The organism is Maricaulis sp. W15 (assembly GCF_001924955.1).
Taxonomy (GTDB): domain Bacteria; phylum Pseudomonadota; class Alphaproteobacteria; order Caulobacterales; family Maricaulaceae; genus Maricaulis; species Maricaulis maris.
The window spans coordinates 1-55,070 of sequence record NZ_LQXG01000004.1; the positions used below are offsets into that span (position 1 = coordinate 1).

Sequence of the window (55,070 nt, forward strand, 5' to 3'; positions counted from 1 at the left end):
TAAACGCTGGGTACGCGCGAAGGGGCCAAACCCGCTCACGGCTTGCCAAGGCAGCCAGGGACCTAACGGCCTCCTTCGCGCAACCATCCTACATCATCGCAAAACACAGGGACCTATATGCCTGCAATCAGGTAGGTCCCTGACTTTCGCCCGGCCTGCGCCGGGCGTCCACCAGGGATGACAAAGGGGGCGTTGGAGACCTTGGTGATGGTTCCATCGCACCCAAGCACCTCGAGCACGGGTTGAATTTCGCGCACAAATACCCACCTTTGGCGCTTCGCGCGGGGCAGCGTGCCTGACACTCGTAAGAGGCTGGAACTCCATGACGCATGAAACGCCGTCAGGCGCCGCCGAGCCGGCAGTCCTGACAATCAAGGGCGTGTCCAAGACCTATGCCGGCGGTTTTACCGCACTCAAATCGGTCGATCTGGACATCAAAAAGGGCGAAATCTTTGCCCTGTTGGGCCCGAATGGTGCCGGCAAGACGACGCTGATCGGCATTGTCTGCGGGCTGGTGAAGGCCACAACCGGCAAGGTCGCGGTTTTCGGACATGACATTGACGGCGATTACCGCCTGACCCGTTCGCGCATCGGCCTGGTGCCGCAGGAAATGTCGATCGACATGTTCACCAAGGTCGCTGACGCGGTGGCCTATGCCCGCGGCCTGTTCGGCAAGCCGTCCGATCCGGCCTGGGTCGAGAAAGTGCTCAGGGATCTCTCCTTGTGGGACAAGCGGAATGAGCAATTGCGCACCCTGTCGGGCGGCATGAAGCGCCGGGTGATGATCGCCAAGGCGTTGTCGCATGATCCCGACATTCTCTTCCTCGACGAGCCGACCGCCGGTGTCGATGTCGAACTGCGCCAGGGCATGTGGCAAGTGGTCGAAAAACTGCGCCAGCGCGGCAAGACCATCATCCTGACCACGCACTATATCCAGGAGGCCGAGGAAATGGCTGACCGGGTTGGTGTGATCCGCCAGGGCGAGATCGTGCTGGTCGAGGAGACGGCCACGCTGATGGCCAAGCTCGGCCGAAAACAGCTCACCCTGCAACTTTCCGAGCGGCTCGACGCGGTGCCCGAAGCGCTCGCGGTCGAGGGGCTGACCCTGTCCGACAGCGGCGATGCCCTGCATTTCGATTACGACACACGGGCCGACCGCACCGGCATCACCACATTGCTGGCCAATCTCAATGCGGCCGGGGTCTCGGTACGTGATCTGGAAACCCGGCAAAGTTCGCTGGAAGAAATCTTTGTCGACCTCGTGGGAGGTGCATCATGAACTGGCGCGGCGCAGTCACCATCTACAAGGCGGAAATGGCCCGCACCGGTCGCACGCTGATGCAGTCCGTCCTCGCCCCGGTCATTTCAACCTCGCTTTATTTTGTCGTTTTCGGAGCGGCCATCGGCTCGCGCATGGAATCGATCGACGGGGTGGGCTATGGCGCCTTCATCGTGCCCGGCCTGGTGATGATGATGATCCTGATGCAGTCGGTCTCGAACGCGGCCATCGGCATCTATTTTCCGAAATTCAACGGCACGGTCTATGAACTGCTTTCGGCGCCGATCTCGGCGTTGGAGATCGTGATCGGCTTTGTCGGCGCGGCGGCGACCAAATCATTGATCCTCGGCGCGCTGGTCATGGTCACGGCGGCCTTCTTTGTGCCGATGGAAATCCAGCACCCGCTGGCCATGATCGCCTTCCTGGTCATGACCTCGGTGACCTTCTCCCTGTTCGGCTTCATCATCGGCATCTGGGCCGACAATTTCGAACAGCTCAACATCGTGCCGATGCTGATCGTGACGCCGCTGACTTTCCTGGGCGGCAGTTTCTATTCGATTTCCGTCCTGCCGCCCTTCTGGCAGACGGTCACCCTGTTCAATCCGGTCGTCTATCTGATCTCCGGCTTCCGCTGGAGTTTTTACGGCGTGTCGGATGTTGATATCAGCATCTCCCTGGCCGCTATCGCCGGCTTTTTCGCGCTGTGTGTTGTCATCGTCTGGCGCATGTTCAAAACCGGCTATCGGCTGAAGACGTAAGGACAATCCCGTGACCCATCGCTATGCGATCTTCGACGTTTTCACTGACCAGGCGCTGGCCGGCAATCCACTCGCCGTGGTGTTCGGGGCCGATGATCTGGACGATGTCGCCATGCAGGCGATCGCGGGCGAGTTCAACCTGTCGGAAACGGTCTTCATCACCGAGCCGAGGGGCCGCGACGCCGATTACGGCTTGCGCATTTTCACCCCGCGCGAGGAATTGCCCTTCGCCGGTCACCCCACCATCGGTGCCACGGTCGCGCTGACCCTGGCCAGCGGCGCAGCCGAGGGCACGCGCAAGCGCTTCGTGCTGGAAGAGACGGTGGGCGATGTCACAGCCGATGGCCGCGTCAATGGCCCGCGCCATGGCTCGGCCCGCTTTTTCGCGCCCAAGCTTCCTGAACAGGTTGGTGAGCTGCCGGACTATGCCGCCATCGCGTCAACGCTGGGGCTGCAGACGGGCGATCTGCTCGACACGCCGATCACCGGCGGCATCTGGTCAGCCGGTGTGCCCTTTGCCGTCATTCCGGTTCGCGATCCGGCCCGGCTCTCGGCGATCAAGCTCGACCTGTCTGCGTTTGAAGACGTGTTCGGCGGCGATGATCCGGTCTGTGCTCTCGTGGTCGCCAAGGCGACCTTGACCGAACACACCACCGATTGGCGCGTCCGCATGTTCGGCCCGCATCTGGGCATCGCCGAGGATCCCGCCACGGGCGGTGCGGCCGCGGCCTTTGCTGGTCTGATCAGCCAGCAGGGCGGTCTCGGTGAGGGCGAGCATGGCGTTGACATTTATCAGGGTGTCGAGATGGGGCGGCCCAGCCTGATCCGTCTCCGGCTCAAGCATGAAAACGGCAAGTTGACCGACCTCATGCTGGGAGGAGATGCGGTCAAGATCGCCGAGGGTGAACTGTTCTCGCAGGCGCTTCGCTAGCCGAGCTTGCGCACCGTGAAGACGTCGTCGCTGGCGACGCGCGGCAGGATCACGCGCAGGAAATGCGTCGTGTAGCGGCGCAGGAAGCGCTTGCCCTTTTCCTCGTCGCCCGGATCGAGCGCGCGCAGGCGGATGAGGGCGCTATGCTCCTTGCCGTCAACATCGAAATATCCGATCCGCTTGCCCGGCGAGGCCGCCGTGATGCCCGCCGCCAGTGAGGCTTCATAACCACGGGGTATCCGGTCGCGCAGGAAATTGGCCAGTAGTTCGCGGCGATCAATGTGCAGGGACAGGCGGTTTTTGTTGCGGGTATTGGTGTGCTCGTCCTGGATCAGTGAGAGCTGGGCGTCAATCTCGACCTTGGTGACCGTGGTGCCGGCCTTGAACTGGGTCTCCTTGACCGCCTTCGGGGCCGTCAGCCAGAGCGTGAAATCATCGACGGGCAGGCCGGTGTGATCGACCGCTTCGACCACGATTTGGTAGAATTCGCGGAAGCGGCTGGCATCTGCGCCGGCCTTGCCCAGTACGCGTTCGCGCAGGGCGTCGGCCTCCGGCCCCTCCTGGGCCAGCTGGCGGGTTTCCAGGCAGATATCGGTCCAGTCCGCGGCAACTGCGCGATAGTCGGCGGCGGTCTTCGTGGACAGCGCCTGCAGGATCAGCTTTTCCAGCCGCTGTGACACAACCGGGTCCTTGGACGCGCTGTCTTTCGGCGCGGGCTTGAGAATGCTCAAATGGCTGCGGTCGGGAATGACGGCGAAAGGCGTGTCCTCGGGGCCGCGGCGGGTCCAGGCGCGAAATTCCGGCTCCAGGATCGAGCCCTTGGTGAAGTCTACCGTGACGCCGCGCGGATCGATATTGGCAGTCGCGATGCGGACCGTCCCGTCCCACGCCTTTTCGCCCAGTATGGCGGTCCCGAATATCGGGTCAGCACCGACGATGACAAAGGGGCGGGTGCCGTCTTCCGAGAACGGGCTGTCGGTTGATCCGTCGTCACTGAGGCGGTCGCGCAGGGCGAGATCTTCCTGGAATTTGGAGGCCAGTTCGAGCGCATTCAGGAAATGCGTGCCGGTCTGGAAACCGCTGGAAAACCCCTTGGTCAGGCGGCCCAGCATGGACTTGCCAATGGTCGCCAGCGGCGAGCCGAAATTGGCCGGGGCGAGCATCAGGAAATTGGCGACCGGCGCGCCGCCGCGCGGATAATATTCGGCCATCCACCAGCGCGCCACCAGCGCCCCGGTCGAGTGCACGACAAGGTGGAACTTGTCTGGCAGCGTGCCGGCGGCCTGCATCTCGGTGACAATCGCGTTCAGGCGGCGCCCGGAGTCCTCGATGCGGACATCATCATCCATGGAGGGATAGCCACCCAGATAGACGTCCTGGGTCTGGTATCCATGCGCGGCGAGGAGCTCGCCGACCTTGGCCATCGACTTGTCGCTGGCACTCCAGCCATGGATCAGAAGGACGTGTTCAGCCATTGCAACCTCCCGTATTTGGTCGGAAGGCTACCACTTGGACTATGGCTTGCACAGATTGTTGTTCGAGAGGGGCAGGTGGCCGCCCGCCCCGTCATAGCAGACGGATGTCGGCGCCGCGCATCAAGCTGTCCGCAAAGACAAAAACGGTGATGACCAGGCTGCTGAGTGCATAGCCGGCGAAATTGGCCAGGAGGCCCGGTCTTAGCCGTCGGGCGGTGTCCCAGGTCAGGGCGAGAAGGAGGAGGCTCATGGCGATGGTCAGCGGGTAGGCTCCAATGCCCAGCATGACGCCGACCGCAGCCTCGTCATTGGGGTGATTGCCGGCCAAGGTGATGCCACCGGCCACGAGCCGGAACATCAACTGGAAATAGAGCACGCCATAGGCAATGAACGACCGTCGTGTTGTCGCCAGCTGCCAGGCGATGACCGCAATAACGAGGGTCACGACCGGTCCGGATGCCGCGATGATAATCGCCTCGAGCCGGCCCGGCATGCTGTCGTCGACGGCGCCGGCCTTGTTCAGCGTCATCCACATATCGACGCCGACCGCTTCGCCACCGGCCCAGTGACCCAGCTCATGCGCCAGATAGGTCAGCGGCCCGATGAGCAGGAAGGACAGATAATAGCCGGGACCCGGTTTTGATGTCTGGCGCATGATATCCCCGAACTCGCGGGGATCACGAGACCGGGTCCGACCGGACAAGTCAATCCGGCGCTCAGTACTCGTCTTCGGCGGCGTCCCACCAGGGATGCCAGGGTGGCAAGTCACTGGAGACTTTCATCGGGAAATCCGGTGCGCGTTTTTCCAGGAAGGACATCACGCCCTCCTTGGCGTCCGGCCCCATGCCGGCGTGCAGGATGCCGAGGCTTTCCACACGGTGCGCTTCCATCGGATGGGCCGCGCCCTGCATGCGCCAGGCCATGCGTCGCATCATCGCGACCGAGACCGGGGCGCAGCGTTCGGCGATCAGGCGGGCTCGCTCGCGCGCTTCGGCCATCAGGTCATCGGCCGGGACGACCCGCGCCACCAGGCCGGACTCAAACGCCTCCGCCGCCGAGAAGGTCCGCCCCGTCAGCCCCCAATCCATCGCCGTGGAAATGCCGACGACGCGCGGCAGGAACCAGCTGGCACACCCATCCCAGACAATGCCGCGCTTGGCGAAGGGATAGGCGAATTTGGCCTCCATGGAGGCGAGGCGGATATCCATTGGCAGGATCATCGTCGCGCCGATCCCGACCGCGGCGCCATTGATGGCGCCGATCACCGGTTTCAGCGTGTTCCAGATGCGCAGATTGAGCAGGCCGCCCTTGTCACGCCATTTCGGATCGCTCTCGTCGAACTCTCCGCTCTCACGCGCTTGCGCGACCATGTTGAAGGTTTCGGCTCCGGTCGACAGGTCTGCTCCGGCGCAAAAGGCCGGCTTCTCGCCGGTGAAAATGATAGCGCGGACATTGTCATCGCGATCGGCCTCGTCGAGCGCCGCGATGATCTCATCGCCCATCTCATAGGTGAAGGCGTTGAGCCGGTGCGGCCGGTTCAGCGTGATCGTCGCGACCTGGTCTTCGACGGCGTAGGTAATGGTCTCGTACGGCAAGGCATGTCCCCTCAGGCGCGGTGCGTGTCCGCCATGATGGGATGGATTGGACAAACGGGCCAGTCGGCATGTTCCTGGCCGATCCTGTTTGGTGGAAAGATTCCCCCGGGCTAATCCTCGCCGGTCTGAAACAGCTTGCCGCGTTCGGTCCAGAATACGATCGCCAGTGCTGTGGCTGCCATCAGGGCCTGGCTGACGATCAGCGGCGTCGCGGTGCCGTCATAGAGTTGGCCCACATAGGAGCCGATGGCCGCCCCGATCACTCCGGTCACGAAGCCATAGACCGCCGAAGCGGTGCCGGCGATATGGCCGACCGGTTCCAGCGCCAGGGCCGAGAAATTGGCGGCGATCAGGCCGAGGAAGGCCATGGCGGCGGCGAGCAGGACGAGGAAGAGCACGAAATTGTCGACGCCGCTGGACAGTATCACTGCGTGTACTGCCGAGATCGCGGTGAAGGCGATCAGCGCGCCGTGTGACAGGCGGCGCTGGCCCAGTCGCATGACCAGGCGCGAATTGGCATAACTCGATACGCCGATACCGCCGGCAATGGCCGCAAAGGCAAAGGGGAAGGCGTCGTCGGACAGGCCGAAATGGCCGACGAAGATCTGCTGTGAACTGCCCAGGAATCCATACAGGCCGCCGAAGAAGGGCGCGCCGGCAAGGGTATAGCCCAGCATCAGCCGGTGTTTCACGGTCTCGCGGAAGGCCGCCATCAATGGTTTCACCCGCAGCGGGACGCGGAATTCCGGGTGCAGGGTTTCCGGCAGACGCAATTGCAGCCACGCCATCAGGCCGAGGCCGAACAGGACCAGGAAGGCAAAGATCCAGCGCCAAGGTGCCACGGTCAGGATCAATTGGCCGAAGATCGGCGCCAGCACCGGCACGGCCATGAAGGCGGTCATCACCATCGACATGACCTCGGCCATGCGTCGCCCCGATGTCAGGTCGCGGGCAATTGCGGTGGCGATGACGCGGCAGGCGGCCGCCGCGGCGCCCTGGAAGAAACGGGCGACCAGCAGCATCTCGAAGGTCGGTGTCAGGGTGCAGACGAGGCTGGTTGCGATGAAGAAGGCAAGGGCGCACTGGATGACGATCTTGCGCCCGAAACGGTCCGATAACGGGCCATAGAGCAATTGCGCGGCGCCGAATCCGGTCAGGTAGACCGCGATGACGAATTGCTGGTCATTTTCGTTGGCAACCCCGAGATCCCCGGCAATGTCGTCCAATGCCGGCAACATCATGTCGATTGCCAGAGCCACGACGGCGGTCATGGCGACAAGCAATGCAACGAGTTCCGTGAGCGAAATCGGCATGGCTGTGCCGGTCGCCTGCTGTGGCTGTTTCATGACCTGCTCCGGGAATGCGGCATGGGCCCATGCCGGAGTTTTCAAATGCGACTTCAGCGCGCGAAGTGCAACCCCACAGGCGAATGCGGTATCAGCTGTTTTCGTATGGATCGTAGAAAAGATGGGCCTGGAAGCTGGCGGCAATGCGGTTGGCACGCTCTTCGAAAGCCGCTTTGGCAGCGGGCGTGGCGCCGATCTCGTCCAGCGTCTGTCCAAACAGGCCGAGCCAGCGGTCGAAATGGTCCGGTGAGATCTGCGCTTTCAGCTTCACATGTGCGGGCATGGGGCGCCCAGCATAACCACCATCGTGAAACATGATCGCCGACCAGAAGGACTTCATCGTCGCCAGGTGCGGACCCCAGTCACCGGGAATGGCGCCGGCGAAGACCGGCCCCAGCATCTCGTCGCTGCGGATATGGCCGTAAAATGTTTCGACGAGATCGGAGATCAGCTCAGCGGTAACCCCCATCGCCGCTGCTTCGGAGCGGGCAGCGAGACGGGCTTCGGTGACGCGGACGTGGTTCGGTGATGACATGGCCGCGATGTAGGATGCGTGGCCGGTCGTCGCAATGTGGCGGGTTGGCGCAGGTGGCGCGGACCTGTCCTGTCTTAAACGTTGAAGCGGAAGTGCAGCACGTCGCCATCCTTGACGATATAGTCCTTGCCTTCAGCGCGCATCTTGCCGGCTTCCTTGGCCGGACCTTCACCGCCGCAGGCGACATAATCGTCAAAGGCGATGGTTTCGGCGCGGATGAAACCTTTTTCGAAATCACCATGGATGACGCCGGCGGCTTGCGGCGCGGTCCAGCCTTCGCGGATCGTCCAGGCGCGGGCCTCTTTCGGGCCGGCGGTGAAATAGGTCTGCAGGCCCAAGAGCGAATAGCCGGTGTGGATCAGGCGATCGAGGCCGGGCTCGGTCAGGCCGATCGCTTCCATGTATTCGTCGCGCTCCTCGTTTTCCAGCAGCGCCAGCTCGCTTTCGATCTTGGCCGAGATGACGACTGCTTCGGCGCCTTCTTCCTTGGCGCGGTTGAGCACGATCTCGGAATAGGCATTGCCGGTGCCGGCGCTGCCCTCATCGACATTGGCGATGAAGAGGACCGGCTTGGTGGTCAGAAGCTGCAGGCCGCGCCAGGCCTTGCGGTCATCCTTGGGCACGTCGGCAAAACGGGCCGGCTTGCCATCATTGAGCTGGGCCAGGGCGATGTCGATCAGGACGAGGGCGGCCTTGGCTTCCTTGTCGCCGGACTTGGCCTTCTTCTCGAGGCCGGACTTGCGCTTTTCCAGGCTCTCCAGATCGGCCAGCATCAGCTCGGTCTCGACGGTTTCGAGGTCGGCGAGCGGGTCGATCTTGTTGTTCACATGGGTGATGTCGTCATCGTCGAAACAGCGCAGCACATAGGCGATGGCGTCGGTCTCGCGGATGGTGGCCAGAAACTGATTGCCCAGGCCTTCGCCCTTCGATGCGCCTTCGACCAAGCCGGCAATGTCGACGAAATTCATCCGTGCCGGCAGGATTTCCTTCGAGCCGGCGATCTCGGCCAGCTTGGCCAGGCGCGGTTCGGGCACGGCGACATCACCGACATTCGGCTCGATCGTGCAGAAGGGATAATTCGCCGCCTGCGCCGCTGCCGTCTGGGTCAGGGCGTTGAACAGGGTCGACTTGCCGACGTTCGGAAGCCCGACAATGCCGCATTTGAATCCCATGGCGAAATATCCTCACTGGTTCGAGCGCGCCTTATAAGAAGAATGCAGCGCGGGGTCGACTATGGAGTCAGTGGGGTCGCCTTAATCCGCGTCCGGCCCGCGCTTCACCACGTCCGGCGCCGGCGCCTTGTGCGTCACTTTCGTCTGGAAGGCGTCGTAATCATCGGCCGCGAGCAGATCGAGGCTGCCGGCGACCGCATCCAGCAGGTCGATCAGCCAGTCTTCCTCGGCCTTGGCGAAGTCGGACAGGACGTAGCCGGTAACGCGATTGCGGTCGCCGGGATGACCGATGCCGATGCGGGCGCGGCGGAAGTCGGGGCCGAGCTGGCTGGTGATCGACTTGATGCCATTATTGCCGGCAGCGCCGCCGCCCATTTTCATGCGGAACTTGCCCGGTGCCAGGTCGAGCTCGTCATGAAAGACGATGATGTCCTCCGGCTTGACCCGGTAGAAGGCCGCCGCGGCGCCGACCGAATGGCCAGCATTGTTGTAGAAGGTGGTCGGCTTCAAAAGGAGCAGCTTGTTGGACCCGATGGTCAGCTCGCTCGCCAGGCCTTGAAAGCGTTTGCGCCAGGGGCCGGCGCTCCAGGCCTGGGCGATGATGTCGAGCGCCATGAAGCCGACATTGTGGCGGTTGCGCAGGTATTTCGCTTCATAATTGCCGAGACCGGCCAGGATTTTCATCGCGCGGGCTTTCCCAAAACAAGTGCCAGATACGAAATCAGCGAAGCCATGGTGTGGCTTCGCTGATTGCATTTCCAGTGCTGAAAAGCGGTGAGGATTATTCCTCGTCGCCCTTCTGCTTGATGGCTTCCGGTTCGGCCGGAGCCTCGTCCGTCTCTTCTTCGGCGTCGGTCAGGACGGCGCGCGAACCCTGCAGGGTCGCGATGGTGAAGTCACGGTCGGCGATGGTCGGCTTGACGCCCTTCGGCAGGGTGACCGCCGAGATGTGGATCGAATCACCAATGTCGAGGCCGGTCAGGTCCGCTTCGACCGCTTCCGGGATCGAGCCGGCCGGGCAGAGCAGCTCAACGTCGTGACGCACGATGTTCAGCACGCCGCCGCGCTTCAGGGCCGGGCAGGCGTCTTCATTGATGAAGTGGACCGGCACATCGACATTGATCTTGGTGTCTTCGTCGACGCGGAACAGGTCGATATGCATGGCCTTGTCGGACACCGGGTGGAACTGGATGTCCCGGGCGATGACAGTCTGGCGCTTACCTTCGTGATCGAGTTCGATCATGTTCGACAGGAAGTGACCGCCCAGCAGGGCCTTGCGGATTTCATTGCCGCGCAGGTTCACCGACACCGGGCCGAGCTTGCCGCCATAAACGACGCCCGGGACCAGGTCTTCACGGCGGGCAGCGCGAGCCGCGCCCTTGCCAGTGCCTTCACGAACGTCAACGGTGAGAACGATGTTGGAGCTCATCGGTCCAGATCCTTAAATGCAAACGCCGCCTCCAGCCGGTTCAGCCCCGGCGGGCGGCGATCTATCCAGGCGTCATGCCTACAGTGTTATTTCGAGCGGCGGGCTATAGCCGATCCATTCGCCCCACGCAACAGCGCTGCACGGGAAGTCGCAGCGATTGGCCACATGTCGTCCGTTGCTCAACCTAGTCGAACAGTTTCGACACCGACTCGTCATTGGCGATGCGGCGGACGGCTTCGCCGAGCAGCGGCGCGACGGAGAGGCGGCGCACTTTCGGTGTCTCGGTCGAGCCCGGCGGCGGCACGATCGAATCGGTGACCACCAGCTCGCGCAGTTTCGACTTGGCGATGCGGCCCTGGGCGTCATTCGAGAGCACGCCGTGGGTGACATAGGCGGAGACCTCGACAGCACCCTTTTCCAGCAAGGCGTCAGCCGCATTCACCAGCGTGCCGCCACTGTCGCACATATCGTCAAAAAGGATGCAGCGACGGCCTTCGACTTCACCGATGATGTTCATGACCTCAGCCACACCGGCTTTCGGGCGACGTTTGTCGACGATGGCGATCTCGGCATCGAGCAGCTTGGCCAGGGCGCGGGCCCGCACCACGCCGCCGACATCCGGCGAGACGATCAGCAGATTGTCGGTCTGGTAGTTCCGGCGGATGTCGTCTTCCATCACCTTGGTGGCGAAGAGATTATCGGTCGGAATGTCGAAGAAGCCCTGGATCTGGCCGGCATGCAGGTCGACCGTGAGAACCCGGTCGGCGCCGGCCTTGGCGATCAGATTGGCCACCAGCTTGGCCGAGATCGGGGTCCGGCCGCCGGTTTTGCGATCCTGTCGGGCATAGCCGAAATAGGGGATGACGGCGGTGATCCGGCGGGCGCTGGCGCGGACCAGGGCATCAATGCAGATCAACAATTCCATCAGATGGTCATTGGCCGGCGAGGAGGTCGATTGCAGGATGAAGACATCCTCACCGCGCACATTCTCGTCGATCCGCACAAAGATCTCGCCATCGGCGAAACGTTCGATCTCGGTCGCTGTCAACGGAGCGTCCAGATAGTCCGCAATGGACCGCGACAGCTCCGGATTGGCAGTGCCTGACATCAGCTTCATTGTTTCGACCCCCGAGTCTCAAGAAACCGCGGGCTGCTTAACAGAGGCACGCCGGGGATTGAAGCTGAAATGATCAGCCTGCGGAGAATCCCGGTGGCGGTGGTAAATCGGCACTGTCGATACAGACCAGTTTGAACAGCTCGCCCATCTGTTCCTTGTCGGTCAAGCGCCAGATTTGTCGGGCGATTTCCGAACGCTTGCCGGGTTGAGACTGGCTCAGCGCGGCCGCCCGCGCCTCCAGGCCGAGGCCTGTCAGCCAAGCGCCCTGCGGTTCCGGGCCGTAACACGTCAGACCGGCGGACTTGCCTGCCATGATTAGGGATTCAAAGTCGACGCGCGCCGTCAGGTCGGCCGTGCCCGGTGCCTCGAGCGGCGGTTGTTTCTTATGAGCGCGGATCGCTTGCAGCGTGTCACCGATCTCACTTTGCGCCGGCCCGTAATCGATGAAGAGGGCCCGGCCCGGCTGGTCGGCGAAGCGGGCGGCGAGCTGGTCGATGACCTGGCGGTCACCCGGACGCAGCTCGACCAGGGCACCGTCGTCGGCGTCGCGCAGGCGTGCCGGAATGAGGTCGCTGTCGCCGGCCAGCGGCGGCCCGAGCACGAAGGCGAAGGCTTCGCCGGTCTCGTCCTGTGGGTCCAGCCCGACCAGGCGCTCATGCCATTGTCCCTGATGGCGGACGGCCTGGCGCACCGGCAGGCAGTCGAGAAACTCATTGCCCAGAATGATAGATGGACCTGGCGCGACAGCCTCCAGCCGATCGACCCAGCGGATCTGGGCACCACTGGGACCCAGGGTCTGGGCCTGCACGGCCTTGAGTGCAGCGCTGGCTTCGATCAGCACGATCTCGGCAGCATCCATGAAGCCGGGTACGGTCCGGGCCGCGCGCAGGGCGTCGCTCATCATCGTGCCGCGCCCCGGCCCCATCTCGATCAGCTTGACGGCCCCCGGCCGGCCCATGTCGAGCCAGGTCTGGGCGGCCACGAGACCGACCAGCTCACCGAACATCTGGCTGATTTCCGGGGCCGTGATGAAATCGGCACCGGCGCCGATTGGGTCCTTGGTGGCGTAAAATCCGTGGCGCGGATCGAACAGGGCCTCGGTCATGAAGGCGGCGATCGAGATCGGCCCGCCGGTCCGGATCCGGTCGCGAAGCGTGTCGGCAATCATGGTTTGGCAGGCGCATCCGTCTTCAGGGCACGGTGGATCAGCCAGGCACCCGCGATGATCATCGGGACCGACAGGATCATGCCCATGGTGATATAGCCGCGCAGCGCTTCCGGCATGTAGAGGTCCGGTTCGCGCACCTGCTCCAGCGAGGTCCGGAACAGGCCGTAGAACAGCAGGAAGAGGCCGGTATTGAGGCCGGGTTTCTCCAGTGAGCGGAATTTCCAGGTCGCGATATTGATGATGGCAAAGAGGGCCAGGCCTTCAAGCGCGGCCTCATAGAGCTGGCTGGGATGGCGCAGGGCGCATTCCGGATCGCCAGCAAAGCGCATCGCCCATGGGACATCGGTCGGGCGGCCCCACAGCTCGCCATTGATGAAATTGGCCAGCCGGCCAAACAACAGGCCGATCGGGGTCGCCACGGCGGCGGCATCGCCGATCCGCATCAGGTCCAGCTTCTGGCCGCGGGCAAACCACCACAACGCCAGCGACACGCCGATCAGTCCGCCATGGAAGGACATGCCGCCATCAGTAATGCCCAGGATGATGTCTTGCGGCCGGGTCCAGATCATGTCGGGCATGTAGAAGAGCACGAAGCCCAGCCGTCCGCCGCCGATCACACCCAGCGTCGCCCACAGCAGGAGATCGTCGACCTGCGGCTCGGTGAAGGGCGCTTTCGGCTTCTTGGTGCCCGACGGCGACCAAAGCGCCGGGCGGCGGGCCAGGGCGACCATATAGCGCCAGCCCAGCATCAATCCGGCGATATAGGCGAGGGCGTACCAGCGCAGGTCGAAGCGGAAATCCATGCCGAACAGGTCGAACGGACCGATCGTGAACAGGATGGGGTCGATCAGGTCAAAGCTTGGCGGGCAGTATTCCATGATGTATTCGGCTCATTCTTCGGCGAGGTGCAGCTGTGACGGAACGGCGCGTTGCGCTTTTCTGGCTGGAGCCGCATATAGGCGATGTTGAACCCACTAATGGCTTTCTTTGATGCAAACGCGCAACCCGCTTCTGAATGATTTTGCTGATCTCATGACCGACGCCTTCGGCGCGGCGCAGGCGATGGGCGAAGAGGCGCGTTCGGTGTTTCGCGCCCGGGCCGACCGCATGGTCGCCGAGATGGACCTGGTCACGCGCGAGGAATTCGATGCCGTCAAGGCAGCGCTCGACGCCTCGCAGGACGAGGTCGCCGCGCTGACCCGCCGTCTCGAGGCGCTGGAAGCCGCGGTCGCCAAGCCGAAAACCACAAGCCGGGCCAAAGCGCCGGCGAGCAAGGCCAAGACGACCAAGGCCTGATCCTGAAATCACGCGCACAACGCGCTTTTTATTGCGCCTGACGCGGCGCAGACATACCGTCACCGGACGGTGTGAGTCGCCGCGCAGACGATGGAGCCACTTCGATGGACCTGCTGTCAGACGAGTTTTCACCGACTGTGACCGATCCGCTTGATGCGGTCGAACAGGCGGTCATCGCCGAGCAATATCCTTACGACCGTGACGAGAATGGTGAAATCCACCTGACCGCCACAGGCGCTTGGCGTGATCACCAGATCTGGTTTGCGTGGCGCCCCGATCTCGAGGCGTTGCACATTTGCGGCAGCCTGGACCTGAAAGTTCCGGCCAATCGTTTCCGCGATGTCTGCGAGCTGGTCGCCCGGCTCAACGAGAAGCTCTGGCTCGGCCATTTCGACATCTGGGCCGAGGACGGTTCGATCGTCTATCGCCACGCCCTGTCCCTGCCCAATGGCGAGGCTGTGTCCCCGTCCCAGGCAGCGGCCATGATCTCGGCCGCGCGTGAAGCCGGCGAGCGCTTCTATCCGGCTTTCCACTTCCTGGTCTGGGGTGGCAAGGGTGTGGAAGAAGCGGCGGCGGCGGCGATGTTTGAAACTGCGGGCGAGGCCTGACACCTCCCATGGCACAAAATTTTCGGATTGCACTCATTGGCGGCGGCAATATGGGCGGCGCCCTGGCGGCTGGCTGGCTGCGGACCAAACGCGGCACTGTGGCTGCTGACGAACTCGTCGTCATCGATCCGGCACCCGGCGATGTCGTCCAGGACCTGGCCGACAAGTCCGGTGTCACCCTCCTGCCCGAGTTGACCGCCGACGCCGCGGCGGCGCTCGACCTCGTTGTATTTGCGGTCAAACCGCAAATGTTTGAACAGGTCTCGGCCACGATTGCCGACCTGTTGCCCGACAATGCCGGGGTGATCTCGATCATGGCCGGCGTCACCATCAATCGCATGGTCATGGCCCTCGGTGAGCGACCGATGGTCCGGGCCATGCCCAACACCGCTGCCGCGGTCGGGGCCGGCGTCACTGTCTGCGTCGCCAATGATGCCGGCGAAGCGCTGGAAAAGACCGTGACCCGCCTGCTCAAGGTCGCCGGTACGGTCGAATGGGTCGGCGACGAGCGCATGATCGGCGCCGTGACCGCCGTCTCAGGTTCCGGCCCGGCCTATGTTTTCCTGCTCGCAGAAGCCCTGGCCGGTGCCGCCTTCGCTGAAGGCCTGCCGCGCGACCTCGCCGACAAGCTGGCCCGCGAAACCATCATCGGTGCCGGGGCCCTGCTCGCCAAATCCGGCAAAACTCCCCAAGAGTTACGCCGTGCCGTGACGTCTCCGGGTGGCACCACCCAAGCCGCTGTCGATGTCCTGATGGGCGCTGGCGGCGGACTGCCCGAACTGGTCCGACAGGCCGTCGCCGCCGCCGAGCGCCGGTCAAGGCAGATGGGCCAAGAGCCCGGCAAGCGCTAGGTCTTTCCCGCGTCTGGGCGAGGACCTGTCAGCCATTCCCCTCCATCCCCCTACATTTTTCCCGGCTGGCGCTGCGCGCCTCCGGGAAAAATGTAGGGGGATGGAAGCGAGGAAGCGCCGTGCCGGCTGCGGCACTGCATCCCCGTTACTGCGGCAAGCTGATCACCGCTCGCAGACCACCCAGCTCTGACCGGCCCAGCTTGATGTCGCCGCCGTGATTGCGGGCGACGTCGCGGGCGAGGGCGAGGCCGAGGCCGACGCCCTTGCGGTTCTGGTTGCGGCTTTCATCAAGGCGATTGAAGGGCTTCAGGGCCTCGTCATACTGGTCTTCCGGAATGCCGGGGCCGTCGTCCTCGACCCGGATTTCGACCCGTGATCCGGCCCGGGTGACAGCGACCTCGACCTGGTCGCCGAAACTTTGTGCATTGCCGATCAGGTTGGCGAGGGCACGGCGGACGGCACCGGGACGGATCTCGGCATCAAGCTCACCGGCATCGTCGAAACGGACCTCACCACCATGACGACGGGCATCTTCCACGGCGTCACGGGTCAGGGCGACCAGATCGACGCGCTGGGTGTCCTCATTGGCCTCGCCGCGGGCAAAGTCGAGATATTCGTCCAGCATGGCTTCCATCTCGTCGAGATCGCGGCGGGCATCGGCGGTCTCTCCGGTCTGCGGCATCAGGGCGAGCTGGAGTTTCAGGCGCGTCAGCGGCGTTCGCAGGTCATGGCTGACCCCGGCGAGGAGGGCGGTGCGTTGTTCGAGATGGCGTTTGATCCTTGCCCGCATTTCCAGGAAGGCATGAGCAGCCTGGCGCACTTCGGTGGCGCCGGCGGGGCGGAAATGGGCGACATCCTGGCCGCGACCGAATTGCTCGGCGGCATCGGCGAGGCGGCGGATCGGTTTGACCTGGTTGCGGATGAAGACGACCGAGACGGCGGTCAGCAAGGTGGTCGCGCCGATGATCCACAACAGGAAGATATGGCCGGTCGTGGCAAACACCCGGTCGCGCGGGGTGATGAAGCGCAACACGCCGCCCTCGACCTGGACGCGGACATCGACATAGCTGGGATAGCGGGTGGTATCGAACCAGACCGTATTGTCGAGCTGTTGCGACAAGGCCTCGCGCAGGGTGATGTCGAGCGTGCGGAAGAAGGAGGAGCGGCGCGAGGTCGGCAAGGTGTCGCCGGGCCGGAAATCGATCGACAGGCGTGTCGTGCCCAGCGCGGTCTCGATATGGCGCTGGAAGGCCGGGGTTTCGCCGCCTTCCTCCTCATAGAGCCGGGTTGCCATGGCAATCTCGCCGGCCACGCCCTCGGACAGGCGACTGGTGACGGTCTCCCAGTGTTCCTCGAAGAAGGACCACGCAACGGCGACCTGCATCAGCCCGACCGGCAGGACGATGATCAGCAGCGTCCGCCAGAACAGGCCCTTGGGCAGGAAGCGTTTGAGAACCGACACGCCGGATCAGTCCTCGAAAACCGGATCGGCGAGCAGGCGATAACCTTCACCGCGCACGGTCTGCAGGTGCATCGGTTCCTTCGGGTCGGTCTCCAGCTTGCGGCGCAGGCGTGTGACCTGGACATCGACGGCGCGTTCGCCGCCGCCCGTGCGTTCCGACAGGGTGAGACGGGAGACGGTCTGGCCGGCCGAGGCCGCCAGCGCGCCCAGAAGCGCCGATTCACCCCCGGTCAGGCGTACCGGGCTGCCGTTCTGGGTCAGGCTCTCGCGGGCAATGTCGAAACTCCAATCGCCGAAACTGACACGCTGGATGGCGGCCTGGGCCGGCTTGGCGCGGCGCAGGATGGCATTGATGCGCAGCACCAGTTCTTCCGGCTCGAAAGGCTTGGGCAGATAATCGTCGGCGCCCAGGGACAGGCCCTTGATCCGGTCTTCGGCATCGCCGCGCGCGGTCAGCAGGAGGATCGGCGTCTCGCCGCGCTTGCGGACCGCCTCGGTCAACTCGAACCCGTTCATGCCAGGCATCATCACGTCGAGCACCAGCAGGTCGAAGGCCAGGGAGTTCAGGGTCGACAGGGCTTTGTCGGCATTCGGCGCCGTCGACACGCGATAGCCGCGCTCCTGCAGGAAGCGTTTGAGCAGGTTGCGGATACGGTCATCATCATCGACGACGAGAATGTGCGCGTCATCGCCTTGCGTCTGGGCCATCTGGTCCTGCCAAATTGCGAGCCGTGATCATGAACCGCAGTGCAAGTCGGCTCAAGGTGCTTTGTCGGAGGCCGCAGCCGGCTGAAGCCGTTCGGCGCAGGCGGCGCGTAGGACGTCGAGCCCGGCTTCATAAGGTTCCGGATCGGCATAGATGGCGGCGAGGGGCGCGCGGGCGCCCTCGACCAGCTCCTCCGGTGTCAAAAGACGCGACATGTGCGGCGTCAGGCCAGCCGCCTGCACGGCCTCGATCTGCGGCCACATGCGATGCCAGCCGCCATAGAGGCGCAGCGAGATCACATTGACCGGCAGGCGGGCGCTGGCGACATTATGAACCGGCGGCCAGCCAGGCGCGGTAATCGTGGTGCGATCAGCGGCGTAACGGCCGGTGTGCACACTCAGCCGCGCTGCCGGCGCCAGCCCGCGCACGATGTCCAGCAGGTCGAGCGAGAAGGCGTCGATCAGTACCGGTGCGTCGTGCAAGTCTGCCAGGCGGACCAGTTCGGCCAGCGCCGCCTCGCGGTCGCCGATGCCGATCTTCATTTCCAGTACCACGCCATGGCCGCGCGCCGCCGCCAGCGCGTCTTCGAGCCGCCAGAGTGTGCCGTTGGCACAGCCATCCGCGATCGCGCGTCGGCCGAGCCGGTCGAGCATCATCGCGGGATGGCGGGTGTAGAGCAGGGGCGGCCCCTCGCCATCGGCGACCCAGCAGATATCGGCCTCATGGGCGTGGCGGGCTTCCGGCAGCCGTCCGGCCAGTGTCAGGCCGCGGTCAAAGGCGCGCGGCGAGTTCAGGGACCGATGGTGAAGAATTTCAAGCGCTTGTGGCGGTAATGACATGCCGCATTCAAGCCTTGTCGGGCCCGGCTCGCAAGCCCGCAAGCAGGTAGTCCACACAGGACCAGACTGTCACCGCGACCGCCAACCAGAAACTGGCTTGGGCGAGGCTGGCCACGAGTGCCGGGTCGACCAGGGATGCCGGCACCAGCGGCACGGCGAGCAGGGCGATGATGGCAACGCCCTGGACGATCGCTTTCAACTTGCCGGACAGGCGGGCACCGACGGCGCGGCCTTTTGACTGCATCATCAGGCGGGCATAGCTGACCAGCACATCGCGCCAGGCGAAGACGATGATCGTCCACACCGGGATCAGCCCGCCGGCTGCCAGTGCCGTGAAGGCGCCGATCCGGTACAGGCTGTCGGCCAACGGGTCGAACTGGGCGCCGAAATCCGATTGCTGGTTGAAGCGGCGGGCGACCCAGCCGTCCAGCATGTCGGTGACCTCGGCCGTGATCGCGAGTGCCAGTGCGAAGACCAGTCCGGTCGTGCTGTCCATGGACAACGCCAGAAACAGGAAGGGCACCAGGGCAATGCGGCTGGCGGTGAGCAGGTTGGGCCAGGTCATCATGCCGGTCGGATCTTTCGTGCGGCGAGCAGGCGGTTGGCGATCTCGGCAAAGCCGGCGGCTTCATCACCCTTGGCGATCTCGGCCGGATGCGCGGTCATGACCGGCAGGAAGCGACGCACGCCGGCGACGCCGAAGCTCAACGGAAAGGCGGCGAACATCGGTTCGTCATTCGGTGCATCGCCAATATAGGCGATCTGGGCTGCCTGATCGGGTTCGGCGATACCGAATCGCGTGGCGAGAACCTGGCAGGCCGTGGTTTTCTTGTCGTGGTCGCCAAACCAGGCATTGACGTGGATCGAGCTGGTCTTGGCGATCGCGCCGGCTTCCGCGAAACGGGCCCGGACGCGTTCGGCATCGTCCAGCGTCGGACCGTCGACATCTTCGGCGAAATCGACCGCGATATCGCAGGCGCGCCAGGCATTGTCGGCGGCATGGGCCAGGTTCGGCGCCAGCGAGAGTGTATCGTCGGCGATGGCGGTGAGACGGGCGCGGCCGTCATCCGAGGTCTCGCAGAACCAGTCGCGGGTAATCCGTCCATCGCCCCGGCGGGCAAAGCAGAAGGCGCCATTCTCGCCGATCACCGCATCGACCGGCCACCAGCGCGCGATCAGGTCGCACCAGCCGGCCGGGCGCCCGGTGACAGCCAGGGTGAGAATGCCGGCCGCCTGCAGCAACTCCATTGCCGCGAGGCTGGAGGCCGGGACGCGGCCGTCCTGCGTCACCGTGCCGTCGAGGTCGAACAGAAAGGCCTTGACCCCGGCGAGGGCGTCGTCAGTCACTCCGCTTGCCGGTATCGACCCGTTTGACGAGTTCATTCCATTCATCCTCATCAAGCTGGAACTGCTCTAGCATTTCGTCGCGCGGAATGGAGCGGGCCGATTGCAGCCACAGCCCGAGGAAAAAGAAGAGCAGCGTCCCCAGAACAGCGATGAAGGGGGCGGCCAGGCCGATGAAGGCGAAGACCGAGGATACCGCCAGGCTGACCCCGATCCCGGCCACCACGATCGAGCGTCCGACCACTTTCAGCCGGGTCCGGATCGGCACCATGGGTGAGAGTGTGTTGGTGTGCACGATCTCGGCCGCAGCCATCATGGCGCCGGCAATCGCCAGTATGCCGGCATTCCACAATGCCAGTTCGGCCTCGGCGAAGGGGGCGACGCCGGTGGCATCGCCCTGGATGACGAGGGCGGCGACGACCATGGCCGCCGACAGGGCGATACCGGAATAGGCTTCCCACTTGTATTCGCGGTGATACTCGATCAGCGCCTCGTGCGAGAGCTTGCCCTTCTCGACCAGGTATTCCTCGGCATGGCGATAGCGCCGGATGCGTCCCTTTTTGCTGTGCCCGACTTTGCGGTTCTGACGCAGGGCGGTGATGACGAAAAAGAGGACGGCCAGCGCGTAAATGCCCAGCATGGTGATCAGCTTGGGCACAGCGCTGACTTCCAGGACCATGCATTGCAGACCGTTGCGGGCCGCTTCGCAGGTCCCCTCCGGTGCGGTGGCGCCGGCCAGATAGACCCAGATCGCGCCGATGGCGACCGTGAAGGCGAGTTGGATGAAATTCTTGAACACGACGCGACACTCCCCCGATGCAACCGGTGGATAATACAAGTCTCGCCGGGCGCGGAAAGACTCAATCGGTCAATCGGCGCGGCAGGAAGCGATGGAGTTTGAAGGCCGCCGCGAGCCACAGAAGGGCGATCCAGACCGTCAGGGCGATCTCGCTGCCGGTCCAGTCCAACAGTGCCGCGAGCAGGGGCAGGCCGCCGGCGGCGAGGGCCAGAACTTGCCCGATCACGGCCATCGGCTTGCCGTGAGCCGACAGGCCATCGTGCGGCTTGGGGCGGAGCAGGTCATGGATGTCGGTGGCGGCAATGCCCAATAGCGGGGCAATCAGATAAGCGTTCGGGCCGATCATGACCACGAACAGGATGAGCCATCCGCTGGCATGGGCGGCGCGGGCCAGGCGCGCGATCAACGTGTCACCGCCGAGCCGGAGGACGGCAATTGCACTGGCGATCAAAAAAGCTGCGGCGCCAAAGGCGGCCAAGGCCCGCGCGGCCTCGATGAAGCCGGCAAATGCGACCGGCCCATCGGCGGAACCGGTCCAGCGCCAGGAAAACCAGATTGCGACCGGACCGAGTACACACAGGATCAGGCGGAGGAGGGCGGCAGCAAAGGTCATTGTTGGCAGTCCGTCACTTCTGGAACCAGTCATGGATCTTTTTGGCCATGGCTTTGGAGATGCCGTCAACCGCTTCCAGATCGGCCAGGGCCGCATTGCGCACCGCCTTGGCGGATCCGAAATGGGCCAGCAGCGCCTTCTTTCGTGACGGACCGATCCCGTCGATCCCGTCGAGCGGATTGTCGGTCATCTGCTTCTTGCGCTTGGCCCGGTGGCCGCCAATGGCGAAGCGGTGGGCCTCGTCGCGCAGGCGCTGGAGATAGTAGAGGACCGGGTCCTTCATCGGCAGTTTGAAGGGTGGTTTTCCGGGCAGGTAAAAGGCTTCCCGGCCGGCATCGCGTTCCGGTCCCTTGGCAATGGCGGCGATGGTGATGCCGGTCTCTGCCGTGATGCCCAACTCCTCGGCGATCTCCATGACCGAGGATAATTGCCCCTTGCCGCCATCGATCAGGACGAGATCCGGCACCGGCGCGCCGTCATCACGCTCTTTCAGCAGGCGGGCGAAGCGCCGTTTCAGCATCGCTTTCATCATCGCGAAATCGTCATTGGTGGCGGCGTCATCGCCTTTCATGTTGAAGCGGCGATAATGGTTCTTCTCGAAGCCTTCCGGTCCGGCCACGATCATGGCGCCCAGCGCATTGGTGCCCTGGATGTGCGAGTTGTCATAGACCTCGATACGCTGGGGCAGCTCGGGCAGGTCGAAGACGCGCTGCACGCCCTTCAATAGCTGGGTCTGGGAGGCGCTTTCGGCCATCCGCCGGGCCAGGGCTTCGCGGGCATTGGTCAGGGTGCGATCGACCAGCTTGCGCTTTTCGCCGCGACGGGGCGTGTGCAGGGAGACCTTGCGTTCGGTGCGCAGGCTCAGCGCTTCGCCCAGCAGCTCGGCTTCCTCGATCTCGTGGGATAGCAGGATCAGCGCCGGCGCCGGCTTGTCGTCATAAAATTGCGCCACGAAGGCAGCCAGCACCTCGGCGGGCTCGGCCTCGCTGTCATGGCGCGGGAAGAAGGACTGGTTGCCCCAGTTCTGGCCGGCCCGGAAGAAGAAGACCTGGACGCAGGACTTGCCGCCATCACTGTGGACGGCGACGACATCGGCTTCCTCCACCCCGTCCGGATTGATGCCCTGGTCGGTGGTGACGGCGGCGATGGCACGGATCCGGTCACGCAGCTTGGCGGCGCTTTCAAAGTCCATCGCCTCGGAGGCTTGCGCCATGCGCGCCTGCAAGTCCTGGCGCAGGGCGTTCGAGCGGCCGCGCAGGAAGTCGGTGGCTTGGCCGACCAGCTCGTCATAGGCGGCGGGTTCAATCAGATCGACACAGGGCCCGGCACAACGCTTGATCTGGTGCAGCATGCAGGCGCGCGAGCGGCCCTCATAGACGCTGTCGCTGCAGGTGCGGACCAGGAAGGCTTTCTGCAGCGTGTTGAGGGTCTGGTTGACCGCCCCGACCGAGGCAAAGGGACCGAAATAATCACCCTTGGCCTTGCGCGCGCCGCGATGCTTGGTCAGCTGGGCGGCGGGATGGTCCTTGCGGATCAGGATATAGGGGAAGCTCTTGTCGTCGCGCAGCAGGATATTGAAGCGCGGCTTCAGCGACTTGATGAGGTTGGCTTCCAGCAGCAGGGCTTCGGTCTCGGTCTGGGTGACCACGAACTCCATTCTGCGGGTCAGGCCGATCATCAGGGCGATGCGGTTGGAATGGCCGCGCCCATTGGCATAGTTGGAGACCCGGTTCTTCAGGTTTCGGGCCTTGCCGACATACAGGACCGCCCCATCCTCCCCGAACATCCGGTAGACGCCCGGCTTGGGCGGCAGGTTGCGGACATAGTCGGCGATGAGTTTCGCACCGGCCAGAGATTGCGCTGGCGCGGCGGAGGCGTCATCTATCTCACCGGATTGAGGAGTTTGCGAAGTCATGTCGGACAGGATTGCGCTCGTAACCGGCGGCGGCAAGCGCCTAGGTGCCAAAATCGCCAGCGCCCTCGGCGAGGATGGCTGGCATGTGATCGTTCATTACAATGCTTCGGCTGACGGGGCACAGGCCGTTGCTGCTGACATCATGGCGGCAGGAGGCTCGGCCCGCGCCGTTCAGTTCGACCTGTCTGACACGCAGGCCGTCGAAGCCTTCATGGCTGATGTGGGGCGCGTCGATGTGTTGATCAACTCCGCCTCCATTTTCGAGATGGATCGACCCGAAGACGTCAGTCCGCAATCGCTGGAAGCGCACTGGCGCATCAATACCGCCGCGCCGGTCTTGCTGGCCAAGGCCATGGCGACCGGTCACAGCGGGCGCGCTTCGGGCTGTGTGATCAATTTGCTCGACCAGAAACTCTTCAATCTCAATCCGGATTTCTTCGCCTATACCCTGTCCAAGCATGCGCTTCTGGGCGCGACCACGACCATGGCCATGGCTTTCGCGCCCGCCGTCCGCGTCAATGCGATTGCGCCGGGCATCACACTGCCATCAGGCGGTCAGAGCGAGGACGAGTTCGCCCGCGCCCACACGATGAACCCGATGCGCGGCGGTTCGACACCCGAGGACATCATTCGCGCAGTGCGCTTCATCCTTGCGACGCCCTCGATGACGGGTGAGACCATCACCATTGATGGTGGCCAGCATCTCGACGCCCGCAATCGCGACGTCATGTATGCCGCCAACCCGCCGCAGGACGATGCCTCATGAGACTGGACAATGTGATCGAGAACGCCCTCGCCAGCGCGTCCGGCGAGGATGTCTTCATCTACCGGCTGGAAGGCGTGAAGCTGGATGTCGAGATCGGCATTCACGATTATGAGCGCGGCGTCAAACAACGCGTCCTGATCGACGTCATCACCCTGGTGTCCAAGGAATGGTGCGGCTCGGATGATATCGGCACCGTGGTCGATTACGACTATATCCTGCACGGCATCAAGGCGCTGGAAACCCGCCAGTTCGACCTCCAGGAAACCCTGTGCGGGACGGTCCTGGATATCGCCCTTGAACCCGCCGTCGTCACCGCCGCCCAGGTCACGACGCGCAAGGTCGACGCCTATGCGGATGCGGCAGCGGTGGGCCTGACGCGGTTCCGGCGGAAGATTTAGGCGCGGGAATCCGCGACAGGTACAATTAGCGCGCGTCGCTAATTATGCCTGTCCCTATGGCGGCAAGCTCGTCGAGGGCTGGGACATAACCCTCTTTCTACTTATCCACCGTCATCCCCCGGCTTGTCCGGGGGACCTCACCCATCCGCCAGCCGTCCGGGACGGGGTCCCCCGGATGAGCGCTGTGCGCTCCCCGTGGGATGACGGAGTGAGAGGGGGAGGGGTTAGAGCGCAATAGGTCCTTTGCCTTGATGGGGAAGTTGGCCTGCAGGGCCGGAATGGGTGCGATGCGTGAGCGCTCATCCTCTGACCACCGATCACCCACGCCTCGCGGCCATCGACAGCCTCAGTCTTCCGCGACACGCAGCTGCGATCGGGCCGCGGCCCGGATGTCCGCCATGCTGCGCTCGGTGACGCCGCTCTCGCTCGCCTCGTCGACCCGGACCTGTATATGGGCGATGCGGATGCGCCGGTCCTGGTCGCGCCGGATCAGGTCGCGCACATAATCGCTGGCATTGCTGTAGCGACCGTCAGCGCTCTGGGCTTCGACCCAGAGCTTCATGGCGTCGGGCAGGGAGATGTTCATCGTGGCCATCGGCAGCTCCAGTCTTCCGGAAATATGGCATAATCTGACAAAGGTTGCCAATTTGTGCTGGCATACATGGCGGAAGCCACCAATTGTTTCCATGCCGACGCCGAGGTGGAAGGTGCAACTCGCACTATTCCAAGACCCTGCCGCGCATTTGCGCACACCCACCCATACACTCCTTGCCGGATGCGGCCTGCTGGCTGCCAAGTGATGTATGGACCCGTCTGCGCGTCGCGCACTCACGTTCAGAATGTACTGGGAAAGCGTGTGCGAGCGCCCTCGACGCTAGACCAGGCTATCCACCGCCAGGCCCAACGCCAGCAGTATCAGCGTGCCGCCGACCGCGATGTTGAACAGCCGCATGCGGACCGGCTCGGCCAGGAAGCGGCGGATGCTGCCGCCGAGCACGGCCCAGCTGCCGACCCCGATCAGGCAAAGCGCGAAGTACAAGCTGGCGAAGACCGCCAACTCGCGGCTTGGACCGGCCAGCTCAAACAGCGAGACCGCGGCCAGACAAGCCGCCCAGGCCTTGGGATTGACCCACTGCATCAGGGCGCCCTGCCAGGCCCGGGGCAGGTCCGGCTTGTCGGTCTCGGCAAGACCGGTCGGGGCGAGGGCGATCCTGATACCAAACCAGATAATCACGGCAGCGCCGATCACTGACAGCGCCTGCATCCACCAGCCGCCCAGCGCGGCCACCAGGTTGGCGGCGAGTCCCACGGTCACCAGCAGGGCTGTGAATCCGGCCGTCGAACCGACCACAAAGGGCAAAGCCCGGACCGGCCCGTGGTGCAGGCCGGCTGACAGCGTCATCATGTTCACCGGCCCCGGCGAGATCGACATGGTCAGGGCAAATGCCCCCATGGCCAACAGATTTCCCATCGCAGTCTCCTTTGACGGAGAGGTAGCTTTGCCAGCCGGTTTTTATTAGATTGCACAATTAAATTTCATTATTCGAAAATTCTGATGAATGCTTGAGCATCTCAAATCCTTGGCCACTTTCGGCATGGTCCTGCGCGCCGGGTCGTTTCGCGGCGCGGCTGAGCGCCTTGGCATGGCGCCGTCAACGGTCAGCTATCACGTGACAGCGCTTGAGGAATTCATTGGCGCCCCACTCCTGAACCGCTCGACACGGCGGCTCTCTCCCACATCCCTGGGCGAGACGCTGGGTATCCAGGCTGAAGCCATGCTCGCCTCGGTCGATGGCGCATTGCGACTGGTGGATGAACAGACCGGACTGCTGCGCGGCTTGTTGTCCGTGACCTGTACATCCGCCGTCATTGGTGCCGGTTTTGGCGAGGCCGTCGCCCTGTTCACCCGCCGCCATGCGGACATCACACTGCGTCTTGATGTTTCCGACTCCGCCGCCGACCTGATCTCCGGCCGTTTCGATCTGGGCATTCGCGCCGGCCGGTTTGCAGACAGCGCCATGAAGCGTCGCCGGATTGGCGCCATCCGCCGTGCCCTGGTCTGTGCACCGACATTGCTTCAGTCGGATGGGCCGATCCGCGATGCCAATGACCTGGCCGGGTTGCGCTGGATACGCCTGTCCAGCATGTCGTCGCGACGGCAGCTGGTGGCACCCGATGGCGACATGGTCGAACTGGCGACGCCGACCCATGCCGAGGTCGGCAGTATCGAGGCGATGATCGAACTCGCCCTGGCCGGTATGGGCGTGGCAACGCCGCCGGCGCATCTGGTCGGTGCCCATCTCGCGACCGGTGCCTTGGTCGAGCTCGCACCGGGCTGGCAGGCGCCGCCGATCGAATTGCAGGCGGTCTGGCCGGCATCACGCACCGACTCACCGCTCCGGCGGGCCTTTGTGGATCACTTGCTGGACGTGTGGGCGCCGACACTCAATGGCCCGGCTCGAGCACGATAGAGGCGGTACAGGGCGGGTCGATCGCAAGCGTCAGCAGGCCGGATCGACGATTGCGGTCTGCAAAGCGCAATCGCCGATCCGTTGTTTCGCCCTGCTACGCCGCCTCGGCTGGCTTGCCCTTGAGCAGCGGCTGCGCCTTGCCATAGGTCAGCGAACGCCAGACCCATTCCAGCGGACCGAAGCGGAAGAAGTGGAGCCAGATCGGTGACCAGATCAGCTGGATGGCCCAGACCATCACCACCAGCTTGGCCTGGTCGACCCGTTCCACAGTGCCGAACAGGCCGAGGCCCGGCGCGCCGACAAAGATGACGGTCATGATCAGGGTCTGGCTGAGATAATTCGTGAAGGCCATCCGCCCGGTTGCGGCGAAGAGTTTGATGATCAGGCTGAAGAGGCCGATCTTCGAGAGCAACATCACGGCCGAGGCGTAGCCGAAGGACATGAGGATGCTGCCGCCATACATGTAGGCATTGCCGTCAGCCAGCGCGCCCGGTTCGAACTCGCCGGCAATCAGCGTATTGGTTGAGGCTTGGCAGAGATAATAGCCGAACCCGATGCCGATGACGGCGAGAATGGCGTAGCGCACATGGCCCCAACTGGCGGACAGGAAGCCACTCTTGTAGAGCGCCATGCCAAGCAGCATCAGGCCGGCCGTCCGCGGTCCGAGCATGAGGAAGCTGAAAATCTGGCCGAAGACGGCGAAGCCGGCATTCCAGGGAATGTGGTTGAGGAAGCCGGCCTGGTAGGCCTCGGTCATGCCGGTCATCAATCCGGCCATCATCTCGGCTTCCTGGGCCGCGCTCTCCGGGCTCGCGAAGGCGGCGCCCATATATTTGCCGCCGACCCACAACAGTGCGCCGAGCGCGAGCAGGGGAAGGGCGGTCAACACCAGGCGTGGCACCGACCATCGCCGCGCCCCGACCACGATCAGTCCGAGCAGGGCGTAGTGAACCAGGATGTCACCCCACCAGAAGAGGTAGGCGTGGATGGCGCCGATCGCGAGCAGCCACAGCATGCGCCGGGTGTGCGGTCCCTTGTCCGGCCCGTCTCCCGCCATGAGGACGATGCCGGCCCCGAACAGGGTCGAGAAAATCGTGATGAACTTGTAGGCGAAAAAGGTGTGGGCGAAAGCCCAGACTGACAGGCCCGCCGCACCCGCCTCGATCTGCATGGTTGGATTGTCATAGGCCATCGGCGTCATCGCGAAGCCTTGGACATTCATCATCAAAATGCCCAGCACGGCGATGCCGCGCAGCGCGTCGATCGAGACCAGGCGATCGGTCCTTGGTGCTGACATGGTGCTCCCCCCAATTGTCGTCCGGCGAAACTATAGGCATGCCGGAACGGAATGTCGCCGGGACATTGCCGTCGCCAATTCCCCCTTTTGATGTTGACCGGGGTGATCAGGTGTGTCCGTGCGCGGCGGCTTGTGCGAAACTCAGGAAATCATTGTCCGGAGACTTCCATGCACCGTCGTTCTGTCATGCTCGGCCTTGGCGCCAGCGCCCTGGCCATCACCGCGCCGGTCTCGGCTGTCCAGTTTGGTCTGTCCGAAAACCAGGCCCGCGACGGTATCCGCTCGGCGCTCAGCCAGGCAGCCCGACTGGCGACCACCCGGCTTGGTCAAACCAACGGCTTTTATGGTGATCCGCAGGTTCGCATTCCGCTGCCTTCGCGGGTCCGCGACGTCCAGTCGATGCTCCGTCGGGTGGGGATGTCGCAACAGCTCGACGATCTCGAACGCCAGCTCAATCGGGCCGCCGAAGCGGCGATGCCGGCGGTGCAGACCATTTTCGTCAACGCGGTTCGCTCGATCACGCTGGAAGATGCAGTCGGCATTGTCCGTGGTGGCGACCGCTCGGCCACGGATTATCTCGAACGGCGGACATCCGACCCGCTTTTCGCGCTGATCCGGCCACGCATGGCGAGCACGCTGGAAGCGTCCGGTGCCTACCGCACACTGCAGCCGATCGAACAGCGGCTGAACAATCAGGGCGGCATGCTGGGCCGGTTCCTGCGCGGTCGTTCCAGCGGCGGGTCCCTGCAGGACCAACTGACTGACGACGCCTCGCGCCGGGCCATGGCCGGCGTCTTCCACTATGTCGGTGAGGAGGAGCGGGCGATCCGCCGCGACCCGGTTAACCGGACCACCGACATCTTGCGCCGGGTGTTTGGCTAGCCGCCGACCGCGCTGCGGGCCAGAATGACGATATAGCCGATATAGCTGGCGAAGAGCAGGCCGCCGAGAAGGCGGCTGATCGGCTGTTTGGCCATGATGACGCCGGCGATGATGATGCTGGCGCCGAGCATGACCCACAGGTCGAGACCGAAGAAGGACTCCGGAACCGGCAGGTCGACACCGATCGCCGAGGCTGCCATGCCGGTGGCACCGCCGACGGCAAAGACGTTGAAGATGTTGGAGCCAAGCACATTGCCGATGGCGAGTTCCGCCTGTCGCCGGACCGACGCCATGACGACGGTTGCCAGCTCCGGCAGCGAGGTGCCGAAAGCGACGGCGGTCAGACCGATCAGGGCATCGTCTACACCCAGGTCTGCGGCAGCAGCGGTGCCGCCGGTGACGATCATGTGGGCGCCGATCGGAAGGCCGACGAGACCGATCAGCAGCGCGCCGAGAATGGTCGGCATGGATTTCGGCAGGCCGTCCATGTGTTCGAGATCGGTCAGCTCGGCAATCGACGGGTCGTCGGTCTTGCCGCGCGCCAGGAAAGCCAGCAGCAGCACATAGGCGATGATCAGCGCGAACAGGACATAGCTCTCGACCGGCGAGATCAGCCGGTCCCAGCTCACGGCGATGAGGATGACCGCCGCGCCCAAGGCGAAGATGGCATTGCGACGCACGCCTGGCGTGGTCGTCGCGATGGCACCGAAAACGGCCGGAAGGCCGAGAATCAGGAGGAAATTGGCGGTGTTCGAACCGACGATATTGCCCAGGGCGAGGCCCGGCGCGCCGGTCAGGGCCGACTGGATCGAGACCACGAGTTCCGGCGCCGACGTTCCAAACGCAATGATCGTCAGGCCGACCAGCAACGGGGGAAGGCGCCAGACCTTGGCCAGGGCGGCGCCGCCGCGCACCAGCAAATCCCCGCCGAACAGCAGGATGATGATGCCGACAAGAATCAGGGCGATATAAGCGGGAGCTGCCATTTCAGGGCCGTCCGGATGGTGCGCGGACTAGTCGAGACGGCGGTATTCGATGAGATTGAGAAGTCCGAAAATGACGGCAACCGAGCCGATGGCAACCAGAGCGTACATGAGAGATATCCCCAAAACGGCGTACAATTCGCCCGTACATAACCTGCCCGCGCGGCACTGGCTAGCCGGGGATGCGGCATGAACTGGCGGCAACGGGCCGAACCGCTTGTCCGGCCGCTCCTGCAGGCATTCTGGCGTCTGTCACGGGGCACGACGCTGGGTGTTCGCGGCATCGTCGTACGTGCCGACGGACACGTTGTTCTGGTGCGCCACACCTATGTTGGCGGTTGGCACTTGCCGGGCGGAGGCGTCGAAAAAGGCGAAAGCGTGCGCGATGCCCTCAGCCATGAACTGCGCGACGAGGCCGGTGTCGAGGTGAGCGGCGACACATCAATCCAGGGCGTGCATGCCAACCACCGGCGCTTTCGCGGTGATCATGTCGTGGTGTGCGTGGTTCGCGACTGGCAACCTTGTGAACGCGGTGCGGCTGGCGAGATCGAGGCGGCGGACTGGTTCGATCCGGAACAACTGCCCGATGGTACCACGGATGCGACGCGGGCGCGGATTACGGAGTTCCTCGGCCGGTCGCCGGTGTCCGACCTTTGGTAGGCTTGCGGGCGGCAAGAAATCGCTCTTGGGAAGTTGCGGTGTACCGGACGAAGCTGACACGAAGCGAGGGATATCGGGCCAACCCATCCGGTACACCGCGGGGCGCACGCTGACGACATTAGGCGGGCCGGTCTGAACCCGAGCTGACAGGCGATGACCCATTTTTGCCCTGAATGTGGCTTCAAGTGGGGACAAGTGCGGCAAAATCACTAGGATGGCCTCAGATGCGGTGATGGATCGGGATCGATTCGAATGTCCACGACGCCGAGCGGCGATACCTATTTGCGGACGTCCTCGGACGCCGACGAACCGAAATCAGCGCTCCAGCGGCTGACCGACACCGATGGCTGGATCGGTCAGGTCCTGCCCGGACTGGTTGCGGTCACCTGTATTTTCATCGTCGCGCTCGCGGTCATGGCCGGCGAGGGGAGGCTGATGTCCTCGGCGCGTGAAACCAATCTTCGCACGCTCGAAACCGTTCGCAGCAACACCCGTCAGCGTTTTGAATTATGGGCGCAATCGCGTGAGAATGATGCCCGCGTCTGGGCCGAAAACAGCCGTTTGCAGGCCGCGGTTGAGGGGCTGGTCGACATGCCGGTTCCGGCGGCGCTGGCATCCTCGCCGGAACAGCAATGGCTGCGCGAGACGCTGGGGCCGTGGCTGACTGAATACGGCTATCGCGGATTCTTGTTGCTGGCGCCGAACGGCACCACGCTGGGGGCGATGCGCGACAATGATCTGGGACAGCCCTCGCTCGTGCTCGACCTGGTGAATGCTGATCGGCTCGCCACCACGGGTGTCGTGCTGACCCGGCCGCATATCGTCGATCTCGTGGACATCACTGATGCCAACGGCGTTGATTCGGTCGACGAGGAAATCCTGATGTACGCGGTCGCGGCCATTCGCGACGGTGGTGAATTACTGGGCTATCTCGCGCTGCGGATCGACCCGCTGTCTGAATATACGGCGACATTCCGGGTCGGTCGGACCGGGGTGTCCGGCGAGACTTTCGCGATTGATCGTGACGGTCGCCTGCTGACCGAGACCCGTTATGGCGAAGAATTGGTGGCGGCGGATCTGTTGGTCGAGGGGCATCCCTCGATCCTGCATGTCGAAGTGCGCGACCCGGGTGTCGATGTGACCATGGGCGGCATCCCTTCGCGGCCCTATGCCGAGTGGCCGCTCACCGAAGCCGCGCGCGGTGTGATTGCCGACGGGCAGGGGCATAACTTGCAAGGCTATCGCGATGTTCGCGGCGTACTGGTGATGGGGGCTTGGGACTGGGATCCGGCCCGCGATATCGGCATCATCACCGAGGTCGAGCTTGGCGAGGCGATGGCGGGCGCCAACAATGCCCGTGCCGTGCTGCGTGTCTTTGCCGTGGCGATGGCGCTGTCTTTCATCCTGCTGGCGGTCCTCTTCTCGGCCCACCGTTCGATCACCCGTCGCCGCGCCCAGGCGACCCATGAGGCCAATCAGCGTCTGTCGCAGATCCTGATGACAGCGGCCGAGGGGATTTACGGCATTGATGGCGATGGTGTTGTCACCTTCATCAATCCGCGCGCTTGCGCGATGCTGGGCTATCACGAGGATGAGCTGATCGGCAAAAACATGCACGCCGTGGTGCACCATTCGCGGCGCGACGGCTCGATCTATCCGCGCGAGGAATGTCCGATCCATTGTGCAGGCGTACCGGCGGAATCGCCGGATGGCGACGTGTTCTGGACCAAGAACGGCCAACCGATTCCGATCGAGTCCGCATCGTCGCCGATCGACCCGCTCGACAAATCGGTGGGGGCGGTGGTCACCTTCCGCGATGTCACCAACCGCAAACGCGACGAATTGGCCCTGCGCCGCTATGCCCAGGAGCTCAAGCGCTCGAACTCGGAATTGCAGGAATTCGCCTACGCGGCCTCGCATGACTTGCAGGAACCCTTGCGCAAGATCCAGGCATTCGGTGAGCGCCTGAACAATAAATGTTATGACGCGCTCGATGACACCGGTCGCCATTATCTCGAGCGCATGGTCGACGCCTCGACCCGGATGCGGCGCCTGATTGACGACTTGCTGAGCTATTCGCGGGTCAATTCCAAAACCACCAGCTTCCTGCCGGTCGACATGTCGGCAGTGGTGGCGGATGTCCTGTCTGATCTGGAGCCGCGCATCAATGCCGAGGATGCCAAGATCCGGGTCGGCGAATTGCCGGCGATCGAAGCCGATCCGGGGCAGATGCACCAGCTCTTCCTCAACCTGTTGGCCAACGCCTTGAAATTCCGCCGTCCTGGTGTCCAGCCATCGATTTCCATCGAGGGCAGTGTCGAGGTGGGCGAGAACGGTGCCATGGCGCGCATTGCCGTGGCCGACAATGGCGTCGGTTTCGAGCCGCGTCATGCGGAGCGCATTTGAACGCCTGCACGGACGTGACGAGTTTGACGGGACCGGCGTTGGCCTGGCCACGTGCCGCAAGATCGCCGAGCGGCATGCCGGCGAGTTGACAGCCTGGGGCGAACCCGATGCCGGCGCAGTCTTCACACTGCTCCTGCCGGTCCGGCAGGGCAATGTGATGTAGCCCGCTTAACGCGCAGGGCGAAGGACAGGCATGAGGCAAGCTGGGCAAGTGCTGCATCGATTTGCGCCGATCTTCATCGGCGCCGCGGTTGGCGTGTTGGCCCTCGTCTTGGCCCTGCCCTTCCTGTCTCGGCCGTGGCCAGGCGCCGCCGAGACCGTTCTGATCACGCTGGGCGCGGTCGCCGCTGCCGGACTTGCTTGGCTGGCGGGGTACGGCCTGCGGCAGGCGGGTCTGGCCCGGCGCGAGGCCGAGGCCCTGCGGCGCCGTGTCGAGGACGTCGGGATATTCGCCAGCGCCGCGCGCCATGACCTGCGTGAGCCGCTGCGCAAGATCATCGCATTTGGCGACCGGCTGACCGAACGGCTCGGTCCGCTGCCAGACGACCCGCAAGTGGCGCGCTATGCGGAGCGGATGTCCGATGCGGCCGGGCGCATGCGGGGCCTGCTCGATGAATTGACGATCTGGGCGGGCGTCAATGACGCCAGTACGACGATGGAGCCTGTCGCTGTGCGCGAGGTCCTTGAGCCGCTTGTTGCCGGTGCGAGCGAACCATTGGCGGCGTGCGGGGGGCGGGTCGAGCTTGGTGAATTGCCCGATATTCACGCCGACCGTCGTCAATGCAAGATCCTGTTCGAAATCTTGCTGGCAAATGCCATCCAGTATGCGTCTGACGGACGCCCGCTGGTCGTGTCGGTTGCCGGCGAGGTCGCTGCCGACGGGGGCGTCGTCATCCGCTTCGCCGACAACGGGATCGGCTTTGATGACGACAAGGCGGAACGCATCTTCCTGCCTTTTGAGCGACTGCATGCGCGGGACGCCTATCCAGGCACCGGAATCGGCCTCGCCACCGCCCGCAAAATCGCGGAACGACACGGCGGACAACTGCTGGCGCGTGGAGAAATGGGAATTGGCGCCGTCTTCACCTTGATCTTGCCGCGCCAAAAGGCGAGTTTGTAACAAGACGAACCCAAATCAAGGCTCTAACCGGGTTGAGGCTGTCATCATGAGCGACGAAAACCGGCTTTTCACCATTCTGATGGTCGACGATGATCCGGACGACCGGCTGCTGTTCAAGGAAGCGTGTGAGGAAGTGCGGCTGCGCAATCCGCTCGATTTCCTCGAGAATGGCGAACAGCTGGTCGATTATCTCAAACGCCGCGGGCAATATGCCGATCTCGACGGAACGCCCTTTCCGGGCATCATCCTGCTTGATCTCAACATGCCGCTCAAGGATGGCCGCGAGGCGCTTGAGGAGATCAAGGCTGATGCCCAGCTGCGGCACATCCCGATCATTGTGCTGACCACGTCCAAGGACGAGGACGACATTCTTTCCTCCTACGGGCTGGGCGCGTCTTCCTATATCGTCAAGCCGATCTCGCTGGATCGTCTGATGCGGGTGGTCAATTCGATCGGCGAATACTGGGTCCAGATCGTCGAAGTGCCGTCGACCGAGAGCGAAGCCGAACCGGTCGACGATATCTGATCCGATTCTGGTTTCCCCGATCAGGCGAGTTTGCTAGCCTCTCCTCGCGCAAGGGGGCGCTTGCGGACCCGTGGGGTCTGCTTATCGGGGAGTAATCCATGAAACATCTGATTGCGGCCGGCTTGGCCGCTGCTTGTCTGGCCACGCCGGCCTTGGCCGAAGGCATGTCGAATGCGTTCGGGAATGCCGTGCGTGTCAGCATGGGCGAGCAAAGCTTCGACGCCTGGTTCAGTGCCGATGGCAGCTATAGTGACAGTCGTGGTCTCACCGGGACCTGGACCTATGAGGGCCAGCTCTGCATCCAGGTCACCACCGAAGCCGGTCCCGACGAAAACTGCGGGCCCTGGAATGAAACCCTGGCGCCGGGTGAAAGCTGGGTGACGGATGGCTGGTCGGCTGACGGCTCGCAGCTGACCGTTCAAATCATCGCCGGCTGATACGATCTCGTGACGGGCGCCGGTCGCCTTGTGCGGTGTGTGCCCGTCACGCTTTCGCGCCGCGCGTGTCCGGGCGGGACGGCGCCACCGATGGGCGCTAGTATCCGGATCGGGCACGCTGGCCAGTTCCGGCGGCAAGGGGAAGATCATGTTGTTAGCGCGTCTGTCGAAGATTTCCGCCACGCTCTTCGTGTCGATGATCCTGGCCATGATCATGCTGGTCGGCCTGTGGTATTACGCCGCCGACTGGCTGAGCTGGGTGCAGGACGGCGCCGACCTGATCGAGGACATGATCGCCTCCATCCCGCTGGAAGACCGCTACAATAATTTCGTCCGCCTCTTCGCGAGCGACGACAAGATCGTGCTTTTGATCTTCACCATCATCGCCCGCATCCTGCTGGCCCTCGTCGGCAGCAGTTTTACCGCCCTGACCGGTGGCCATGATCGCTACAGGGTTAAGGAACCGGGGCTGATCAGCCAGGTCTCGTCGATGATGGCGACGCTTTTCCTGTCCTTCATCGTGGCCATCATCATGCTGGCGGTGATCTCGATCGCGGCGGAAGGCGTCTTGCACAGCCTGCTGGACGCGGCCGACTGGGTCGAAGACCAGATTGCCCATCTGCCGATCGGCGGACGCTGGCGCGCCGGGGTCCGCTTTGCGGTCTCCGACGACAAGATCGTGCTTTTGTTCTTCACCATCATCGCCCGCCTGTTGATCGCGCTGGTCGCGACGGCCGTCACGCGCGCGGTCGGTGGCGGCGACAAGCCGGAGATCATTGCGCCGAAGGCGAAGGCCAACGCCAACAGCTGACGGTTCCCAGGCGTGTCTGGTCAGCCGTCGGCCCGGTCAGTCCTGACATGAAAGCTTGTGTTGCGTGCCACCGCCCGCTTCGGCATCAAGCGCCCAGCAGCGGGAGTGGGTGTCATGTGGGGCAATCGAGCAATACTGCCGGGCTTGCTGGCCTGGTGTCTGGTCAGCATGGCGTCGGCCCAGGCCCAAGAGGCGGCGAGCGCGGATGACGTGGTCGCGGCCTCGCGCGCGCAACCGTTCCGGCCACTTGAGGACATGTGGGTCCGCCTGGATGTTTGCGGGTCCGGCGCGGCCAACGGCAGCGCCTTTCTCAACAGCTATGACAATTACCGCGACCCGCGCTCCCTGAATGTCGAGCTGGTGCCGGCACTTCGTTCAGCGCTGGCCGCGCTTAACGGCCAGGATCCGGTGGACCATTATCTGGGGCGGCGTGTGCTGGTCTTTGGGGCGGTCCGACAGGTTCCGATCCAGGTTCGTGACGCTGATGGCGTGGTCGTTCACGTCTATCACCAGACCCAGATGCGTCTGACCCGTCCTGACCGGATCCTGGTCGTGGAAAACGAGCAGGGTCCCGAGCAGGCCCGCTGCGATCGCCTCATCGCCTGATCCAGGTGGCCATCACGCGCTCAGTGCTTCGGCGAGGAAGGGCAGGGAGACGTCCATCCGGTAATCGATCGAGGAATGGGTGTCGGGGAATTCCTCATAGCGGTGCTTGACGCCCAGGGCGGTCAGCTTTCGGGTCATGCGGCGGGCGCCGTATAGCAGGTTGTACTGGTCGACATCGCCGCAATCGATCATCAGCGCCTTGAGCTGTTTCAGTCCCTCGCCATGGCTGTCGACCAGTTCCAGCGGGTCCCATTTCATCCATTCAGCCCAGCGCTCCGGGATCAGCTCGCAAGTGTCCATCGTCACCGGCAGGCGGATGCCCATCAGCACACTCGGATCGGGGTCAGGGTCATAGGTGGCCGCCATGGCCAGCGTCATCAGCGTATGCATGTCTTCGCCGGCCGGTTTCAGGGCGGCTTCGAAAGCCTCGATAAAGCTGGTGATCGTGCCGCCATGCTTGCCGATACGCCGCAGGGCCAGGGCGAAGTCGGTCGCGAATGCCAGCTCGAAACCCATATCGCCGGAATGGCACACCGCCCCGGCCCAGACATCGGGATATTTGAGGGCATGTACCATGGCGCCATATCCGCCTGACGATTTGCCGAACACGGCCCGCTTGCCGGTGCCGCCGCAGCCGAACTTGCCTTCGATCACCGGCAGCATTTCGGCGATCAGGAAATCCTCCCACATCCCCATGGCCGGCGAGTTGACATACTGGTTGCCGCCCAACCGGGTAAAGCAGTCGGGAAAGGCGATCACGGCCGGCTTCATGACGCCGCTGGCGATCAGGCGGTCAGCGCGTTCGGGAACATTCTCGCCGAAGTTTTTCCAGTTCACATGGCCCAGACCCGAGCCGGTAAAACCGGCCAGGTCGACCAGCAGCGGCAGGTCCGTCCCGTCATGACCATGCGGCACATAGACATCGACGCGGCGCCGGGTCGGGTCGCCGAGCCGGTTGCAGGCCACGGCCTGGCTGTCGATGAAAAGCGTGTGGATCCGGCCCTCCGGCAGGCTGTGGTCGCGGCGCATGATCTTTCCCCCGGTTGTGGTCACGGCACATTAGGCTGCGCCGTCGCCGGCGCAAATGGTTGAGCTGCGGCGACAAAGCGGGCAAGTCTTCTGCATGAGCAGCACCAAACACTACATCACCGCCAATGCCTTGCTGGAGGACAGTTTTCGCCTCGCGCGGCAGATTCTCGACAGCGACTACCGGCCAACTCATATCGTCGGTGTCTGGCGTGGCGGCGCGCCGGTTGGCATTGCGGTCCAGGAATGGCTGGCCCATTGCGGGCTGGAAACGGATCATATCGCCATCCGCACCGCCTCCTATACCGGGATCGACCAGCAGGACCGCAATGTCCGCGTCTATGGCGAGGGGTATCTCGTCGACACGCTGGAGGCCGAGGACCGGCTGCTGATCGTCGATGATGTCTATGACAGTGGTCGGTCGATTGCCGCAGTGCTGGAGACGCTTCGCGCCAAATGCCGCCGCAACTTCCCGGCCGAAGCCCGGATCGCGACCGTCTATTACAAGCCGCTGCGCAACACGACCGAGTTGACGCCGGATTATTTCGTCCATGAAAGCGACGACTGGCTTGTTTTCCCGCATGAGATTTGCGGTTTGGGCGCTGATGAGCTGGCCGCGAAAGGTCTGCCGGCAGACCTGCTTCCCCCGAACGATGTGGTGACCAAGGACGGAGCGTAGACGCGCATGACGTCACAAATACCGCGAATTTTCTGGTTTGCCTTCGGCCTGATCATCCTGGAAGCGGGCTATGCGCTCTTCAACGCTGGCAAGGATCTGATCATCCGTTTCCTGCCGGGCAGCCACGCCTATATGAATCCGGCCGAGGTGGCGTTCATCCAGTCAGTCAGCTGGCTGCAGGAACTGGTCTTCTTTTCAGCCGTGGCGGCGACCTGTGTCAGCGTTTACCTGATGCTGCAGCGCTCGATCTGGGTGTTGGCAACCTATGCTGCGGGTGTTTTCCTGACCAAGGTCGACTGGTTGATCTCCGGCTTCAACGGTGTCGAGCTTTTTGCCCTGAACGGCTATGTCAGCCTCATCTATCAGACAGTCGTGATGGGGGTGTTGGTGTGGTTGTCGTTCCTGGGAAAACTGGATTGACCTCGCGGACCCAGCAACATCTCAGCCCTCGTCCAAGCCAATATCAAAATTGGGCGCTGAATGGGTCAGCGCCCCGACCGAGATCACATCGACGCCGGTTTCGGCAATGCCGCGCACGGTCGTCAGATTGACCCCCCCAGAGGCTTCCAGCGTCACCTTGCCCTTGGCCGCCGCGACGGCGGCATTGAGGTCATCCAGCGAAAAATTGTCCAGCAGTACGCTCTCCGCGCCAGCGGAGATCGCAGCGTCGAGCTGGTCGAGCCGGTCCACTTCGACGGCAATGCGGGTCATGTGACCGGCGTTTGAGCGCGCGGCTTTGACAGCCTCGGCGACCCCGCCGCAGACAGCGACATGATTGTCCTTGATCAGGATGGCGTCATCGAGCCCGAAACGGTGCAGCGCGCCGCCGCCGGCCTGGACGGCCTGCAGCTCGAAGGCGCGGAAACCCGGTGTGGTCTTGCGGGTGTGGGCGATGCGGGCGCCGGTGCCCTTGACCGCATCGACATAAGCCCGCGTGAAGGTCGCAATCCCGCTCATCCGGCCCATGAAATTCAAGAGGATGCGTTCGGCGGCCAAGAGGCCGCGCGCGCGTCCCGTGACCGAGATCAGCACATCGCCCGGCTTCACCACGTCGCCATCTTCCATCTGAGGGCTGACCAGGGCTTCGGGATCACATTGCCAGATCGCTTCCAGCGCCGGCTGGAAACCACAGACCACGCCGGCCTCGCGCGCATTGACGTAGAATTTCGCTTCGGCCCGGGCCGGAATGCAGGCCAGCGAGGTGACATCACCGCGACCGCCCTGGTCCTCGGCAATGGCGCGGGCGACCACATCGCGGACGACATGGCGGGGCAGGGGCAGGATGGCGGGCATGGCGGTCGTCCTATTCAGCCGGACCGGTGAGGGCCGCGGGCGCCAGTTCCGGCGCGGCAAGATCGTCGAGGCGCAGCGCGCTATGGCGCGCCTCCTTGAGTGTTTGTGGGCAATCAGTGCGGAAATGACCACCCCGGCTTTCACGCCGGTTCAGCGCGCCGGTGACGATGAAGCGCGCCGCAATCAGCGCATCCGCCTCGCCATGCTCGCGCCGCATCGCATCGATCAGCGCCGCCAGTTCACTCAGCCCGGTCTCGCTACGCTCTACCCCGCAATGGCGCGACATGGCCTGACGCAGTCGCAGGAGGGCGAGGGGAGGGAGGTTTCCTCCCCAGCTTGCTGGGGAGGGGGACCGCGAAGCGGTGGAGGGGTCGGTGTGCGCAAGCACGCCGATGTCGATCCCAAGTGGCTCACGGCGGCCTGCGGCCGCGGCCCCATCGACCCGCGGCTTTGCCGCGGCCCACTTCCCCACGGTGTGGGGAAGAAACGTCGCTACACGCGCAAACCTGGCCGCACTCACCAGCCCCTCGGCCAGCGAGTTTGACGCCAGGCGATTGGCGCCGTGCAGGCCGGTGGCGGCGCACTCGCCAATGGCAAACAAGCCGGGCACCGAGGTTCGTCCGTTAGTATCCGTCGCCACCCCGCCCATGTGATAATGCGCCGTCGGGGCAACCGGGATCGACTCGATACGCGGATCGATGCCGGCGCGCTGGCAGGCTGCGAAGACTGCCGGGAATCGCTCCGGGAACGCCTCGCCGACAGCCTCACGGCAATCGAGGAAAGCGCCTTTTCCCGATGCATTCTGGCGGTGCACGGCGCGGGCGACGACATCGCGCGGGGCCAGCTCGGCATCGCTGTGGATCGCCTTCATGAAGCGGTGACCGGTCTGGTCGACCAGGATCGCCCCCTCACCGCGCAGGGCTTCGGTGCACAGGGGCGCCGGATCGAGGCCGGCATTGAGCGCGGTCGGGTGGAATTGCACGAATTCCGGGTCACGGATTTCCGCACCCAGACGGGCTGCCATGGCCATGGCCTGGCCCTGGGCGATCGCCGGAGTGGTGGTCAGCGCGAACAGGCCACCTGCGCCGCCCATGGCAAGCAGGGTTGTGTCGGCCTCAAGGGCCTCGAGCTCGCCGTTCGGGCCTTGCGCAATGGCACCCCTGCAGGCGTTCGCGTCACCCAGCAGGGAGACCGCTCTCCAGCCATCGCGGATCTCGATATGAGCGGCCGCGCGAACCGCCTCGATCAGGGTTGCCATGATCGCCGCGCCGGCCCCATCGCCCTTCACCCTTGCGACCCGCGGCCGCGAATGCGCCGCTTCGCGGGACAGCGACCAGTCCTCGCCGTCGCGCTCGAACGGCGCGCCGAGTGCCGCCAGTTCCGCAACTTCCGCCGCCGCGCCCTCGGCAAGGGCGCGCGCGGCCTCGCGATCAACCAGCCCGGCACCCGCCGCAATCGTGTCCCGGGCATGCAGCGCCGCGCTGTCATCACCCGCCAGAGCCGCCGAAACCCCGCCCTGCGCCCATCCGGACGCCGCGCCATCGCCCAGCGGCGCACCGGTGAGCAGAACCACAGGCCGCGGGGCGAGCTTGAGAGCTGCCCAAAGTCCGGCAATGCCAGCGCCGCAAATAAGGGTGGGGCGGGTCATGGGATCAAATCACAACCAGATCCACGCGCTTCTCCGGCTTGGTCGGGTCAAAGCTGGCAGGCTTGTCCGGCTTGGGCAGGTCGAGCATGGCCTGGACCGACCGGCGGGCGCCTTCGATGACGGCGTCGGGGACGGTCACTTCATGCTGTTCCAGACGCAGGCAGTCATAGATGTTTTCCAGCGTGATCCGCTTCATGTGCGGGCACAGATTGCAGGGGCGGATGAACTCGACCTCGGGCACATCGGCGGCGACATTGTCGCTCATTGAGCATTCGGTGAGGAGGACGGCCTTCTTGGCGCCTGAATCCTTGGCCCAGTCGGCCATGGCGGCGGTCGAGCCGGCGAAATCGGCGGCCTGGACCACCTCCAGCGGGCTTTCCGGATGGGTGATGATGACCACGCCGGGATGGGCGTCGCGCAGGTCCTGGATGTCCTGCGCCGTGAATTGCTCGTGGACTTCACAAGCCCCCGCCCAGGTCAGGATTTTGACATCGGTCTGGGCGGCGACATTCTTGGCCAGATACTGGTCGGGCAGGAGGATGACGGTATCGCTGCCCAGGCTCTCGACCACTTGCACGGCATTCGAGCTGGTACAGCAGATATCGCACTCGGCTTTGACGTCCGCCGAGGTGTTCACATAGGTCACGACCGGGATGCCGGGATAGGCGGCCTTGATGCGGCGCACATCCTCGCCCGTGATCGATGAGGCCAGCGAACAGCCGGCGCGGGTGTCGGGGATGAGGACGGTCTTTTCCGGGGCGAGCACCTTGGCGGTCTCGGCCATGAAGTGGACGCCAGCCTGGACGATGATATCGGCTTCGCTTTCCGCCGCCATGCGGGCGAGGGCGAGGCTGTCGCCCATCAGGTCGCCGACGCAGTGGAAAATGTCCGCCGTCATGTAGTTGTGCGCCAGGATGACCGCGTTCTTTTCTTTTTTCAGCTGGTTGATGGCGTGGATGAGGGGGGCCTTGGCGGGCCACTCCATCGGCGTCACGACATGGCTGACCTTGGCGTAGAGATGGTCCGTCGCGGCTTTGACCTCGTCCGTATAGGCGAGTTCAGGCTGATCTTGATCAAAGCCCGCAAGCGTGCCGTCCATATTCATCCGGTCCATTTTTCCCTCACTTTTGCTCAATTCGAGCATATCTGGGGTCTGAAAAGAGGCGATGGCGGAAGGGCCATCACCGGAAACGCGGCTTATGCTCGAAATGAGCTTAACCGTGAGTGAGATATATGCTCATAGTGAGCATTGCGCAAGGGGTCAGAGCAAGCTGGTCGCAACAGTGGCCGAGGCAGCGCTGTAACCGGCGGCACCAAGTGCAAGGGCCGGAATAATCAGGCGCCAACGTACCCGCTGTTGGCCGGCACTGAACAGGGTGACCATGAGCAGTATGGCCACAATGGCTCCCATCCAGCCGAACACTGAAAATTTGATGGCCAGGAGGGCGAGCGCGACCACGGTGCACAGGGCGGCTGCGCGAACAAAATCTGAAAAACTCAAACGCTCAGACACGTTGTCCCCCAACAACACAAGCTCCAATCACAGATGGTCAGATATATCATCACACCTCAAGCGACAATATCTGATGTGGAGATCAGAACGGGGGCCGGCTCTCGAAACTGACCGGCGCACCCCCGTCCGGGTGGCGAAAGCCCAGCTCCCGCGCGTGCAGGCATAAACGGTCGCTAGCGGCCAGTGCATCCGGCGGCGCGTAGAGATTGTCGCCCAGGATCGGATGGCCCAGGTGCAGCATGTGGACACGAAGCTGGTGGCTGCGGCCGGTCAGCGGCGCCAAACGGACCCGGCTGACGCCATCGGCAATGTCCAGCACCTCCCAATCGGTCACCGCACGGCGCCCGCGCTCATGGCAGATCATCTGCCGTGGACGGTTGGGCCAATCGGTAATGAGCGGCTGGTCGACGCGACCGGATGACTGCGTCATCTCGCCCTGGACCCGCGCGATGTACGACTTGCTTGTCTGACGCTTCTCGAACTGCTTGCCGATATGCGCCTGGGCGTGTGCGGTCAGGGCCAGGACGATGACGCCGGAGGTATCCATGTCGAGCCGGTGGATGATGCGCGCGGTCGGGAAGTCAGCGCGGGCACGTGCTTCCAGGCAGTCGGCGCGCTCCGGCCGGTTACCGGGCACGGTGAGCAGGCCGGACGGTTTGTCGATGACCAGGATATGGTCGTCAGCATGGATGACCGGTAGCGGCCCGGCGGGCGGCGGTGAATAAATGAAGGGGCGGGGCGTGTCTCCGGGCATGGGCCGGGTCCATACAGGGTTTTGCCCGACCTGACCCGGACTGGCTGCAGGGGCCGGTCGGCGCTCAGTTGTCTGGATCGCCCTCCCCATCGCCGGTATTGCCGTCTTCAGCCGCGGCTCCAAAGCCGGCGAGCAGCTGGACACCCTGGGTCGTGGTGGCCTGAAGCACGGTGTTGGCGTTTTGCTGGCCGGAGGTCGCATTGTGCGCCGACCCGAGCTCGGCAGACATGGGCTCCGCAGACGACTGATTGCCCATGCTGGAAGCCGGCGCATCGCCGAGCACCTCGGTATTCGTCTGGCTGATGCTGTCGTCGACCTGTGAGTTGACGGTGCCGGCAGGTACGGCGTCCTGGGCGTGGGCGGCAATGGACAGGCCAAGCGTTGCCGGCACGGCCAGGATGAGTGCGAAGGCACGGATCATGAAGAACTCCCTCAATTTCGCCTCGCAGACTGACCGGGAAAACTTCCCATCCGCTTAAACCGGCAGGGAAAACTCTACCCGTCGCGCAATCTGGGTGTCGCCAGGCCGAGCGATGGCAGGCCGGCGAGCGCCTCGCGGCGATAGCGGAAGAGTTCGGCCGGGCGACCGCCGGTGGCGCTTTCCACCTTGCCGGTGCCGTCAACGAAGCCCGTCCGGTCCAGGGCGCGGCGGAAATTCTGTTTGTGCAGGCGATAACCGACCACCGCCTCGACCACTTGTTGCAGCGCCGACAGGGTGAATACGTCGTCCATCAGCTCGAACACCACCGGACGATATTTGATCTTGCCGCGCAGTCGTGAAATCGCGGTCGCCAGTATGCGGCGATGGTCCGACGCCATGGCCTGGCCCAATCCCGGAGCGACCAGCCGTGTCTCGGTCTGGCCGTCGCGGGCGGCCTCCTCGACGAGGCCGGCCTCGTAGAGCAGTTCGTAGCGGTCCAGCGCCCGCCCTTCCTGCCAGCCGCCGGGATTAAGTCCGAAGCACTGCTTGATGCGGTCATGGCAGGAGGCGCGGCGACCGGGGCCGCCGGCCTCATCGGCCCAGGCCGACAGGCGGGGCAGGATCTGGCTGTCGATGATGTCCGGACGTCCCTCGCGCCAGTCCTCCCACGGGAAGAAACGATACCAGCCGCGCCACTGACCGCCGCCTTCCGGTGGGTCGGAGACGTCCGGCGTGAGGGCGAGATAGCCGATCGAGATGATGCGATCATCCTCCGACCCCGTCATCGCGGCCACGGGCGCTTCGCGGCCGCGATCGCCGAATGTGTAGAGCTGCTCGACATAGCCGAGCTGGAAGCGCGCCTGTTCATCGACCCAGCGACGCAAGCCGATTTCAAGGGTGCGGTGTTCGGTGGGATTAAAGGGGCCAAAGGGCAGCGCCTCGCCACCCCCCGGTTGCGGCACGATGAGCACCTGCGGCACATCGCCATCGACCGCCAGGATGACCGCGTTGAGGCCGACGGAAAGCGCGAGGCCGGCCTTCTCCATTATCGCCCCTCGAAGGCTGCCAGCACCGTCTCGAACCGGTCGAGATAGAGCTGTTGGGCCTGTTTGACGGGCAGGGGTTCGATGGTGATCTCCAGTCCGGCCGGGGGACGACCGAAGAATTTCACGGATTCGGCATGACTGAAACCGGCGATCTGGGTGGCCTCGAAATAGGCGCACATGACATCGGCCCGCTTGATCTTGCGCTTGACCTCGGCCGGCAGTTTCGGCGGCAGGCCGAAGCGCAGTTGGATGGCGGCTTCAAGCCGGTCCTCGAACTCGCGATAATTGACGCCCAGCGCCGCCTTGAACGGGCTGATCATGTCGCCGATCACGTATTCCGAGGCGTCGTGCAACAGCGCTGCGACGCGCCATTTGTCGTCAATGTCGGGATAGAGATGCTCCAGTATGTCCAGCACCACGACGGAATGTTCGGCAACCGAGAAGGCATGATCGCCTTTGGTCTGCCCGTTCCAGCGCGCCACCCGGGCAATGCCATGCGCGATGTCCTCGATCTCGACATCGAAGGGTGACGGGTCCAGCAGGTCAAGCCGCCGCCCGGAAATCATCCGCTGCCAGGCGCGCGGCGCGTCCTTGCTTTTTTTCCGGGGGGCAGCAGCCATGTCATCCATCTCGTCAGCTTCGGGCGGGGAGGGGGGATAGCAGAGAAGCGGCGGCGGCACCAATGTGCTGGCATGACAGGGCTGTGGATTGTGGTGAGGGCCTCAGTCCTGCGACAGGAGTCCGACCAGTGCGTGACCGAGGGTTCTGCGGTCCAGGGTCAGGCGCGCGTGAGTGTTGAGCCAAAGTCCACGTCCTCGCCTTGATGGGCGAGGTGGAGTGGGTGCCGGAACGCTGGCGCGTCTCACGCCTTCCGACCCGACGCTTCGCGCCGGCCGACCTTCCCCATCAAGGGAAGGAGCTGGCGTTTCCCTACTCCTCCGCCACCACGGCCAGTGTGGTGAGGTCGGGGCTGATTGCCAGGCGTGTGACGCCGTCGAGCCAGTCAATCGCGCCGATGGGCTGCCAGCCGCCATAGGCGCGCCAGACAAGTTGACCTTCATGGACCGTGAGGAAGGTGACGCGGTCATCGGGCATGATGGCGACGGCGAAGTCCTGAACCGTGCCCGGCAGGGCGAACATTTCGCGCAATTCGCCGGTCTGCGTGTTGAGCGCATGGACCGTGTGGACGCCGTCCTCATCACCGAGCGTCACATAAAGCGCCGGACCGCGACCGGCGCGGAAGAAGCTGCGGCCGGGATTGTCGGCGACATGGGTGACGGTTTCCGGCGTGGTGGTGCGGTCGATCAGCTGCAGCGTCATCGGCTCGCCCAGGTGGAAGACCGCGACGGCGCTCATATCGCCGGAAAAGCCGTAATAGCCGACCGGGGCCAGCGCCTCGGCAGGCTGGCGGTCGGAATTGTCCGGATTGGCCAGATAGGCATTGCCAGCATAGCCGCCGGGCGGTTGGTAGATATAGCTGAGCCGGCCATCGGGGGCGATGCGGGGTGAGTACTCGCTCTCACCGGGCGTTTGGGTGACCGGTGTGGTTTCGCCCGAGGCGAGGTCAAACCGCCAGATATCGGTCTCGCCGGTCTCGTCGCCAGCGGTGTAGAGCAGGCTGCCATCATCGACAAAAAAGGGCTGGTTGTCGTAACCGGCCCGGGTGACGCCCCCGAGGGATGCGCCGAGCACGGGTGCCTCGCCGGACCAGTCCAGCGCGAACAGATGGATATCGGTGCCGGGCAGGCCGGCGGTCTCTTCCTCTTGCGCTTCGGTTTCGACGGTGTCGGCATTTGTATCCGCAGCGGTTTCATCCGGCGTCGACATCGCGTCGTCGGCCTGTGGCGCCGGCGAGCAGGCGGCCAGTGCCGCGATCGGGATCAGGCGGAGCCACCAGGTTTTCATGCGCGTTTCCTTACCGCTGCGGCGCCGACGCCATAGCCCGCCCCGAAGGCACACATCACGCCGGTCTCGCCGACCGCCATGTCGTCGGAATGCATCTCGAAATTCATCACCACGGAGGAGGATGAGGTATTGCCATACTCGTGCAGGATGGCCGGCGCGTTGTCCTCGGTGCGGTCGCGCTCGAGGATGCGTTTGGCGATCATGTCGACCATGCGGATATTGGCCTGGTGCAGCCAGGTGCGGCGCACGTCCGCCGGCGCCAGCTCGATCGATTCCATCATCCGGCGGGCGACCTGCGGGGCGAAGCCGACCACATCCTTGAAGACGCGATGGCCGTCCTGGTCGAGATGCGGTGCAAACTCGGGATCGACCGTGCGTTCGGCGATATTGATGAAGCCGTAATCCGAGCGCAGGGCCGAGGACCACTTGTTCTCGGCATGGCTGCCGATCACATCCCAGCCGCCCGGCCTTCCGTCATCGGCCTCAACGATCATCGCTGCGGAGGCGTCGCCGAAGATGAAATGTACTTCGCGGCGCGAATGCACATTGATGCAGGTCATCAACTCGGGCGAGCAGATCAGGATGCGTCGGGCCTGCCCGGATTTGATCATGCCATTGGCCATGTGCAGGCCGTAGAGCGCCGAAGCACAGGCCATGGTCATGTCGAAGGAGAAACCTGTCGACCCGATGGCTTCCTGGATCTCGCAGGCGACGGCCGGGAAATTGCGCTGTTGTGCTGAAGACGCCACGATGACGCCGTCAATGTCGCTGCCGTCATAACCGGCCTTGTCGAGCGCAATGCGCACCGATTTGAGCGCGAACTCAGCCTGGGTCGACACTTCGTCAATGCCGCGCGGCGGGATTCGCGGAGTCATGTGATCAATGTCGAGAATGCCGGTCTTTTCATAAACATGGCGACGCTCGATGCCGGAAGCATTGCGGATGAACTCGCTGGATGACAGTGGCACTTCCTCCGCCTCGCCGGCAGCGATTGCGGCGGCGTGGTCGGTATTGAAGCGCGTCGCCCAGGCATTGTAGCTGGCAACGAGTTCATCATTCGAGATGACATTGGACGGGACCCAGTATCCCGTTGATCGAATAAGGCTGTTTTTCACGGCGCCGGACTCTGTGCTTGTCCCTGATCTGTCCAGCCTAAACCATGGGCGCTACCGATCAATCCGCGCTGACATTGCAAGGAAGATGCGCCTTCGCCTCGAAAACAGGCAGGTGTGCACAATTTCGCGGCGCGCTGCTGCCAATCCGGCAAAAACTCTCCTGAAAAGTCGACTCTCGCCGATTCCCCGGCCTAGCTCATGGCGATCGCAAGAACACCAAGGCCCGTTCACGGAGAGCCCCATGGATAGTGGTAACAATGCCTGGATACTGACCTCGACTGCCCTCGTCCTGCTGATGACGCTGCCCGGGCTGGCGCTCTTCTATGGTGGCATGGTGCGGCGCAAGAATGTGTTGTCGACCCTGATGCAGAGCCTGGGTGCGGCCGCCGTGGTGACGGTGTTGTGGGCATTGATCGCCTATTCCCTGGCCTTCACGAATGGCGGACCGGTGAATGCCTTTGTCGGTGGTCTGGCCAGTGTCGGCCTGTCCGGGATCATGCCTGACACCATGTCCGGCGACCTGCCGGAAAACCTCTTCCTGATGTTCCAGCTCACCTTCGCCATCATCACCGTCGCGATCATCGCCGGTGCGGCGGTCGAGCGGATCAAGTTCTCGGCCTTCATGGTGTTTGGCGCGGCCTGGCTGATCCTGGTCTATGCGCCCATCTGCCACTGGGTGTGGGGTGGCGGCTTCCTCGGCGAAGCGGGCGTGCTCGATTTTGCCGGGGGTGCCGTCGTGCACATCAATGCCGGTGTTGCCGGCCTGGTGCTGGCCAAATTCCTCGGTCCGCGCAAGGGGTATCCCGGCGCCAATCTGGCCCCCGACAATCTCGTGCTCACGGTCACAGGGGCCGGCATGTTGTGGGTCGGCTGGTTCGGATTCAATGGCGGCTCGGCCCTGGCCGCCGACGGTGCTGCCGCCCATGCTTTTGTCACCACCCAGATCGCAGCGGCGAGCGCGGTTCTGGTCTGGATCGGTCTGGAATGGATCCTGCGCGGCAAGGCCAGTGTGCTGGGAGCAGCGTCGGGCGCCATCGCCGGTCTCGTCGCGATCACGCCGGCCGCTGGTTTTGTGCCGAGCTGGGCAGCCTTCATCGTCGGCGCCTGCGGAGCGTTCGGGGCCTATTGGGGTGTCACCGCCCTGAAAAAAGTGCTGAAGATTGACGACACACTCGACGCGTTCGGCCTGCACGGTGTGGGTGGCTTGGTGGGTGCGGTTCTCACCGGGTTTTTTGCCTCGGAAGCGATCGGCGGCGCGGGCGGTGCCATTGAGGGTAATTGGCTGCAGGTCTGGACACAGACCTGGGGTGCACTGGCTGCTGCGATCTACTGCGGCGTGGTCACAACTGTCATACTTTTCGTGCAATCCAAGATCATGACATTGCGCGTCGACGAGGAAGGTGAGATTTCCGGCCTCGATACGACGCTGCACGGCGAGTCCGTTGGTTGAATTTGGCGGCTAGCGTATAGCCGACACACATTTCGTCCTGGCCAGTCCTCCCCGGCTTGTGACGTATACTGGGCCCGGCCCGTCGCCCCCGCGTTGTGGGGGGTGGCGGGCCGGGCTCTTTTTTGTCCGCATTTTGCAAATTTGTATGGTGTGTATTCGCCTGTGTGTGCTGACTATAGTCCGCTCAAAGCGACGACAAACCCGACCCAAACGACCGCGTCCAGGATATTGGATGCAAATTCGAATAGTGATGTGCGACGCATGCTGTCTCTCCCGTGTTGAGACACAGGATGGAAGGGCGGGGCGACAGAAGCTGTCAGGGTGTGGTCGGTGCGGCGGGTTCGCCAGCCTCGTTCAGCAGGCTGCCAATCGCGACGCCGAGTTCCAGGTCGGTGATGGACCCGAAGCGTTGCATCCGGATATGTCCGCCGGCGTCGATCAGAAGGGTGGTCGGCGTGCCCTGCATGCCATAGCGGGTCATCGTTTGCGGGATAAATCCGGTCGTGGCCGGGGCATCGATAGCGACCGGGAAGGTGATCCGGTTTTCGTGCATGAAGGCGGCCAGCGCCGCGCGGTGTCCCTGGGCTTCATGATGCTCGAACACGCTGTGCAGGCCGAGCACGACCAGGCCTTTGTCGCGAAAGGCAAGGTCGGCCCGCCGGGCTTGCGGCAGGGCGTGCGAGACACAGCCCGGACACAGCATCTGAAAGCATTCGAGCAGGATGACGCGCCCTGACAGGCCTTCCAATGTCGGCGGCACGTCATCGCCATTGACCCATTCGCTTGTGATGAGTTCGGGGGCTTTTTTCAGGTTCATGAATTTGCTCCGCGATGGCGGCCCGCCAGCCGGAGCCGGCGGGCCGGAACGCCTAGTTGGCGCTGACGGGTTTGACGCTGGGGAAGTCCACATCGACATCGAACACGACATTGACGTAGTTGGTGAACAGGTTGAGCGTGATATGCGCGACAATCTCGACAATTTCCTCATCGTCGAAGCCGGCCGCGCGCAATTCAGCCAGCGCCGACGGATCGACATGCCCGCGTTCATTGACGACAGCGAGTGCGAAGTCGATTGCCGCTTGGCTACGGCTGTCTTCGCCATGGCCCTTGCGGGCCTCGTCCATCTGTGAGGCCGTCAATCCGGCGTTCTTGCCCAGGACCGTGTGGGCTGACAGGCAGTATTCGCAGCCATTGCGATTGGCGATGGCGACGGCGATCTGCTCACCCAGGCGGGCACCGATGCGGCCACTGCCGAGGGCGCCGAAACTGCCCAGCATGGATTTCAGGGCCGCCGGCGAATGGGCCACGGTTCCGAACATGTTGATCACCGCACCGAACTGGCTGCGGACGGCATCCATCAGCTCTTTGCGTTCACCGGTGGCTTGGGCGGGGTCGAAGGGGGGAATGTGCGGCATGGGTGTCTCCTGAGATCATTAGTATCGAGTCAATACAATTTGGTATTTAGGTGGGTGAGGCGATGATTGCAAGGGTGGTATTGAGTCGATACAGTGAGCGCATGACGACGTCCGCACACTCCGCCCGGCTGCTCGAGAGGCTGAGCCGGCTGATCCACAATGAAGCGCATGCCCACGGGCTGAAGCCGGTGCAGTGGGATGTCTTGCGCTATCTGAACGTCGCGAACCGGTATTCGCGCTCGCCCTCGGCCGTGACCAGCTATCTCAATCTGACCAAGGGGACCGTGTCGCAGACGCTCAACGCGCTGGAAGCCAAGGGACTTGTCGTCAAACGCGCCGATGCGACCGACAGGCGCCGGGTCACGCTGGACCTTTCATCACAGGCGCGAACTGCGCTGAAAGATGATCCCCTGCTCCGGATATCGTCGCACCTGGATGCCCTGCAGGACGATAACCGCCGCGGCTTGGAGGCAGGACTCCGAGAGTTGCTGGACGCATTGATAAGGGAGCGGAAGGGGCGTCCGTTCGGCGTCTGTCACACCTGTCGCCACCACAGGCCGGGGCGCGATGAAGGGCAGGGCGGTTTCTGCAATCTGCTCGGGGAAACGCTCAGCATCGCCGATGGTGATCTCTTGTGTGTCGAGCACGCGGCCTGACGCGTCTAGACGGCGACCGCTGGTGGTCCTTGGTGATGCCTGATATCTCTGGATGACGGGCCGCAAGGCAGGGGCTGCCAATACGCGCGGGGCCGCGTGTCGGCGGGATATCACGGGGGCAAGACATGTGGCGCTATCTGGGACTTTTTCTGCTTCCGTTTCTGACCACGCCCGCCCTGCCACAGGCGGATATGCAAGCCGCCGCGATTGATGCCTATCTCGACGAAGCGATGCCGGCCGCGTCCGCGCCCGGTTTGGCCTGGGCGATTCTCGACGATGGCGATTGGCTTGCCGGTGGACGCGGGGAGCGGGTTCTGGGCAGCGGCCTGCCGGTCACAGATGAGACCCCGTTTGCGCTGGGCTCGATCTCGAAAAGCTTCACCGCGCTGGCCATCATGCAGTTGGTGGAAGCGGGCGCGGTCGATCTCGACGACGCCATCGCGGACCATCTCGACAGCTTCGAGGGGCAGCCCGGTGCGGTAATCACGGTCCGGCAATTGCTGAGCCATACCAGTGGTTATTCCACCTTGCAGGGAAACAGTTTCCAGACCGGGCATATGCGCCAGCTGGCCGGGACATCACCGGCCCGCGCGCCCGGCACCGCCTGGCAGTATTCCAACGCCAATTACCTGATCCTCGGCGCCGTCATCGAAACGGTCAGCGGCCGCGAGTTCGACGCCTATATCGAAACGGAAATTCTCGCCCCGCTGGGCATGGAGAACAGTTCTGTCGGCGGGGGCGCGGCCGGCGACCGCATGGCAACCGGCCATCAGCCCTGGTTTGGCGGCCGGCGCCCGGTTCCCGATCAGGGCGGGGTGTCAGGCGGCATGGCGGCCGCAGGCGGTATCGTCGCCAGCGCGGCCGATATGGCGCTTTATCTGGCGATGATGGCCAATGGCGAGGATGATCTGATCACCGCCGAGCACAAGGCGATGATGATGCGGCCGGCCAGCGCGGCTTCACCATTTTACGGGTTTGGCTGGTTCATCGATGCCGAGGCCGATGCCGTCTACCACACCGGGCTGACCCCCGGGGTCGAGACCCTTGCCATCCTGTCACGCTCGCAACAGCGGGGCGGGGTGGTGCTTGTGAACGCCAATAGCGGCATGGGGTTTGGCGTGACCGGGGATATTCTGGTGGGCATGAGTGCTTTCGCGCTCGGAGAAAACCCTGAGCCCGGCGGCCAGCATTTCGGGACGCAGAGCCTCTATGTGATGGTGCTGGTCCTGCCCGTGCTCTTTATGGCGGGGATCATGCTCGCTTGGCGGGGCCGGGCTGGTCTGCGCGCCAAATCGGGCGTTTCCGGCTGGTTCAGCCTGGTTTTCCCGGTCTTCTCGACCCTGGCCATGGCCTGGGTGTTTGTGGACCTCATGCCGAAACTCTTCGGCGCGCCGCTGGCCACCTTCTATCTCTACCAGCCGGACATGACGATCCTGCTGGTTGCCAGCGCGGTGACGGGGGTTGGCTTTGCGATATTCAGACTGGCCCTGGCCCTGAGTGGGCGCCGCTAGAGCTTCTCGACGAAGACCGTGCCGGCCGAGTAACCCGCCCCGAAGGAGCAGATCAGCCCCTTCTCGCCTGTCTCGAAACCATCATGGTGACGGTGGAAGGCGACCAGCGAACCGGCACCAGCGGTATTGGCGAACTCGTCGAGGATGACGGGAGCCTCCTCCTCGGTGAACTCACGGCCGAACACTTTCTTGGCCACCATCATGTTCATGTTGATATTGGCCTGGTGCAGCCAGAGGCGTTTCATCTGGTCCGGCTTGAGGCCGAAATTGCCCATGTCGGTGAGGATCATCTCGGCAACCATCGGGCAGACTTCCTTGAAGACCTTGCGGCCCTCCTGCACGAAATAGCGGTCTTCGAAGTCAGGCGCCGGTTCTTCGGAGGCATTCAGGAAGCCGAAATTCGAGCGGATATTGTTGGAGAACTTGGTCATCAGATTGCGACCGATGATCTTCCAGCCCTGATCGCCGGCGACATCCTCATGCTCGATCAGCATGGCCACGGCGACATCCCCGAAGATGAAATGGCTGTCGCGGTCGCGGAAATTGAGCTGCGGCGTGGTGATTTCCGGTGTCACGACGAGCACCGATTTGGCCATGCCGGTCTCGATCATGTTGACCGCATTGATGATGCCGAACGTGCCCGAGGAACAGGCCACCGTCATGTCATAGCCGAAGCCTTCAATGCCCAGCGCGTCCTGGATCTCGATCGCCATCGAGGGATAGGTGCGCTGCATCGAGGTGGCCGAGCAGATCACCGCGTCGACATCGGCGGCGTCGCGGCCTGCTTGTTCGAGTGCTTGCTTGGCGGCGGCGACACCCGCTTCGGCCATCAGTGACAGCGCGTCGTTCGGGCGCGGCTCGGCCCGGGGACGCATGCGGGTGATGTCCAGCACGCCTTCCTTGTCGATCGTATAGCGCGACTTGATGCCGGACGCCTTCTCGATGAAACCGGAGGAGGAGGGGTTTTTCGCCTCGACGGCGCCGCGCTCGATGGCGTCGGCATTTTCGGCGTTGAAGTGCTCAACATAAGCGTTGTAGCAGGCCACGAGTTCGTCGTTGGAGACGGACTCCTGGGGAGTCCAAAGACCGGTCGACCGGATCACCGCGCTCATAAACTTCACTCCGAAACGGGTATGTCAGGGCGCGCAACTTAGTGGCTGCACCAAGTCCCGTCACCTGCGCAGCTGCGCAAGACGCCTGTGCCGGGCTTTGACGCCGCGGCGCCGCAATGCGAGACCTTTGTTTCAAGCCATTGGTTCGGGGAGAATGATCCATGAAGACACGCGCCGCTGTCGCCTTTGAGGCCGGAAAACCGCTCGAAATCGTCGAGGTCGACCTGGACGGCCCGAAGGCCGGCGAAGTCCTGGTCGAGATCAAGGCGACCGGCATCTGCCACACCGATGAATTCACCCGCTCCGGGGCCGATCCGGAAGGCGCCTTCCCGGCGATTCTTGGTCATGAGGGTGCGGGCATTGTCCGCGAGGTCGGGCCGGGCGTAAAAGACCTCAAGGTCGGCGATCATGTCATCCCGCTCTACACGGCCGAGTGCCGGGAGTGCGAATACTGCCTCAATCCCAAGACCAATCTGTGCCAGAAAGTCCGCGCGACTCAGGGCCAGGGCGTAATGCCGGACGGCACCTCGCGCTTTTCCTACAAGGGCGAGAAAATCCTGCACTATATGGGCTGTTCGACCTTCTCGAACTTCACCGTCCTGCCGGAGGTCTCCCTCGCCAACGTCCGCCGGGACGCGCCCTTCGACAAGATCTGCTATATCGGCTGCGGCGTCACGACCGGCATTGGCGCAGTCATGTTCACCGCCAAGGTCGAGCCCAATTCCACCGCCGTCGTCTTCGGTCTGGGCGGGATCGGTCTCAATGTCATCCAGGGACTCAAACTGATCGGCGCCAAACAAATCGTCGGCGTCGACATGAACCCGGCCAAACAGGACATCGCCCGCCAGTTCGGCATGACCGATTTCGTCAATCCCAAGGACCACAAGGACCTCGTCGGCCATCTGGTCGAGCTGACCGGCGGCGG

General features: G+C 63.8%; 61 protein-coding genes (1 of these 61 running past the window's edge). 24 read left to right on the plus strand and 37 right to left on the minus strand.

The window, feature by feature from the left end:
- Positions 1 to 322 precede the first annotated feature (322 nt).
- From AWH62_RS04035 to AWH62_RS04045, 3 genes are read left to right on the plus strand one after another with little or no spacing between them, the layout of a single operon-like run.
- A complete protein-coding gene (locus tag AWH62_RS04035) occupies positions 323 to 1,279 on the plus strand; it encodes an ABC transporter ATP-binding protein (RefSeq protein WP_075189209.1) in 957 nt (318 codons plus the stop codon).
- Positions 1,276 to 2,037 (plus strand): ABC transporter permease, encoded by a 762-nt coding sequence (locus tag AWH62_RS04040; RefSeq protein ID WP_075189210.1) that lies wholly within the window; start codon positions 1,276 to 1,278, stop codon positions 2,035 to 2,037. The genes AWH62_RS04035 and AWH62_RS04040 overlap by 4 nt, the downstream gene beginning before the upstream one ends.
- Before the next feature lie 10 nt (positions 2,038 to 2,047).
- On the plus strand, positions 2,048 to 2,968 hold the full coding sequence (locus AWH62_RS04045; RefSeq protein WP_075189211.1) for a PhzF family phenazine biosynthesis protein: 921 nt from the start codon (positions 2,048 to 2,050) through the stop codon (positions 2,966 to 2,968).
- On the opposite strand, the gene AWH62_RS04050 is transcribed toward AWH62_RS04045, so the two are convergent.
- From AWH62_RS04050 to lgt, 11 genes are all read right to left on the minus strand, one after another.
- Positions 2,965 to 4,443 carry a triacylglycerol lipase gene (locus AWH62_RS04050; protein WP_075189212.1) on the minus strand — a complete coding sequence of 493 codons (1,479 nt, stop codon included), beginning with the start codon at positions 4,441 to 4,443 and terminating at the stop codon, positions 2,965 to 2,967. The two genes, AWH62_RS04045 and AWH62_RS04050, sit on opposite strands and share 4 nt — an antisense overlap.
- Positions 4,444 to 4,534: 91 nt before the next feature.
- Entirely contained in the window at positions 4,535 to 5,098 is a 564-nt protein-coding gene (locus tag AWH62_RS04055; RefSeq protein WP_075189213.1) for a hypothetical protein, read from the minus strand.
- 61 nt (positions 5,099 to 5,159) lie between these two features.
- Positions 5,160 to 6,038 carry a crotonase/enoyl-CoA hydratase family protein gene (locus AWH62_RS04060; RefSeq protein WP_075189214.1) on the minus strand — a complete coding sequence of 293 codons (879 nt, stop codon included), beginning with the start codon at positions 6,036 to 6,038 and terminating at the stop codon, positions 5,160 to 5,162.
- A gap of 110 nt (positions 6,039 to 6,148) precedes the next feature.
- Positions 6,149 to 7,384 (minus strand): multidrug effflux MFS transporter, encoded by a 1,236-nt coding sequence (locus AWH62_RS04065; RefSeq protein ID WP_075189215.1) that lies wholly within the window; start codon positions 7,382 to 7,384, stop codon positions 6,149 to 6,151.
- A gap of 91 nt (positions 7,385 to 7,475) precedes the next feature.
- Entirely contained in the window at positions 7,476 to 7,919 is a 444-nt protein-coding gene (locus AWH62_RS04070) for a group III truncated hemoglobin (RefSeq protein WP_075189216.1), read from the minus strand.
- A 74-nt stretch (positions 7,920 to 7,993) separates the two neighbouring features.
- A complete protein-coding gene (gene ychF, locus AWH62_RS04075; protein WP_075189217.1) occupies positions 7,994 to 9,091 on the minus strand; it encodes a redox-regulated ATPase YchF in 1,098 nt (365 codons plus the stop codon).
- A gap of 81 nt (positions 9,092 to 9,172) precedes the next feature.
- Positions 9,173 to 9,775 (minus strand): aminoacyl-tRNA hydrolase, encoded by a 603-nt coding sequence (gene pth / locus AWH62_RS04080; RefSeq protein WP_075189218.1) that lies wholly within the window; start codon positions 9,773 to 9,775, stop codon positions 9,173 to 9,175.
- A gap of 97 nt (positions 9,776 to 9,872) precedes the next feature.
- Entirely contained in the window at positions 9,873 to 10,520 is a 648-nt protein-coding gene (locus tag AWH62_RS04085) for a 50S ribosomal protein L25/general stress protein Ctc (protein WP_075189219.1), read from the minus strand.
- A 184-nt stretch (positions 10,521 to 10,704) separates the two neighbouring features.
- Positions 10,705 to 11,637 (minus strand): ribose-phosphate pyrophosphokinase, encoded by a 933-nt coding sequence (locus AWH62_RS04090; RefSeq protein ID WP_075189220.1) that lies wholly within the window; start codon positions 11,635 to 11,637, stop codon positions 10,705 to 10,707.
- Positions 11,638 to 11,710: 73 nt separating this feature from the next.
- Positions 11,711 to 12,805 (minus strand): class I SAM-dependent methyltransferase, encoded by a 1,095-nt coding sequence (locus tag AWH62_RS04095; protein WP_075189221.1) that lies wholly within the window; start codon positions 12,803 to 12,805, stop codon positions 11,711 to 11,713.
- Complete coding sequence (gene lgt / locus AWH62_RS04100) at positions 12,802 to 13,683, minus strand: prolipoprotein diacylglyceryl transferase (RefSeq protein WP_075189222.1); 882 nt, start codon at positions 13,681 to 13,683, stop codon at positions 12,802 to 12,804. Before lgt ends, AWH62_RS04095 begins: the two co-directional genes overlap by 4 nt.
- A 112-nt stretch (positions 13,684 to 13,795) precedes the next feature.
- Here lgt and AWH62_RS04105 point away from each other — a divergent pair, with 112 nt between their 5' ends.
- From AWH62_RS04105 to proC, 3 genes are all read left to right on the plus strand, one after another.
- Positions 13,796 to 14,101 carry an accessory factor UbiK family protein gene (locus AWH62_RS04105; RefSeq protein WP_075189223.1) on the plus strand — a complete coding sequence of 102 codons (306 nt, stop codon included), beginning with the start codon at positions 13,796 to 13,798 and terminating at the stop codon, positions 14,099 to 14,101.
- A gap of 104 nt (positions 14,102 to 14,205) precedes the next feature.
- Positions 14,206 to 14,709 (plus strand): YbjN domain-containing protein, encoded by a 504-nt coding sequence (locus tag AWH62_RS04110; protein WP_075189224.1) that lies wholly within the window; start codon positions 14,206 to 14,208, stop codon positions 14,707 to 14,709.
- An 8-nt stretch (positions 14,710 to 14,717) separates the two neighbouring features.
- Positions 14,718 to 15,560 carry a pyrroline-5-carboxylate reductase gene (gene proC, locus AWH62_RS04115; RefSeq protein WP_075189225.1) on the plus strand — a complete coding sequence of 281 codons (843 nt, stop codon included), beginning with the start codon at positions 14,718 to 14,720 and terminating at the stop codon, positions 15,558 to 15,560.
- Between the two features lie 145 nt (positions 15,561 to 15,705).
- Here the strand turns inward: proC and AWH62_RS04120 are convergent, their stop codons facing one another.
- The 8 genes from AWH62_RS04120 to uvrC form a co-directional block, all read right to left on the minus strand.
- Positions 15,706 to 17,022 carry an ATP-binding protein gene (locus tag AWH62_RS04120; RefSeq protein WP_075189226.1) on the minus strand — a complete coding sequence of 439 codons (1,317 nt, stop codon included), beginning with the start codon at positions 17,020 to 17,022 and terminating at the stop codon, positions 15,706 to 15,708.
- Positions 17,023 to 17,028: 6 nt separating this feature from the next.
- A complete protein-coding gene (locus AWH62_RS04125; protein WP_075189227.1) occupies positions 17,029 to 17,730 on the minus strand; it encodes a response regulator in 702 nt (233 codons plus the stop codon).
- 51 nt (positions 17,731 to 17,781) lie between these two features.
- Positions 17,782 to 18,567 carry a hypothetical protein gene (locus tag AWH62_RS04130; protein WP_075189228.1) on the minus strand — a complete coding sequence of 262 codons (786 nt, stop codon included), beginning with the start codon at positions 18,565 to 18,567 and terminating at the stop codon, positions 17,782 to 17,784.
- Positions 18,568 to 18,574: 7 nt separating this feature from the next.
- Complete coding sequence (pgsA, locus tag AWH62_RS04135) at positions 18,575 to 19,135, minus strand: CDP-diacylglycerol--glycerol-3-phosphate 3-phosphatidyltransferase (RefSeq protein ID WP_075189229.1); 561 nt, start codon at positions 19,133 to 19,135, stop codon at positions 18,575 to 18,577.
- Positions 19,132 to 19,914 carry an HAD-IIB family hydrolase gene (locus AWH62_RS04140; RefSeq protein ID WP_158025555.1) on the minus strand — a complete coding sequence of 261 codons (783 nt, stop codon included), beginning with the start codon at positions 19,912 to 19,914 and terminating at the stop codon, positions 19,132 to 19,134. The genes pgsA and AWH62_RS04140 overlap by 4 nt, the downstream gene beginning before the upstream one ends.
- On the minus strand, positions 19,907 to 20,710 hold the full coding sequence (locus AWH62_RS04145) for a hypothetical protein (RefSeq protein ID WP_075189231.1): 804 nt from the start codon (positions 20,708 to 20,710) through the stop codon (positions 19,907 to 19,909). The genes AWH62_RS04140 and AWH62_RS04145 overlap by 8 nt, the downstream gene beginning before the upstream one ends.
- 61 nt (positions 20,711 to 20,771) lie before the next feature.
- Entirely contained in the window at positions 20,772 to 21,323 is a 552-nt protein-coding gene (locus tag AWH62_RS04150; protein ID WP_075189232.1) for a hypothetical protein, read from the minus strand.
- Positions 21,324 to 21,336: 13 nt separating this feature from the next.
- Positions 21,337 to 23,238 (minus strand): excinuclease ABC subunit UvrC, encoded by a 1,902-nt coding sequence (gene uvrC, locus AWH62_RS04155; protein WP_075189233.1) that lies wholly within the window; start codon positions 23,236 to 23,238, stop codon positions 21,337 to 21,339.
- On the opposite strand from uvrC, the gene AWH62_RS04160 reads away from it, so the two are divergent.
- On the plus strand, positions 23,237 to 24,004 hold the full coding sequence (locus AWH62_RS04160; protein ID WP_075189234.1) for an SDR family oxidoreductase: 768 nt from the start codon (positions 23,237 to 23,239) through the stop codon (positions 24,002 to 24,004). The two genes, uvrC and AWH62_RS04160, sit on opposite strands and share 2 nt — an antisense overlap.
- Positions 24,001 to 24,402: a dihydroneopterin aldolase gene (locus AWH62_RS04165; protein ID WP_083634992.1), complete on the plus strand. Its 402-nt coding sequence runs from the start codon at positions 24,001 to 24,003 to the stop codon at positions 24,400 to 24,402. The genes AWH62_RS04160 and AWH62_RS04165 overlap by 4 nt, the downstream gene beginning before the upstream one ends.
- A gap of 346 nt (positions 24,403 to 24,748) precedes the next feature.
- Here AWH62_RS04165 and AWH62_RS04170 read toward each other — a convergent pair whose 3' ends face one another.
- Positions 24,749 to 24,997, minus strand: a complete 249-nt coding sequence (locus AWH62_RS04170) for a type II toxin-antitoxin system ParD family antitoxin (protein WP_075189235.1) — start codon at positions 24,995 to 24,997, stop codon at positions 24,749 to 24,751.
- Positions 24,998 to 25,276: 279 nt separating this feature from the next.
- A complete protein-coding gene (locus AWH62_RS04175; RefSeq protein ID WP_075189236.1) occupies positions 25,277 to 25,873 on the minus strand; it encodes a LysE family translocator in 597 nt (198 codons plus the stop codon).
- A gap of 88 nt (positions 25,874 to 25,961) precedes the next feature.
- Here AWH62_RS04175 and AWH62_RS04180 point away from each other — a divergent pair, with 88 nt between their 5' ends.
- Positions 25,962 to 26,873 carry a LysR family transcriptional regulator gene (locus tag AWH62_RS04180; RefSeq protein ID WP_075189237.1) on the plus strand — a complete coding sequence of 304 codons (912 nt, stop codon included), beginning with the start codon at positions 25,962 to 25,964 and terminating at the stop codon, positions 26,871 to 26,873.
- Between the two features lie 94 nt (positions 26,874 to 26,967).
- Here AWH62_RS04180 and AWH62_RS04185 read toward each other — a convergent pair whose 3' ends face one another.
- On the minus strand, positions 26,968 to 28,170 hold the full coding sequence (locus AWH62_RS04185) for a DUF418 domain-containing protein (RefSeq protein WP_075189238.1): 1,203 nt from the start codon (positions 28,168 to 28,170) through the stop codon (positions 26,968 to 26,970).
- A gap of 168 nt (positions 28,171 to 28,338) precedes the next feature.
- On the opposite strand from AWH62_RS04185, the gene AWH62_RS04190 reads away from it, so the two are divergent.
- Positions 28,339 to 29,052, plus strand: a complete 714-nt coding sequence (locus AWH62_RS04190; protein WP_158025556.1) for a DUF4197 domain-containing protein — start codon at positions 28,339 to 28,341, stop codon at positions 29,050 to 29,052.
- Here the strand turns inward: AWH62_RS04190 and AWH62_RS04195 are convergent.
- On the minus strand, positions 29,049 to 30,038 hold the full coding sequence (locus AWH62_RS04195) for a calcium/sodium antiporter (protein ID WP_075189240.1): 990 nt from the start codon (positions 30,036 to 30,038) through the stop codon (positions 29,049 to 29,051). The genes AWH62_RS04190 and AWH62_RS04195 overlap by 4 nt on opposite strands.
- 186 nt (positions 30,039 to 30,224) lie before the next feature.
- Here AWH62_RS04195 and AWH62_RS04200 point away from each other — a divergent pair, with 186 nt between their 5' ends.
- The 8 genes from AWH62_RS04200 (at position 30,225) to AWH62_RS04235 (ending at position 36,601) form a co-directional block, all read left to right on the plus strand.
- The gene (locus tag AWH62_RS04200) at positions 30,225 to 30,695 is read left to right on the plus strand and encodes an NUDIX domain-containing protein (RefSeq protein WP_075189241.1); all 471 of its coding nucleotides are present in this window, start codon (positions 30,225 to 30,227) and stop codon (positions 30,693 to 30,695) included.
- Positions 30,696 to 30,947: 252 nt separating this feature from the next.
- On the plus strand, positions 30,948 to 33,101 hold the full coding sequence (locus AWH62_RS04205; RefSeq protein WP_075189242.1) for a PAS domain S-box protein: 2,154 nt from the start codon (positions 30,948 to 30,950) through the stop codon (positions 33,099 to 33,101).
- Positions 33,085 to 33,264, plus strand: coding sequence for an ATP-binding protein (locus AWH62_RS04210; RefSeq protein WP_075189243.1), 180 nt, complete (start codon positions 33,085 to 33,087; stop codon positions 33,262 to 33,264). Before AWH62_RS04205 ends, AWH62_RS04210 begins: the two co-directional genes overlap by 17 nt.
- 48 nt (positions 33,265 to 33,312) lie before the next feature.
- On the plus strand, positions 33,313 to 34,221 hold the full coding sequence (locus AWH62_RS04215; RefSeq protein WP_075189244.1) for an ATP-binding protein: 909 nt from the start codon (positions 33,313 to 33,315) through the stop codon (positions 34,219 to 34,221).
- 46 nt (positions 34,222 to 34,267) lie between these two features.
- Complete coding sequence (locus AWH62_RS04220) at positions 34,268 to 34,747, plus strand: response regulator (RefSeq protein ID WP_075189245.1); 480 nt, start codon at positions 34,268 to 34,270, stop codon at positions 34,745 to 34,747.
- Positions 34,748 to 34,845: 98 nt separating this feature from the next.
- Positions 34,846 to 35,184: a hypothetical protein gene (locus AWH62_RS04225; RefSeq protein WP_075189246.1), complete on the plus strand. Its 339-nt coding sequence runs from the start codon at positions 34,846 to 34,848 to the stop codon at positions 35,182 to 35,184.
- Between the two features lie 148 nt (positions 35,185 to 35,332).
- Positions 35,333 to 35,995, plus strand: coding sequence for a hypothetical protein (locus AWH62_RS04230; protein ID WP_075189247.1), 663 nt, complete (start codon positions 35,333 to 35,335; stop codon positions 35,993 to 35,995).
- Between the two features lie 114 nt (positions 35,996 to 36,109).
- Positions 36,110 to 36,601 (plus strand): hypothetical protein, encoded by a 492-nt coding sequence (locus AWH62_RS04235; RefSeq protein ID WP_075189248.1) that lies wholly within the window; start codon positions 36,110 to 36,112, stop codon positions 36,599 to 36,601.
- Between the two features lie 12 nt (positions 36,602 to 36,613).
- Here AWH62_RS04235 and AWH62_RS04240 read toward each other — a convergent pair whose 3' ends face one another.
- The gene (locus AWH62_RS04240; RefSeq protein WP_075189249.1) at positions 36,614 to 37,630 is read right to left on the minus strand and encodes an alpha/beta hydrolase family protein; all 1,017 of its coding nucleotides are present in this window, start codon (positions 37,628 to 37,630) and stop codon (positions 36,614 to 36,616) included.
- Positions 37,631 to 37,724: 94 nt separating this feature from the next.
- Between AWH62_RS04240 and AWH62_RS04245 the strand changes: the two genes are divergently transcribed.
- Together AWH62_RS04245 and AWH62_RS04250 are read left to right on the plus strand one after the other, a co-directional pair.
- A complete protein-coding gene (locus tag AWH62_RS04245) occupies positions 37,725 to 38,306 on the plus strand; it encodes a phosphoribosyltransferase (RefSeq protein WP_075189250.1) in 582 nt (193 codons plus the stop codon).
- Positions 38,307 to 38,312: 6 nt separating this feature from the next.
- Positions 38,313 to 38,726 carry a hypothetical protein gene (locus AWH62_RS04250; RefSeq protein ID WP_075189251.1) on the plus strand — a complete coding sequence of 138 codons (414 nt, stop codon included), beginning with the start codon at positions 38,313 to 38,315 and terminating at the stop codon, positions 38,724 to 38,726.
- Positions 38,727 to 38,747: 21 nt separating this feature from the next.
- On the opposite strand, the gene nadC is transcribed toward AWH62_RS04250, so the two are convergent.
- The 10 genes from nadC to AWH62_RS04300 form a co-directional block, all read right to left on the minus strand.
- On the minus strand, positions 38,748 to 39,599 hold the full coding sequence (nadC, locus tag AWH62_RS04255) for a carboxylating nicotinate-nucleotide diphosphorylase (RefSeq protein WP_075189252.1): 852 nt from the start codon (positions 39,597 to 39,599) through the stop codon (positions 38,748 to 38,750).
- A 10-nt stretch (positions 39,600 to 39,609) separates the two neighbouring features.
- Positions 39,610 to 41,247: an L-aspartate oxidase gene (locus AWH62_RS04260; protein WP_075189253.1), complete on the minus strand. Its 1,638-nt coding sequence runs from the start codon at positions 41,245 to 41,247 to the stop codon at positions 39,610 to 39,612.
- A gap of 4 nt (positions 41,248 to 41,251) precedes the next feature.
- On the minus strand, positions 41,252 to 42,391 hold the full coding sequence (gene nadA / locus AWH62_RS04265; protein WP_075189254.1) for a quinolinate synthase NadA: 1,140 nt from the start codon (positions 42,389 to 42,391) through the stop codon (positions 41,252 to 41,254).
- A 117-nt stretch (positions 42,392 to 42,508) separates the two neighbouring features.
- The gene (locus tag AWH62_RS04270; RefSeq protein ID WP_143742913.1) at positions 42,509 to 42,760 is read right to left on the minus strand and encodes a hypothetical protein; all 252 of its coding nucleotides are present in this window, start codon (positions 42,758 to 42,760) and stop codon (positions 42,509 to 42,511) included.
- Between the two features lie 82 nt (positions 42,761 to 42,842).
- Positions 42,843 to 43,514 (minus strand): RluA family pseudouridine synthase, encoded by a 672-nt coding sequence (locus AWH62_RS04275; RefSeq protein ID WP_075189256.1) that lies wholly within the window; start codon positions 43,512 to 43,514, stop codon positions 42,843 to 42,845.
- Positions 43,515 to 43,578: 64 nt separating this feature from the next.
- Positions 43,579 to 43,935, minus strand: a complete 357-nt coding sequence (locus AWH62_RS04280) for a RebB family R body protein (RefSeq protein ID WP_083634995.1) — start codon at positions 43,933 to 43,935, stop codon at positions 43,579 to 43,581.
- A 74-nt stretch (positions 43,936 to 44,009) separates the two neighbouring features.
- The gene (locus tag AWH62_RS04285; RefSeq protein WP_075189257.1) at positions 44,010 to 44,981 is read right to left on the minus strand and encodes an NAD regulator; all 972 of its coding nucleotides are present in this window, start codon (positions 44,979 to 44,981) and stop codon (positions 44,010 to 44,012) included.
- Positions 44,981 to 45,601, minus strand: coding sequence for a YfbR-like 5'-deoxynucleotidase (locus tag AWH62_RS04290; protein WP_075189270.1), 621 nt, complete (start codon positions 45,599 to 45,601; stop codon positions 44,981 to 44,983). Before AWH62_RS04290 ends, AWH62_RS04285 begins: the two co-directional genes overlap by 1 nt.
- A 310-nt stretch (positions 45,602 to 45,911) precedes the next feature.
- Positions 45,912 to 46,886, minus strand: a complete 975-nt coding sequence (locus AWH62_RS04295; RefSeq protein ID WP_075189258.1) for a PD40 domain-containing protein — start codon at positions 46,884 to 46,886, stop codon at positions 45,912 to 45,914.
- Entirely contained in the window at positions 46,883 to 48,001 is a 1,119-nt protein-coding gene (locus AWH62_RS04300) for a beta-ketoacyl-ACP synthase III (RefSeq protein ID WP_075189259.1), read from the minus strand. The genes AWH62_RS04295 and AWH62_RS04300 overlap by 4 nt, the downstream gene beginning before the upstream one ends.
- A gap of 241 nt (positions 48,002 to 48,242) precedes the next feature.
- Between AWH62_RS04300 and AWH62_RS04305 the strand changes: the two genes are divergently transcribed.
- Complete coding sequence (locus AWH62_RS04305) at positions 48,243 to 49,451, plus strand: ammonium transporter (RefSeq protein WP_075189260.1); 1,209 nt, start codon at positions 48,243 to 48,245, stop codon at positions 49,449 to 49,451.
- A gap of 316 nt (positions 49,452 to 49,767) precedes the next feature.
- Here the strand turns inward: AWH62_RS04305 and AWH62_RS04310 are convergent, their stop codons facing one another.
- Positions 49,768 to 50,268, minus strand: coding sequence for a redoxin domain-containing protein (locus AWH62_RS04310; RefSeq protein WP_075189261.1), 501 nt, complete (start codon positions 50,266 to 50,268; stop codon positions 49,768 to 49,770).
- A gap of 52 nt (positions 50,269 to 50,320) precedes the next feature.
- The gene (locus tag AWH62_RS04315) at positions 50,321 to 50,866 is read right to left on the minus strand and encodes a carboxymuconolactone decarboxylase family protein (protein WP_075189262.1); all 546 of its coding nucleotides are present in this window, start codon (positions 50,864 to 50,866) and stop codon (positions 50,321 to 50,323) included.
- Positions 50,867 to 50,916: 50 nt separating this feature from the next.
- Here AWH62_RS04315 and AWH62_RS04320 point away from each other — a divergent pair, with 50 nt between their 5' ends.
- Positions 50,917 to 51,522 carry a MarR family winged helix-turn-helix transcriptional regulator gene (locus tag AWH62_RS04320; protein ID WP_143742914.1) on the plus strand — a complete coding sequence of 202 codons (606 nt, stop codon included), beginning with the start codon at positions 50,917 to 50,919 and terminating at the stop codon, positions 51,520 to 51,522.
- Positions 51,523 to 51,647: 125 nt separating this feature from the next.
- Positions 51,648 to 53,033, plus strand: coding sequence for a serine hydrolase (locus tag AWH62_RS04325; RefSeq protein WP_075189264.1), 1,386 nt, complete (start codon positions 51,648 to 51,650; stop codon positions 53,031 to 53,033).
- Here the strand turns inward: AWH62_RS04325 and AWH62_RS04330 are convergent.
- Complete coding sequence (locus AWH62_RS04330) at positions 53,030 to 54,145, minus strand: beta-ketoacyl-ACP synthase III (protein ID WP_075189265.1); 1,116 nt, start codon at positions 54,143 to 54,145, stop codon at positions 53,030 to 53,032. The genes AWH62_RS04325 and AWH62_RS04330 overlap by 4 nt on opposite strands.
- A gap of 161 nt (positions 54,146 to 54,306) precedes the next feature.
- On the opposite strand from AWH62_RS04330, the gene AWH62_RS04335 reads away from it, so the two are divergent.
- Positions 54,307 to 55,070 carry the 5' portion of an S-(hydroxymethyl)glutathione dehydrogenase/class III alcohol dehydrogenase gene (locus AWH62_RS04335; RefSeq protein WP_075189266.1) on the plus strand. The gene runs 343 nt beyond the window's last position, so only the first 764 of its 1,107 coding nucleotides appear in the window; its start codon is at positions 54,307 to 54,309; the stop codon falls past the right edge of the window.

Coding starts and splice junctions, on each gene's coding strand:
- AWH62_RS04035 (WP_075189209.1), top strand. CDS start 323: ATGACGCATGAAACGCCGTCAGGCGCCGCCGAGCCGGCAGTCCTGACA.
- AWH62_RS04040 (WP_075189210.1), top strand. CDS start 1,276: ATGAACTGGCGCGGCGCAGTCACCATCTACAAGGCGGAAATGGCCCGC.
- AWH62_RS04050 (WP_075189212.1), bottom strand. CDS start 4,443: ATGGCTGAACACGTCCTTCTGATCCATGGCTGGAGTGCCAGCGACAAG.
- AWH62_RS04055 (WP_075189213.1), bottom strand. CDS start 5,098: ATGCGCCAGACATCAAAACCGGGTCCCGGCTATTATCTGTCCTTCCTG.
- AWH62_RS04065 (WP_075189215.1), bottom strand. CDS start 7,384: ATGAAACAGCCACAGCAGGCGACCGGCACAGCCATGCCGATTTCGCTC.
- AWH62_RS04070 (WP_075189216.1), bottom strand. CDS start 7,919: ATGTCATCACCGAACCACGTCCGCGTCACCGAAGCCCGTCTCGCTGCC.
- ychF (WP_075189217.1), bottom strand. CDS start 9,091: ATGGGATTCAAATGCGGCATTGTCGGGCTTCCGAACGTCGGCAAGTCG.
- pth (WP_075189218.1), bottom strand. CDS start 9,775: ATGAAAATCCTGGCCGGTCTCGGCAATTATGAAGCGAAATACCTGCGC.
- AWH62_RS04085 (WP_075189219.1), bottom strand. CDS start 10,520: ATGAGCTCCAACATCGTTCTCACCGTTGACGTTCGTGAAGGCACTGGC.
- AWH62_RS04090 (WP_075189220.1), bottom strand. CDS start 11,637: ATGAAGCTGATGTCAGGCACTGCCAATCCGGAGCTGTCGCGGTCCATT.
- AWH62_RS04095 (WP_075189221.1), bottom strand. CDS start 12,805: ATGATTGCCGACACGCTTCGCGACCGGATCCGGACCGGCGGGCCGATC.
- lgt (WP_075189222.1), bottom strand. CDS start 13,683: ATGGAATACTGCCCGCCAAGCTTTGACCTGATCGACCCCATCCTGTTC.
- AWH62_RS04105 (WP_075189223.1), top strand. CDS start 13,796: ATGCAAACGCGCAACCCGCTTCTGAATGATTTTGCTGATCTCATGACC.
- AWH62_RS04110 (WP_075189224.1), top strand. CDS start 14,206: ATGGACCTGCTGTCAGACGAGTTTTCACCGACTGTGACCGATCCGCTT.
- proC (WP_075189225.1), top strand. CDS start 14,718: ATGGCACAAAATTTTCGGATTGCACTCATTGGCGGCGGCAATATGGGC.
- AWH62_RS04125 (WP_075189227.1), bottom strand. CDS start 17,730: ATGGCCCAGACGCAAGGCGATGACGCGCACATTCTCGTCGTCGATGAT.
- AWH62_RS04130 (WP_075189228.1), bottom strand. CDS start 18,567: ATGTCATTACCGCCACAAGCGCTTGAAATTCTTCACCATCGGTCCCTG.
- pgsA (WP_075189229.1), bottom strand. CDS start 19,135: ATGATGACCTGGCCCAACCTGCTCACCGCCAGCCGCATTGCCCTGGTG.
- AWH62_RS04150 (WP_075189232.1), bottom strand. CDS start 21,323: ATGACCTTTGCTGCCGCCCTCCTCCGCCTGATCCTGTGTGTACTCGGT.
- AWH62_RS04160 (WP_075189234.1), top strand. CDS start 23,237: ATGTCGGACAGGATTGCGCTCGTAACCGGCGGCGGCAAGCGCCTAGGT.
- uvrC (WP_075189233.1), bottom strand. CDS start 23,238: ATGACTTCGCAAACTCCTCAATCCGGTGAGATAGATGACGCCTCCGCC.
- AWH62_RS04165 (WP_083634992.1), top strand. CDS start 24,001: ATGAGACTGGACAATGTGATCGAGAACGCCCTCGCCAGCGCGTCCGGC.
- AWH62_RS04170 (WP_075189235.1), bottom strand. CDS start 24,997: ATGGCCACGATGAACATCTCCCTGCCCGACGCCATGAAGCTCTGGGTC.
- AWH62_RS04175 (WP_075189236.1), bottom strand. CDS start 25,873: ATGGGAAATCTGTTGGCCATGGGGGCATTTGCCCTGACCATGTCGATC.
- AWH62_RS04180 (WP_075189237.1), top strand. CDS start 25,962: ATGCTTGAGCATCTCAAATCCTTGGCCACTTTCGGCATGGTCCTGCGC.
- AWH62_RS04185 (WP_075189238.1), bottom strand. CDS start 28,170: ATGTCAGCACCAAGGACCGATCGCCTGGTCTCGATCGACGCGCTGCGC.
- AWH62_RS04190 (WP_158025556.1), top strand. CDS start 28,339: ATGCACCGTCGTTCTGTCATGCTCGGCCTTGGCGCCAGCGCCCTGGCC.
- AWH62_RS04195 (WP_075189240.1), bottom strand. CDS start 30,038: ATGGCAGCTCCCGCTTATATCGCCCTGATTCTTGTCGGCATCATCATC.
- AWH62_RS04200 (WP_075189241.1), top strand. CDS start 30,225: ATGAACTGGCGGCAACGGGCCGAACCGCTTGTCCGGCCGCTCCTGCAG.
- AWH62_RS04205 (WP_075189242.1), top strand. CDS start 30,948: ATGTCCACGACGCCGAGCGGCGATACCTATTTGCGGACGTCCTCGGAC.
- AWH62_RS04210 (WP_075189243.1), top strand. CDS start 33,085: ATGCGGAGCGCATTTGAACGCCTGCACGGACGTGACGAGTTTGACGGG.
- AWH62_RS04220 (WP_075189245.1), top strand. CDS start 34,268: ATGAGCGACGAAAACCGGCTTTTCACCATTCTGATGGTCGACGATGAT.
- AWH62_RS04225 (WP_075189246.1), top strand. CDS start 34,846: ATGAAACATCTGATTGCGGCCGGCTTGGCCGCTGCTTGTCTGGCCACG.
- AWH62_RS04230 (WP_075189247.1), top strand. CDS start 35,333: ATGTTGTTAGCGCGTCTGTCGAAGATTTCCGCCACGCTCTTCGTGTCG.
- AWH62_RS04235 (WP_075189248.1), top strand. CDS start 36,110: ATGTGGGGCAATCGAGCAATACTGCCGGGCTTGCTGGCCTGGTGTCTG.
- AWH62_RS04240 (WP_075189249.1), bottom strand. CDS start 37,630: ATGCGCCGCGACCACAGCCTGCCGGAGGGCCGGATCCACACGCTTTTC.
- AWH62_RS04245 (WP_075189250.1), top strand. CDS start 37,725: ATGAGCAGCACCAAACACTACATCACCGCCAATGCCTTGCTGGAGGAC.
- AWH62_RS04250 (WP_075189251.1), top strand. CDS start 38,313: ATGACGTCACAAATACCGCGAATTTTCTGGTTTGCCTTCGGCCTGATC.
- nadC (WP_075189252.1), bottom strand. CDS start 39,599: ATGCCCGCCATCCTGCCCCTGCCCCGCCATGTCGTCCGCGATGTGGTC.
- AWH62_RS04260 (WP_075189253.1), bottom strand. CDS start 41,247: ATGACCCGCCCCACCCTTATTTGCGGCGCTGGCATTGCCGGACTTTGG.
- nadA (WP_075189254.1), bottom strand. CDS start 42,391: ATGCTCGAATTGAGCAAAAGTGAGGGAAAAATGGACCGGATGAATATG.
- AWH62_RS04275 (WP_075189256.1), bottom strand. CDS start 43,514: ATGCCCGGAGACACGCCCCGCCCCTTCATTTATTCACCGCCGCCCGCC.
- AWH62_RS04280 (WP_083634995.1), bottom strand. CDS start 43,935: ATGATCCGTGCCTTCGCACTCATCCTGGCCGTGCCGGCAACGCTTGGC.
- AWH62_RS04285 (WP_075189257.1), bottom strand. CDS start 44,981: ATGGAGAAGGCCGGCCTCGCGCTTTCCGTCGGCCTCAACGCGGTCATC.
- AWH62_RS04290 (WP_075189270.1), bottom strand. CDS start 45,601: ATGGCTGCTGCCCCCCGGAAAAAAAGCAAGGACGCGCCGCGCGCCTGG.
- AWH62_RS04295 (WP_075189258.1), bottom strand. CDS start 46,886: ATGAAAACCTGGTGGCTCCGCCTGATCCCGATCGCGGCACTGGCCGCC.
- AWH62_RS04305 (WP_075189260.1), top strand. CDS start 48,243: ATGGATAGTGGTAACAATGCCTGGATACTGACCTCGACTGCCCTCGTC.
- AWH62_RS04310 (WP_075189261.1), bottom strand. CDS start 50,268: ATGAACCTGAAAAAAGCCCCCGAACTCATCACAAGCGAATGGGTCAAT.
- AWH62_RS04315 (WP_075189262.1), bottom strand. CDS start 50,866: ATGCCGCACATTCCCCCCTTCGACCCCGCCCAAGCCACCGGTGAACGC.
- AWH62_RS04325 (WP_075189264.1), top strand. CDS start 51,648: ATGTGGCGCTATCTGGGACTTTTTCTGCTTCCGTTTCTGACCACGCCC.
- AWH62_RS04330 (WP_075189265.1), bottom strand. CDS start 54,145: ATGAGCGCGGTGATCCGGTCGACCGGTCTTTGGACTCCCCAGGAGTCC.